This window comes from Kitasatospora sp. NBC_01250, from assembly GCF_036226465.1.
Lineage (GTDB): Bacteria > Actinomycetota > Actinomycetes > Streptomycetales > Streptomycetaceae > Kitasatospora.
Genome location: NZ_CP108476.1, coordinates 1143119 through 1199601, shown reverse-complemented (window position 1 = coordinate 1199601; position 56483 = coordinate 1143119). Strand labels below are relative to the sequence as shown.

Sequence of the window (56483 nt, the reverse complement as noted above, 5' to 3'; positions counted from 1 at the left end):
GAGTGGCGGGCGGACGAAGGCCGCGTCGAGCTGACCGGCGAGCAGCAGGGTGACGTTGTGGGCGGTCCAGCCGGTCTGCAGGCGCAGCTCGACCTCGGGGTGGCGCTCGCGGAAGGCGCTGACCAGCGCGTCGGCGGGGCCGCCGCGTGCGGAGCGGGTGTAGGCGAGGTTCAGGCGGCCGTGCCGACCGGCGACCGCGGCGGCGATCCGCTCCTCGGCCGCCGTGGCCCGCGCGAGGACCCCCCGCGCCTCCTGGGCCACCACCTCGCCGACCGCGGTGAGGGTGCAGCCCGTGCTGCCGCGCTCGATCAGCCGGGCCCCGAGCCGCCGCTCCAGCGCTTTGACCTGCTGGCTCAGCGCGGGCTGGGCGATGTGCAGCCGCCGCGCGGCGCGCGTGAAGTTCAACTCCTCGGCCAGTACCGTGAAGTAGCGCATCTGCCGGAGATCCATGCGGCCGATGATAAGCGCGGCTTATCGCCGGTGCCAGGGCTGGTCTTGGACGGGCGCCGCGCGCACCGGCCAGGCTGTCCTTCAACCGCAGGCGATCGGCGCGGCGGTGATCCGTGGACCGGAGCTGATACTTCGTCAGATCCGGCCGCACGAAAGGAAGAAGGGGCGAACATGCTGGACGTGGTAGTGGTCGGCGCCGGGGTGGTCGGGCTGACCAGCGCGCTGCGCCTGCAGCGGCAGGGGGCCCGGGTGCTGGTGGTCGCCGAGGCCTTGCCGCTGTCGACGACCTCCGCCGTGGCCGCGGCCGTCTGGTACCCGACCGGGATGACGGCCGGTGACCAGGTCGAGCGGTGGTCGGCGGAGGGCTACGCCGAGTTCGCCCGCCAGGCCGCGGAGGCCGTGCCGGGGGTGACGATGTGCCGCACCTGGATGCTCACCGAATCCTTCGCGCCGGATGAGCGCCCTGCACGGGAGAGCCCTGCACAGGAGGGCCCTGCGCCGGAAGGCGCCGGGCAGGACGCCGCCGCGCAGGGGAGCATCCCTTGGTGGGCGGCCCCCGTCCCCGACCTGCGCCCGCTGCCGTCGGCGGGCGCGGCCACGCCGGGCGAGCCGGCCCGGCACGGCTGGGAGTTCACCGCACCGTCCGTCGAGATGCCGCGCTATCTGGCCTGGCTGCTGGACCAGTTCCGCGAGGGCGGTGGCCGGGTGGTCCAGCAGCGGCTCGACTCCCTTGCCCAGCTGGCCGGTTGGGCGCCCGCCGTGGTCAACGCCAGCGGATTGGGCGCCCGTCTGCTCTGCTCCGACCAGGCGGTGTACCCGGTGCGCGGCCAGATCGTGCTGATCCGCAACCCGGGCCTGCGCACCTCGGTACGGATCGAGGGCAACCCGGCCGGCTACACCTACGTCCACCCGCGCAGCGCCGACGTGGTGCTGGGCGGCACCTTCGAGGAGGGCAACTGGGACACCGCCGTCGACCCGCGGACGGCGCAGTCCATCCTGCGCCGCTGCACCGCCGCCGTGCCCGAGCTGGCCGGGGCCGAGGTCACCGGTCACCTGGTCGGCCTGCGCCCGGCCCGCCGTGGCGGCGTGCGGCTGGGGGTGGACGAGCACACCCTGCCGGGCACCCGGCTGGTCCACAACTACGGCCACGGGGGCGCGGGCGTCACGCTCTCCTGGGGGTGCGCAGCCGCCACGGCGGCCCTGCTCTGAGCAGCGGCGCCCGACACCCGCCCTACCGCACCTGCCCTGCCGCGCCTGCCGACCGCGCCCGCCCCGACCGCGCCCGCCCCGACCGCGCCCGCCCCGACCGCACCGGCGCGTCCGTCCCCAGCAACTCCGTCCCCAGCAACTCCGCGCTGAGCCGCGCCGCGGGCAGCCGCGGGTTGAGGTAGACGTACTCGCTGCGCTGCTCCACCTCCGCGTTCAGCGAGCGCAGCGTGACCTGGGCGTCCGCCAGTTGCCCCGCGTGATGCTGGGCCTCGGCGAGCAGGCCCAGGTGCAGCGGGAGCCGCAGCAGTGTGCGGCTGGTGCGCAGCACGGCGAGGGCGGCCTGGATCCGGGCGACCCCGGCGCCGCCGTCGCCGCGGTGCGCGTCGGCCCAGCCCAGGCAGATCTCCAGCATCGCCTTCCAGTAGCGCAGGCCGGCCTCGGCCGCCACCTCCACGCCCAGCGTCCCGACCCGCTCGACCCGCTCGACGTCGCCCTCCAGCCCCGCGAGCACCGCGTCCACGTAGAGCGCGAAGGACCGGTCGGAGGGCCGGGCGTCGCGGCCGGCCAGCGCGATCAGCTCCTCGCGGCGCTCCATCGCGGCCCGCTGGTCGCCGAGCAGCCAGTGGGTGAAGGCGTCGTAGGACCGGCAGGAGACCCGGGGGTCGTGCTGGAAGGCCTTCGCCAGCGTGTTGCCCTGCCCGCTGCAGAAACGATCCGCCGCGCTGACGCCCCGTTCCAGCTCGGCCAGCGCCGCCGGCAGCTCGCCGCGCACGTGCAGCACGATGCCCTGGCCGTACGCGGCGCCGAGCACCGCCACCGGATCCGGATCGCTGCCGGACATCTCCCGCAGCCGGCCGGAGAACGCCAGCGACTCCTCGTACCGCCCGGTGACCAGGTGCGCGGCGCACAGCGCCCACAGTACCGGGGCGCGGTCGGGCGTGCCGGTGACGGCGTTGAGTTCGCGGCTGCGGTTGAAGGCCACCTCCGCCTCGGCGTCCCCGTAGCCGCGGATGAGGGCCAGCACCTGGCCCAGCTGGATCTGCAGCCGCTGGTCGAGCCCCGGGGTCGCGGGGTTGCCGGCCGGCAGCTCGCGCAGCAGGCACATCGCCCGGCGCAGCCAGGTCTCGGCCTGCTCGTAGGCGAGGCGCTGCTCGGCCTGCTCGGCGGCGCGCAGCAGCGAGGGCAGCGCCTCCTTGGCCGGCATCTCGCAGCCCGCCTCCCAGGCGTGGTGGGCGACCTGTTCGACGTCCTCGTCCGGCACGTACGAGCGGTCGAGCAGGGTGCGGGCCACCTGGGCGTGCAGCAGGGCGCGCTGCTCCTGGTCGAGCTCCTCGTAGAGCGTCTCCTGGACCAGGGCGTGGGTGAAGTGCAGCAGGTCGGGGTGGTGGGCGTCGGCGCGCAGCAGCTGGGCCAGCACCGCCGACTCGACGGCGGCCCGGGTGGACCGGTCCTCGCCGGTGATCTCGTTGAGCAGCCGCAGGTCGACCTCGGTGCCGAGCACGGCGCAGGTCCGCAGGGTGCGCAGCGCCTCGGCGGGCAGCGTGGCGAACCGCTGGCGCAGCACCTCGCGCACCCCCGAGGGGACCCGGGCGAGCAGCAGCCGGGCGGCGTGCGGGTCGTGCAGCCCGTTGGTGCCGCCCAGCAGCGAGAGCAGCTGGGCGACGAAGTAGGGGTTGCCCTTGCTGCGTTCGTGGAGCGCGCTGGTCACCGCGGCGCTGATGCCCGAGCCCGCCTTGCTCCGCACCAGCACCCCGACCTCCGCCTCGGAGAGGCCGCCGAGCCGCAGCGCCTCGGTGCGCGGGTCGCGCAGCACCTCGCCGAGCTTCTGGGACAGCACGGGGTTGGTGCCGATGTCGCTGTCCCGGGCGGTCATCACCAGGCCCAGCGGACGCCCGTGCTGGCGGGTGGTGAGCAGCCGCAGCAGGTCCAGCGAGGGCGCGTCGGCCCAGTGCAGGTCCTCCAGCAGGACCAGCAGCGGGCGCCGGTCGGCCAGGGCCAGCAGCACCTCGCACACCGCGTCGTAGGTGCGGAACCGCTCCTGGGCGCCGGCCTCCTCCGGTGTCTGCTGCTCGGCGGCGGGCAGCAGTTCGGGGATCAGCGGCGCGAGCGCGGTGCCGAAGCGGGCGGCGGCGGCCGTGAAGTCCTCGGGGCGGCGCGCGGAGAGCTGGCGCAGCACCTGGGCCCACGGCCAGTACGGCGGGACCCCCTGGCCCGCGAAGCAGCGGCCCCACATGACGTCCGGAGCGCGGTTCTTCAGCGGCGTGGCGAGCTCCAGCAGCAGCCGGGTCTTGCCGATCCCCGCCTCGCCGAGGACCGCCGCCGCCCGCCCGTCGCCGTCGACCGTGTCCGCCACCAGTGAGCGCAGCTCCAGCAGCTCGCCCTCCCGCCCGGCGAAGCCGCGGGTCTTGGGCGCCTCGGTGAAGGCGGGCGGCTCCGGGGCGCGTTCGTGGACGCAGGCCCGCTCGGCGTCGCCGGGCGGGCTGCCGCGGCCGTCCAGCTCCTGGCGCAGGATCGCGCCGTGCAGCTCCTGCAGTTCCTCGCTGACCGCGACGCCGAGCTCCTCCAGCAGGCTGGTCCGGGTGCGTTCGTAGACGAAGAGTGCATCGGCCTGCCGGCCGAGCCGGTAGAGCGCGGTCATCAGCTGCCCCACCAGCCGCTCGCGCAGCGGATACCGGCCCGCCTCGCGCTCCAGCTCCGCCACCACCGCCTCGGGCTGGCGCAGCATCAGGCAGGCGTCGGCCCGGGTCTCCACCGCGGTCAGCCGCACCTGCTCCAGCCGCGCGCCCTCGCCGGCCAGCGGCCCGTACTCGGTCAGATCGGCGTACGGCGCCCCGCGCCACAGCTCCAGCGCCTCGGTGAGCAGCGCGCGGGCGGCGGGGAACTCGTGCTCGCGCTGCAGCCGGCGGCCCCGGGCGACCAGGCTCTCGAAGCGGTAGGCGTCGACCTGCTCCTCGTCCAGGTCCAGCACGTAGCCCGAGGCGACGTGGCGCACCAGCGACTCGGCGGCGCCCGGCGCGGCCATCGGCGCCAGCGCGGTGCGCAGGTGGGAGACGTAGCTCTGCAACGAGGCCTTGGCCTGCCGGGGCGGGTGCTCGCCCCACAGTTCCTCGACCAACTGGCCGGTGGAGACGGTCCGGCCCAGCTGGATCAGCAGCAGACCGAGCAGTGCGCGCCGCCGTGGCGGGCCCAGCGGGAACTCGCGCTCGCCGAGCTGCGCCGTCATCGGTCCGAACACGCGCAAGCGAAGACCGCCGGACTCAGACATACGCCCCCTTGGATCGCCGCCCCGGGTCAGCGACGAGACGTGTCGTCACCACCTGCTTTGGATCATGGCACATGACCGAGGAGGATCCAACAGGCACGCAGCGTGGCCGCACTGCCGCAGCCCTGTCGCTCGTGACATTGCCGCTTGGAGGGCTGCTCCTTCGCTGCGGGCGGGTGCCACCTCGTTCCTCGGCGACCCCCACCCTTCGCTACGTCGCAGCCCTGTCGCTCGTGACATCGCCGCTTGGAGGGCTGCTCCTTCGCTGCGGGCGGGTGCCACCTCGTTCCTCGGCGACCCCCACCCTTCGCTACGTCGCAGCCCTGTCGCTCGTCAAACAAGTAACATGCCCGCCGGGGCCCGGTAAAGGGCGCCCGCCCCGGCCCTGGTGTCGACCCCGCCGTCAGCCCGCCGTCGGCGGAGCGTCCGTCAGCACGTCCGAGACCAGGTCCGCCCACCGCTCGCCGGCCAGCCAGGCGGCGCTGGCGTCGGCGTGCCCGCTGGGCTGCTCCACGGTGATCCGGCGCCACAGGTCGTCGATCCGCCGCCGGGCGGCGGCGCAGTAGAGCTCGGCCAGCTCCTGGGTGCTCTCGGGTCCCAGCCGACCGCACTGCGAGGTCCGGGCCAGCACCAGGGACATCAGCAGCAGCTCGCCCGCGACCTGGTTGAGCTGGATCAGCAGGTGCTCCTGCTCGAACAGCTCCTGCGGGTCCGGGTGGCGGCGCACCAGCGCCAGGCAGGTCCGGGCGAAGGCCTTCACCTGGTGGGCGGTGAACCGCAGGTGGCCGAGGTTGGGCTCGGTCAGGTCGGCGTCGTCCAGGCAGCTGACGTCGGCCGGCTCCGACTCGATCGCCCGCGCGTTCGCCGGCTCCGGGTAGTAGCAGCCGAGGACGCCCAGCCGCGCGGCCCGGTTGTCGAGCTGGAAGTCCACCCCGCAGGCGATCCGCAGGCCCCGTGCCTCCCGGAAGGCCCGCTCCACCGGCAGCGGCACGGCGCCGCGGCGGGCCTTGCTGTGCGCGGTCTCGTAGCCCTCGGCGCCCAGCAGCGACATGGTCCGGTCGACGATGCGCCAACAGGTCGCCGAGGCCAGGTTCTTGGCCGCGAGGTGCTCGTAGCGCAGGTTGGCCGTCCGCTTGTCGGCGGGGCCGTCCTCGCCCAGCAGGCACCACTGGGCCAGCGTCTCCAGCGCGAAGACCTCGCCGAGGGTGGCCGCGACCATGCGCTGGGTCTCCTCGAAGGAGCCGAGCGGACGGCCGTCCACCTGGCGCCTGCCCGTGAACTCCCGCGACCAGTGCAGGCAGAGCCGGCCGAGTGCCAGTGCCGGGGCCACGATGCTGTGCACCCGGCTGCGGACGACCAGGCGGTTCAACTCGGGGGTGGGGTCCTGGTCGTGCTCCTCCTCGGCCGCCATCAGCTCGGCCGGCACCCGCACGTTGCGCAGGGCCAGTTCCCTGGCCGGGTACCCCTTGAGGCCCATGAACTCGTGCTCCGCGGTCACCGTGAGGCCGGGGTCGGCGGTGTCCACGAAGAAGGTCCGGACCCGCTCGCCGCCCGCCTCGCGCACGGTCGCGGTCACGCCGACCAGGCCCGCGAGCGAGCCGTTGCCGGTGAAGACCTTCCCTCCGGTCAGCAGGTACGCGGCGCCGCCCTCGACGGGGGCGGCGGTGGTGCCGCACGGGCGGCCGTCGGCGCCCGTCGGCGCGGTGTCGGCGCTGCCGCACACGTCCCCGGCCCGGACCCGGGCTCCGAGTCCCTCGTGCAGCGGGCCCGGGGGCAGCGCGGCCAGGGGGGCGCCGGCGCCGACGGTGCTGTGCACCGCGAGCAGCCGCGCCACCGGCATCGACCAGCTCGCGGCCGCCTGGACGATCCGGAAGGCGTTCATGCCGGACAGGCCCAGGCCCCCGAGTTCCGGGGCGCTCTGCAGCCGGGTGTAGCCGCCGGCCGCCAGCGCCTCCAGCAGACCGGGCGGCAGCCGCCGCTCGGCATCCACCTCGCTGGGGTCCACCCGCTCGCGCAGCAGCGCCCCGAAGGCGGCCAGGACGCGGTCGCCGGCCTGCCGGTCGGCCTTGTCCTGCACCGGGAAGGGGTGGATGAGGTCCCAGCGGAACTCGCCGAGGTAGAGGCCCTCCAGGAAGCTGGGCACCCCCGGGACGTGCCAGGGGTTCTGCGGGTGCGGGCTGGTCGCCATGGTCTCCGTCCGGAGGTGCGGGGCCGTGCTGCGGCGGGGGAGCGGGCTGCTCGGGATCACCGCGGCGGCCGGCTCACGGCGGCCGGTGCGCCGTCGCCCCAGGAGGTGTCGGGCCGGGAGAGGTGCGGCCGGGAGGCGGCCGGCCGGGAGAGGTACGGCCGGGTGGTGTCCAGCAGGTCTGTCATGCTGCTTCTCGCCTTCGATGGGGCTGGGTGCGATCGCCCGGCCGGCCGTGGTGGGGCCGGTGGTGCCGGGCGCGACCGGGGCCAGGGGTGGCCTGGTCCGGTCCGGAGTCAGAGCGTCAGGCGGATCCCGTACCGGTCGAGCCAGGTGTTCAGCTGCAGCGCCATCTCGACGTCGGCCCGGTCCGGCCAGCCGCCGCGGTCGGTCAGCCGGGGGTCCTCGACGAAGGCCCGTGCGGCCTTCGTGTCGAGCAGCGCCGCGACCGGTGCGTGCGGGTCGGCGAGCACGCCCGCCAGCGCGTCGCGCAGGTGCGCGGTGTAGCCGTCGTCGTAGGTCGCGGGGAACGGTGCGCTGGACCGGGCCAGGATGGCGGGCGGCAGCAGCTCGCCGGCCACCGCGCGCAGCAGGCCCTTCTCCCGGCCGCCGTAGGTCTTCATCGCCCAGGGCGTGTTGTAGAGGTACTCCACCAGGCGGTGGTCGCAGAACGGGAACCGGATCTCCAGGCCGGCCGCGGTGCCCAGCCGCTCGGAGTGCAGCAGCAGCGGGTCCAGCCAGCGGGTCAGGTGCAGGTGGCCCAGCTCGCGCATCCGGCGTTCGAGCCCGGTGGACGCCGGCAGGTGCTCGACCTCGGCGATCGCGTCGTGGTACTGGTCGGCGCAGTAGGCGTCCAGGGCCAGCCAGTCGAGCAGCGCCGGGTCCAGCAGCCCGGCCCCGAGGCCGTGGGCCGCCCCGAACCGGCGCGCCCGGGTCAGCCAGGGGAACATCTCGGCCGCCAGCACCTCCCGGTCGCCGGCCCAGTCGAAGCCGCCGAACACCGGGTCGGCCCCCTCGCCCGACAGCGCCACCTTCACCTGCTCGCCCACCGAGCGGTAGAAGAGGTAGGGCGTGATGTTCTTGTCCCCGTACGGCGTGGGCAGGTCCTTGGCCGTCAGCACCGCGGTGCGCACCACCGGGTCGGCGAGCACCTCCGGGTCGAGCGGGGCTTCGAGGTGCGAGGCGCCCAGGTGGTGCACCACCTGGGCCACGTAGGGGCTGTCCGGCACGCTGTCCGCGTTCACGCCGATCCCCACGCTGAAGGTCCGCAGCGGTTCGCCGCCCGGTGTGCGGCCCGCAGCCAGCGCGGCCACCGCGCTGGAGTCCAGGCCGCCGGAGAGCAGGATCCCGGGCGCCGGCTCGCCGGCCATCGCCGAGGCGACCGCGCCGCCGAGCAGCCGGCGGACGGTCTCCAGCGTCTCGGGCAGGCTCTCGGTGTGCGGCTGCGGACGCAGTCGCCAGTACGCCTCGGTGTGGATCCCGCTCACGCCCACCTGGACCAGGTGTCCCGGCGGCACCTCGCGCAGGCCGCGGAAGACGCCGCGCCCGGGCACCTTGATCGCCGTCAGCACGGCGCGCAGCCCGTCGGCGTCCACCCGGGCCTCGGCCAGCGGATGCGCGAGGACCGCGCGGGCCTGTGAGCCGAACAGCACGCCGGCCTCCAGCGGGAGGTAGCTCAACGGCTTGACGCCCAGCCGGTCCCGGGCCAGCACCAGCCGGCTGACCCTTAGGTCCCAGATGGCGAAGGCGAACATGCCGTCCAGCCGCCGAACCCCCGCCGTCCCCCAGCGCAGGTAGGTGCGCAGCACCACCTCGGCCTCGCTGCCGAAACTGAAGCGCTCGCCGGAGTCGGTCAGCTGCCGGCGCAGTCTGGCGACGTTGGACACCGACCCGTCGTAGCTGATCACCGCCACCGGGCGGCCCTGCTCGGCCACCACCAGCGGCTTGCCGCCGTCGGTCTCGTGGACCGCGCCCGTGCCGCGCTGACCCAGCACCGCGCGCGGGCAGGCCCACATCCCCTCCCCGTGCGGGCCGCGCCCGGCCAGCGAGGCCGTCATGGCGAGGACGGCGTGCCGCTCGCGCGCCACGTCCCGCTCGAAGTCGATCCAGCCGGCGATTCCGGACACCTGGTTCCTCTCTCCTGTACGTGCTGGGTCCTTGGCGGACCGTCCATCGGCCTCCGGGCGGGCTTCGGCTACCGGGCGGGGGTGATGGTGTGGTGCAGGCGGCCGTCGATCAGGCCGAGCAGCGCCGCGGGGAAGTCGAGCAGGTACATGTGCCCACCGGGCAGGCAGGCGCACCGGAAGTCGGCCGAGGTGTGGTCGCGCCACTCCGTCAGGCGTTCGGTGCCGATCACCTGGTCGTGCGAACCGCGGATCGCCGTGATCGGGACGTCCAGTCTTCGCCGCGGCGCGGGGCGGTACCGCTCGTGCATCCCGATGTCGGCGCGCAGCACCGGCAGCAGCGCCTCGCGCAGGGCCGGGTTGTCGAAGGCCGGGCGGCGGTAGCCCTCGGCGTGCGCGACGAGATCCAGGAACTCGGCGTCCGGCAGGCCGGTGGCGACCGGCCCTGGCCGGCTCGCGGGGCCCGCCGAGCCGCTCACGAACAGGCCGCACGGCGTCGGCCCGCCCTCGGCGGCCAGCCGGCCCGCCACCTCGAACGCCAGCACCGCCCCGAGGGCGTGCCCGAACAGCGCCACGCCCCGGTGGGCCGCGGCCCGCTCGCGGATCCAGGGCAGCACGTCGGCCACCACGTCCGCCACCTGCTCGAACGGCGGTTCGCCCAATCGCTGCTCGCGGCCCGGCAGGGCGACCGGCGCGACCTCCAGCCCGGCCGGTGCCAGCGACCGCCAGGGCACGAAGAACGAGGGCCCCGCGCCGGCGTGCGGGAAGCACAGCAGCAGAGTGGAGGTCATCGCAGGGGCCCTTCCCGACGTGCAGGTGGTGTCGCGGAAGCGACCGTACGCGGACGGACTTGCGGAGGGCTTGCGGTACCGCTTGCGTTCCCCTTGCGGTCCACTGGCAGGCCGGTCGCCAGGGCCGGCCGCGCGGGCCGGCTGCCCGGGCCGGTCGCCGGTCGCACCGCCGCTCGGAGGCCCTGTCAGCGGGGCCGCCCGATCGCGTACAGTCCGTACCGTCGGCGTCGCCGACGGTACGTCAGATCCATCGTCCAGCGGTTGAACCAGGAGAAGGACCGTGGCCACCGAAGCGAGTCCGCTGCCCAGCAGCCCGACGGCCGGCGAGAGCTCCGGCAACGGTACCGGACCGGGCGGCGCCCGCCCGGTCCCCGAGCTGGACCCCGCACTGGTGAAGCGCTGGCAGGCGGAGGGCGGCGAGCTGGTCGAGCTGCTGGGGCTGGCCCGCGAGCGGCTCGGCGGGGTCGCGGCCGTGCGCCTGGGACCTCGGCCGACCGTGCTGATCACCGATCCGCAGGCGGTCCAGCACGTGCTCGCCCAGCACCCGGACCAGTACGTCAAGCGCTCGCACCGGGCCCGGCTGCTGGTGGGTGACGGCGTGCTGTCCGCCTCGGGCGATGCCTGGAAGCGGCAACGCCGCTTTCTGCAGGCCCAGTTCACCGGTACCGGAATGCGCCGCTACGAGCAGCGGATCGCCGCGGCGGTCGAGGCCTGCGCCGAGCGCTGGGCCGGGTACGCCCGCACCGGGGAGCGCTTCGACCTCGCCGCGGAGATGCGCCGCTTCGCGCTGGACAGCATCTGGCGCGCCCTGACCGGCCATCCCGTGGACGCCGCCACCGAGGCCGAACTGGCCTCCATCGACGACCTGGTGGGCGCCCTGCCGACGCTGCCCGCCGATGCGGTCGAGGTGCCGCCGGCGGTCGCCGCCGACCTGGCCAGGCTCGACACCGTCACCAGGCGCGCCATCGAGGCCGCCCGCGCGGGCGACGCCGGACCTGACGGCCCCGGGCTGCTGCACGACCTGCTGGCGGCCGCCGTCGAGCGCCCCGAGTACACCGACCGCCTGATCCGCGACGAGCTGGTCACCCTGCTGTTCGCCGGCCACGAGACCACGGCCACCACGCTGACCTGGCTCTACCTGCTGCTCGACCGCCACCCCGCCGCCCGCGAGCAGGCGTTGGCCGCCGGGCCCGAGGGCTCGGCCGAACGCCGGGAGGCCGTCCAGGCGTTGGTCCACGAGACGCTGCGGCTCTACCCCTCCGCGTGGATGCTGCCGCGCCACGCCACCGCGGACGACACGGTGGCCGGCCACACCGTCGCGGCCGGCACCGACGTGCTGGTCTGCCCGTGGCTCACCCACCGCGACCCCGAACTCTGGCCGGACCCCGAGCACTTCGACCCCAGCCGGTTCACCACCCCGGGTGCGCGCCCCACCGTCACCGGCGCCTACCTGCCGTTCGGCCTCGGCCCGCGCGCCTGCCTCGGCCTGCAGTTCGCGCTGCGCGAGACCACCGCCCTGCTCGAACGCCTGCTGCCCGCCCACACGGTGGCCTTCGACACCGTGCCCACCCGGGCCGCCTACGGCATCACGGTCCGCCCGGACGGCCCGACCACGGTCACTCTCGGGTAGGCCCTGTCCGGCAGGATCCGCCGGACAGGGCCCGGCAGCTGGATCCGCCCTCCCACGCCAACCCCAAGGAGGCCCTCGTGGTGCACGCCCAGTTCGACCCGACCGCCCGTCAGACGCTGGCCATCGCGGCCGTCGACGCCAAGACCCGCCGGGACCTCTCCTGGCAGCAGATCGCCGATGTGGCCGGCCTGTCGGTCGCCTTCGTGACCGCCGCCGTCCTCGGCCAGCACGCCCTGCCGGCGGACGCGGCCAAGGCCGTCGCCGGACTCCTCGGCCTGGACGAGGAGGCGGAGCGGCTGCTGCAGACCATTCCGACCCGCGGCTCGCTGGCCGGCGGGATCCCCACCGACCCGACCATCTACCGCTTCCACGAGATGATCGAGGTCTACGGCACCACCCTCAAGGCGCTGGTGCACGAGCAGTTCGGTGACGGCATCATCAGCGCGATCAACTTCAGGATCGACGTGCAGAAGGTCGCCGATCCCGAGGGCGGCGACCGCGCCGTCATCACGCTGGACGGCAAGTTCCTTCCCTACAAGCCTTTCTGACGTTTCAACAGTTAACGAACAGCGGGCCGCTCCGGTACTCCGGGGCGGCCCGCTCGCTGGGTAAACCTCGGATGCGAACGACCCCTGTGTTTGTCGTGTTCCGGCCATGTCGACTTGATGAGCTGGCATGCACTCGTCATCAGCCCCTATGGTTGGGACATTCCGCCGGCGGCGCAACTGTCGGCCCCCAGGCGGACGGGGTGATGACGGCACGTCAGCCTGCTGCGTCGCCAACGTCGGTTTCCTGTCGGCTCGCTGGCCGGCAAGCCCCCGTCGCACCGCCCGTTCGTTCCTGCACCGTCCCGCGGCAGGCCCCCACACGCCGCCGCGACCGGGTCCCCCACGAGAAGAAGGACACCACGCAGTGAAGAAGAACACCTACGCCCGCGCCGTCGCGGTGCTGGCGATAGCCGGTGCGTTCAGCACCGCGATGGTCTCGGCCGCCGATGCGACTCCGTCGGCCGCCGCGCGCCCGCACCACCACCACTTCGCGCTCGGCGCGCAGTTGGACCACCCCGTCCAGCCCCGCATGCACAGTGCGATCGCCCCGCACGCCACCAAGGACGTGCCGGCGAGCGTGGACCTGAGCAACTACCTTCCCCAGGTGGGCGACCAGGGCCAGGTCGGGTCCTGCGTGGCCTGGGCCATCGACTACTCCGCGATCGGCATCATGGAGGGCGAGCAGGGCATCGCGGGCGCCCCGCACGCGCCGATGTACACCTACGCGCAGATCGCCCAGGGCAACGACCAGGGCAGCTACGCCAGTCAGCACTTCGACATCCTGACCACGCAGGGCCTGGACACCAAGGCCGACTACTGGCAGGGCGACTTCGACTACACCACCCAGCCCGACGCCAACGAGACCGCGAACGCGGCCAACTGGAAGCTGTCCGGCTACACCGCGCTGGACACCGGCAGCGCGCTGGTCGACGAGGTGAAGAGCTCGCTGGCCCAGGGCGAGCCGGTGGTCTTCGCCTTCAACGTGTACCAGAGCCTGGAGGACATCGACGCCACCACCGCCGGGAACTACTCCTACTACCCGAGCGCGGACGAGCTGGCCGGACAGCCGCTGGGCGGCCACGAGGTGGCCATCGTCGGCTACAACGACCAGGGCGTGAAGATCGCCAACTCGTGGGGCAGCTCGTGGGGTGACAACGGCTACTTCACCGTGCCGTGGAACTTCGTCACCGACCAGATCCAGGAGGCCGACGCCGTCGGCCAGATCGTCGCCACCGGCCAGGGCGTGCACTGACCGAGCGGTCCCGGGCGGTACCGAGGCCGCCCGGGACCACTCCTGCTGCCCGCCGACGCCGCGCCCGCGCGTCAGGTCAGGGCGGCGTTGAGCACCAGCACCCCGGCGAACGAGGTCAGCGAGAGCAGCGTGTGGGACACCGTCCAGGTCCGCAGCGTGCCGCCGACCGAGAGCCCGAAGTACTCCTTGAACATCCAGAACGAGGCGTCGTTCACATGGCCGAGGAAGGCCGCCCCCGAGCCGAGCGCCAGCGCCAGCAGCGCCGCCTGGGTCGAGCCGAGGCCGTGCGCCATCGGGCCGATGATGCCGGCCGCCGCGACGGTGGCCACCGTGCCGGAGCCGGTCGCCGTGCGCATCAGCGCGGCCACCAGCCAGGCGAGCACCAGCAGCGGGATGTGCAGGTGTCCGGCGGCCCGGCCGATCGCGGCGTTGACGCCAGAGTCGGCCAGCGCCTGCGAGTAGCCGCCGCCCGCGCCGACGATCACCAGCACCCCGGCGATCGGCGGGAACGAGCGCGACAGCGAGGCCTGGACCTGCTCGCGCGAGGCGCCCACCGCGTAGCCGAAGGTGCCGAGCGCCACCAGGACCGCCACCAGCAGGGCGACCACCGGCGTGCCGAGGAACTCCAGCACCGTGTAGAGCGTGCCGTGGGCCCAGTGGAAGGTGTCGCAGCCCGCCTTGAGCATCATCAGCGCGATCGGCAGCAGCACGGTGGCGAGTGTCACCGAGAAGCGCGGCAGCCGGCGCGGCGCGGCACCCGCGGCACCCGCGGTGCCCTCGGCAGCGCCGTCGGCGTCGACCGCCGTGGTGGTGAAGGCGGCCAGTGCGGCGTCCGGGATCCGGGCCTCGACCCGCGGCCAGGCGTAGGCGGTGAAGAGCGGGCCCACCACGATCGCGCAGGGGATGGCCACGATCAGCCCGTACACCAGCGTCAGGCCCACCGAGGCGTGCACCGCGGTGATCGCCACCAGCACGCCGGGGTGCGGCGGCACCAGCGCGTGCACGGTGGCGAGCCCGGCCATCGCCGGGATGCCCACCCGCAGCACCGGGTAGTCCGCCCGCTTGGCGATCTGCAGCACCAGCGGCACCAGCAGCACGAAGCCGACCTCGAAGAACATCGACAGCCCGACCAGGCAGGCGACCAGGGTCACCGCCCACGGCAGGCCCCTGGGGCCGACGGCTCTGGTGAGCGTGCTCACAATCTGGTCGATGCCCCCGGAATCCGCCATCAGCCGGCCGAGCACCGCACCCAGAATGATCAGGATGCCGACTTTTCCGGTGATGTTCCCAAGGCCGGTGGTAAAGGAATCCGCGACCTTCTGGACCGCTTCTCCGGAGAGCAGGGAAACGGCGAAAGCGCCGACCATCAATGCCAGGAAGGCGTGCACCTTCAGCCAGCTGATCAGGACCACGACCAGCGCGATCGATATCCCGACCACGGCCAGCAGCCACGTGTCGTGGCCGGTCCACACCGTATTCGCGGCCTTGCCCGGAGCCGTGCTCGCGGCCTGCGCGAGCAGTGCGGACGATGATGCCAACGCTGCCATCATGCGTATTCCTCTTCCCTGTTCATTTACTGCTGCGGGGCACCGTATGTGGCCGTCGCCGCCCGCCGCCAGGGCCCCGGGGATTGCGTCGATTGCGGTCGCCGGAAATCTTTCCGCTCGTTCTGTGCGTTCTGTGCACGGCGGTACGCTGGCCGCATGTTCCGCCGTATGTTCGACCGCAGGCCCCGCCTCGCCACCCAGACCCTGCTCGCCCAGGTGACGGTGCTCTGCGTGGTGCTCGGCGGCGGGTTCGCGCTGACGGCGGAGCTGCTGCGCGACTCCGCCGAGCAGGACTACGAGCAGCGGGCGCTGGCGGTGGCCCGGTCCACCGCCGAGAACCCGGTGGTGGTGGACCGGATCGCGGCCGGCGACGATCCGCGCGGCGAGGTGCAGCAGGCGGCCGAGGCCGTCCTGCAGCGCACCGGCATGCTCTTCGTGGTGGTCACCGACAGCCGCGGCATCCGCTACTCGCACCCCGACCCGGCGCTGCTGGGCAAGGAGGTCAGCACCGCGCCGACCGCGCTGGACGGCCGCGAGTCGGTCGCCATCCAGCGCGGCACGCTCGGTGACTCGGCCCGGGCCAAGGTGCCGCTGCGCGCCGCGGACGGCCGGGTGATCGGGGAGGTCAGCACCGGAGTGCGGCTGAGCACCGCGCTCGGCGCCGCCGCGCCGCTGATCCGCGAGGAGGGTGCCTTCGCCGGTGGCGCGCTGCTGGTGGGCGCCGGGGCGGCGGCGCTGCTCACCCGGCGGCTGAAGCGGCAGACCCTCGGCCTCGAACCGGTCGACCTCGCCGATCTGCTGCGCGAGCAGCAGGCGGTGCTGCACGGGGTGGGGGACGGCGTGCTGGCGGTGGACCAGGACGGCCGGGTGACGGTCTGCAACGCGGAGGCGGCCCGGCTGCTCGGCCTGGACGCTCCGAGCTCCCCGGGCGCCACGGGTGCCCCGGGCATCCCGGGCATCCCGCCGCGCCCGGGGACGGCGATCGCCGAGGCCGGCCTGCCGCCCGCCCTGGCACGCATTTTGATGGAACGTCAGGAGCTGTGGCAGAGCGTGCTGGTGGTCGGCGAGCGGGTCCTGGTGGTGACCGCGCAGCCGGTGCGCCGCGGTGAGCGCAACCTCGGCCACGTGCTGACCCTGCGCGACCGCACCGAGCTGGACGAACTGGCCCGCGAACGCTCGACGCTGCGGGCGCTGTCGGACGCGCTGCGCGCCCAGGCCCATGAGTACACCAACAAGCTGCACACGCTGGCCGGCCTGCTGGACACCGGCGCCACCACCGAGGCCCGCTCGTACCTGCGCGAGCTGGCCGCCGCGCCGCTGGCCACCGAGGGCCGCGACGGCGCCCGGCTGGCCGACCCCTATCTGCGCGGACTGCTGGCCGCCAAGGCCGCGACCGCCTCCGAACACGGGGTGGCCCTGCGGCTGGACGAGGACTCCCACCTGCCGCGCCGGCTGACCGACCCGCTGGACGTGGTGAGTGTGGTCGGCAACCTGCTGGACAACGCGGTCAAGGCCGCCGAGACGGGTGAACGGCGGCCCGCCTGGGTGGAGTTGAGCGTCCTGGCGGAGGGCGGCACGCTGCACGTCGCGGTGCTGGACAGCGGCGACGGGGTGGCCGAGGCGGACGTCGAGCGGCTCTTCAGCAGCGGCTTCACCACCCGGTCCGCCGAGGAGCGCGACGGCCACGGCATCGGTCTGACGCTCGCTCGCCAGCTGGTCGTCAAGCACGGCGGCGAGCTGCGGCTGGAGCGCACCGGCGGGGCCGGGCACGGCGCGGTCTTCGTCGCCAGGATCCCCGGTGTCCTGGAGCGGCCCGGTGTCCTGGAGCGGCCCGGAACCCTGGAGCGGCCGGGATCCCTGGCGCACCCCGACGATCCGGAGCGGCCGGCCGGCCTTGCCGCGCAGGACGAACTGGTGGGAGGAGAACGGTGATCCGGGTTCTGGTGGTGGACGACGACTACCGCGTCGCCGAGCTGCACGCCCGCTACGTGGCCGCGGTGGACGGCTTCGAGGTGGTGGGCACGGCCCGCTCGGCGGCCGAGGCGGTGCGGCTGGACGCCGAACTGCGGCCCGACCTGGTGCTGCTCGACCAGTACCTGCCCGACCGGCTGGGCAGCGCGGTGCTGCCCGCGCTGACCGGCGATGTCCTGATGGTGACCGCCGCCGCGGACACCGCGCAGGTGCGTGCCGCCCTCGGCGGCGGCGCGGTGGGCTACCTGATCAAGCCCTTCGACGCCGCGGCGCTCACCGACAAGCTGGCCGGATACGCCCGGTTCCGCGCCCAGCTCGCCGCCGACCGCACACTGGACCAGGAGCAGGTGGACCGCGCCCTGCGGGCCCTGCACGGCACCGACCGCGGCGGTCGCCCCCGCCGCCCGCGCGCCACACCGACCGGCGAGCTGGTAGCCGAGGCCGTGCGCGCCGCCGCCGGCACCGTCACCGCCAGTGAGCTGGCCGTCCGGCTGGGCATCTCCCGCCCCACCGCCCAGCGCTACCTGGCCGACCTGGCCGCCGACGGCACCGTCCGGGTCGAGCTGCGCTACGGCGCCGCCGGCCGCCCCGAGCACCTGTACTCCTGGCACGGCCGGTAGAGCTCACCCCGTCCCGCGAAGCTGTCTGTACAACTCACCTCATATCCCGGCCATTTCGGCCAGAGCGCGTTGGCCCGCCGTTCTTCCCAGGGACAGCCTGGACCGTTACTCATGACCTGGCACGGACAACAGGCTCACGGTGATCGGGAAGGGTCAGTGACCATGGGACGACTGACGACAAGACGGATGTGGCGGGCGCTCTGCGGCGTGTTCGCCCTGCTGGGCGCGCTGCTCACGGTGACGGTGGCCGCGCCCGCGGGCGCGGCCACCGGCAGCGCGAACCTGATCGTGAACGGCGACGCCGAGGCCGGCTACTGCACCACCGACTGGACCGCGGCCACCACCATGCCCGGCTGGACGGTGCTCTCCGGCAGCCCGGACGTGATCTGCTACTCGGCCGGCAGCTTCGCCCACCCGAGCAGCCCGGCCCCCGGCACCGCCTTCTTCGCCCCCGGCAATCAGGGCGACGGCGCGATGGCGCAGACCGTCGACGTCTCCGGCGCCGCCGGCGCGATCGACGGCGGCTCGGTCGGCTACAACCTCTCGGGCTGGCTGGGTGGTTGGACCAGCTACGCGGGCTACGCCCAGGTCTCGCTGCAGTTCCAGAACGGCGCCGGCCAGCAGCTCGGCAGCACCGCCACCCTGCCCACCGTCTCCGCGGCCGACCGCGGCAACGCCACCTCGTTCCTGGCCCGCAGCAGCACCGGCACCGTCCCGGCCGGCACCCGCTCGATCCGGGTCGAGGTGCAGTTCCTGCAGAGCTCGGGGGAGTCCGGCTACCTGGACAACCTCTCGCTGACCCTGAACACCCCGGTCCCGGCCGCCACCCTGGCGCCGCCGGTCTCCAAGGTCCCCGGCTACGACCACGTCTTCACGGTCATGATGGAGAACACCGACTACGCCGAGGTGATGGGCGACCCGGCGGACACCCCGTTCATCCACAGCCTGATGGCCCAGGGCGCCTCGATGGCCGACTACCACGCCGTCTACCACCCCAGCGACGAGAACTACCTGGCCGTCGCGGGCGGCGACACCTACACCACCGGCGCCACCTACTACCCCAACATCAACGACCCGAAGAGCAACCTGGGTGACACCATCGAGGCCGCCGGCAAGACCTGGAAGGCCTACGAGCAGGGCATGGGTACCCCCTGCAACACCACCACCCAGTACGACGCGAAGTACGAGCCGGACGACGCACCGTTCTTCAACTACACCGACATCAGCGGCAACGCGAGCCGCTGCGCCGCCCACCTGGTCGACACCAGCCAGCTGACCACCGACCTGAAGAGCACGGCCACCACCCCGAACTTCTCCTGGCTCGCCGCCGACGACTACTACGACGGCGAGGCCTCCGGCAACGGCAACGCCACCAGCCTGCAGACCCAGGACGGCTGGCTGAAGCAGACGCTGACCCCGATCCTCTCCTCCCCGGCCTGGACCACGCAGAAGTCGCTGCTGATCCTGACCTGGGACGAGGACAGCAGCCAGCCCGACAACCAGGTGGCCGCGATCGTCGACGGCTCCCAGGGCACGGTGCCGGCCGGCACCACCAGCACCAGCCGCTACGACCACTACAGCACCGCCCGCACCATCGAGGCGGCGCTCGGCCTGCCCGGCATCACCGCCAACGACACCTACGCGACGCCGCTCAACGACGCCTTCGTCCCCGGCTCGGCCCCGGCGCCGACCAGCACCCTGAGCACCACCACCCCGAGCGTGGCCAACGGATCGAGCGTCACCTTCCAGTACGCGACGCCGTCGGGCACCACCAGCTCGACCAACTGGATCGGCATCTACCCGGTGGGCGTCACCCCGGGCCAGAAGTCCTCGCTGACCTGGCAGTACGCCCCGAACAGCAGCGGCAGCCTGACCTTCGCCACCAGCAGCCTGTCCGGCCCCGGCAGCTACGCCGTCTGGTACCTCTACAACAACGGGTACACGGCACTGGCCGGCCCGGTCACCCTGACCGTGACCTGAGCAGCGCGTTCCCCGCGAGCCGTCGGCCCGCCGTGCAGCACTGTTGCGCGGCAGGCCGACGGCCGTCACGATGATCTGCGCCGACCATCATCCGGGGGGACACATGAGGTTGCGACGGCCCGTGGGCCCGCTGGACAGGTACAACACGGCGGCGGCCGTGGCGGGCGTGCTGCTCCTGGACGCGGTGATGCTCGCCCTCTGCCTCCTGGCCGTCGCCGGGCGCGGCCTGTGCGGTGCCCTGGGCGGCACCGATTGCGAGAGCCACAGCCTGGTCCGGTTCACGCTCGCCGCCTGCGTCGCGGCCCTGCTCACCGCAGGCCTGTGCCTGTGGTACAGGCGGGATGCCACCGCGCTGTTCCAACTGCTGGTGGCCGCCCTGTTCGGGGCGTTCTGCCTCTCCGCGGCCCATGCCCCCAGCAACCCGCCGCCCGGCCGCCGCCCGGCCACGGCGGACCAGTGGCCCGGTCCGGCCTTCCCCGGCCTCACCATCGGCGCCCTCACGGGACCCCTCACCCAGCGCTGGGGCCTGACCTTCCGGACCAGCCGGGCCGGCATCGACGGCACCGGACTCTCTCTGCCCGGCACCCTCGACACCGCCACGGCCGAGCAGCCGGGCGGGTACGACCTGGGTGTCCAGGTGCGGGTCGATGCCGCGGGCGGCGTGCGCACCATCGAGTGCTACACCGACAACTCCGCTGCCCGGCCCGCCCAGGCGGCCGACAGCCTCGCCGACTGCTACGACCTCGTGCTGAACCACCGGGCCACCGCCACCGAGGAGACCTGGGTCCACCAGCACCTGGCGGGCGCCGGAGACGCGGCCGTCCGGCAGACCGGCCGCATCGGCCTGACCGATGACGCGGTCCACACGGCGATGACCGTCCAGGCCGGCCAGACCATCCTGACCCTCACCCGAACTGCCTCGTAAGGCCGGTGACGACCGCTCAGTCGAACCGGATGTGCCTCGCCCCGGTCCAGGCCCGGCGCAGGCGCCCGCGCAGTGCGCCATCGGTGTTCGGGGCGAGCCGCAGTCCGGCAGCGGCGGCGATGTGGTCGGCGACCTGCGGGACGGTGAGGCGATCGGTCCACAGGTGTTCGGCGAACTCCGCCTCGCGCAGGCGCTCCAGGCACACGTCGAGCTTCGACAGGGCGAAGCTCTCCCGGCGCAGCGGGGCGTCCTTCCCGGCGGCGATCCGCACGGCGTGCCCGAACCCGCGCTCACGCAGCCGCCGCAGCACCGTCTCGCGCTCGGCCAGCAACGCGAAGTGCCGGACCTCGTGGCCGCGCTCGCGCAGCCGGCCGACCGTCTCGCGGAAGTACACCGGCTCCACGACCGTCATCGGCGCGATCACCACACCGTCGTGCGCGGCCAGAGCACGGTCCAGCACCTCGTAGACACCCTGCCGCCACGCGGGGAGGTCCTGGAAGTCCCCGCGCAGCGCCGGGGGCGTCATCCGGTGCAGTCCGAACCCCACGTGCTCGGGGTCGCAGATGACGCTGCCGGCGAGGCGCCGCCGGATCTCGTGCGCGGTCTGCGTCTTGCCGCCACCGAAGGGGCCGTTGATCCACAGGAGCATGCCCAGACCCTACTGCGCTGCAGCGGCACCGGAGTCGGGTGCCAGCGCCTGCACCGACATCCCCGCCACTGTCGTCCTTCCCTCCGGCGCCGCACTGGCGGGCAATCCTCGCTGCCGTGCATCCCGCCGCTGCGCATCCTCACCCGGCCGTCACAGCGGCCGAGGAATCCGACGGTTCATGGGTCCATGTACATGGCAATTTCATCTGACCGACCTATCGGGCAGTCTACGCGCGTGGTGTCCTGGATGAGCCGTCGCCCGACCAGTGCCGACGGCTCTTCAACTCCCAGGGAGAACAGTGATGTTCCGCCGTTTCACCCGCCGTGCCGCACTGGCGGCCGCGGTCTGCGCCGCCTCCCTCGCCACCACGGTGCCGGCCCACGCGACCGGCGACTACTCGGCGTTCGCGTTCTCGCTCAGCAGCAGCGAGCCGACGATCTACAACTTCATCAACTCCGCCACCCGCACGCTCGACATGACCATGTACGAGCTCAGCGACAGCACGGCGGTCAACGACCTGATCCAGCGTGAGCAGGCCGGCGTCACGGTCCGGGTGATCCTCGACCGCACCAGAACGTCGGTCAACGACTCGGCCTACAACACGCTGAAGCAGGCCGGCGTCGGCGTGGTCTGGTCGTCCTCGCAGTTCGTCTACACCCACCAGAAGACCATCACGGTGGACGGCACCGAGTCGCTCGTCCTGAGCGGAAACCTGACCTCCAAGTACTACTCGACCAGCCGCGACTACGGCGTCTTCGACACCGACGCCAACGACGTCCAGGCCATCGAGCAGGTCTTCGACGCGGACTACGCCGGCACCAGCACCACGCCGAGCGACGGCGACAACCTGCTCTGGTCGCCCACCGACTCCCGGGACCGGCTGCTGTCCGTGATCAACGGCGCCACCACCACCCTGGACGTCGAGGAGGAGGAGTTCAGCGACAGCGCCGTGGTCGACGCGATCGCCGCCCGCGCGCAGGCCGGGGTGACGGTGCGTCTGGTGCTGGAGAGCCCGTCCTCGTACTCCTCCGAGATCTCCGAGATCGAGAACGCCGGCGGCACGGTGGTCGGCTACTCCTCCAGCACCGGCTTCTACGTGCACGCCAAGGCGATGGTCGCCGACTACGGCCTGAGCACCCAGACCGTCGAGGTCGGCTCGATGAACGACACCACCAACTCGCTCGACAACAACCGCGAGCTGGGCATCATCCTGACGGACAGCGGGGTGGCCTCGGTGGTCGAGAACGCCTTCGCGAGCGACTACGCCAACGGCACCCCGGCCTGATCCGGCGCCCGGCACCAGCCCTGACCGGGCCGTCGGGTGCTGCCGCCCGACGGCCCGGTCAGGGCTGCTCGGGCCGGTCGGCGGTGGGCACCTCCATGCCGACCTCGCGCTCGGGCGAGGGGAGGAACGGCGACACCAGCAGGCGGTAGAGCGCGGCCCCGATCAGGCCGCCCACCAGCGGACCGACGATCGGCACCCAGAAGTAGAGGTGCCCGTACTGGTCGCGCCAGGCGTGGTCGTAGCCCGTGAGGTAGCTGGCCAGCCGCGGCCCGAGGTCGCGGGCCGGGTTGATCGCGTACCCGGCGGCGGTGCCGAAGGACATGCCGATCGCCACGATCAGGAAGCCGATCACCACACCGCCGAGGTTCGCCTGCGGTGCGCTGTTGCGCAGGTCGGTCACCGCCATGATCACCAGCAGCAGGATCGCGGTGCCGATCACCTGGTCGCGCAGCGCGCCCCAGTCGCTGATCGGCAGCGATCCGTTGCCGGGCAGCGTGGAGAAGACGAACTGGCTCTTGAGCGTGTGGCCCGGGTCGAACTTGGCCAGCACCTCGGTGTAGTTCCACCGCACCAGCAGCGCGGCGACGAAGGCGCCGAGGAACTGTGCCACCACGTAGGGAATCACCTTGCGCCAGGGGAACTTGTTGAAGACGGCCATCGCGAGGGTGACCGCCGGATTGAGGTGCGCTCCGGAGAGCCGTCCGGCGATGTAGATGCCGAAGGTCACCCCGAAACCCCAGGCCCAGGCGATGCTGTCGTGGTCGCCCAGGCCTGCGGCCACCACCTGGGCGACCACCCCCAACCCGAACAGGAGCAGCACCATCGTGCCGGTGAACTCCGCCAGGAATTCGCCCGTCAGCGTGCGCGTGCTTGCGGAAAGTCGGTCCAGCACCTCGGACTCCTTCGGTTGGTGACGCCGGTCAGTGCAGCGGCACGATGTCGGGTGCGCCCAGCCGAGCCGCGTCCGCCGTGGCGTCGTCGGGCTGGTGCTGGGCCGCTCGCTCGGCCTCGACCCGCTTGGCGTAGTGCTCGATCTCGTTGCTCACCTGCTGCTCGTCCCAGCCGAGGTGGGCGGCCATCAGCGCCGCCGCAGCGGGAGCCGCGGCCACCCCGCGGTCCCAGGACTCGATGGAGGCACGGGTGCGCCGGGTCAGCACGTCGTCCAGGTGCCGGGCGCCCTCGTGGGTGACCCCGTAGACCACCTCGGCGAGCAGGTAGTCGTCGGCCCCGGGCAGCGGTTCGGCCAGCCGGGGATCGGTGCGGATCAGCTCCAGCAGCTCGCCGATCAGCGAGCCGTAGCGGTTGAGCAGGTGCTCGACCCGCGCCACGTGCAGGCCGGAGCCGTCCGCCAGCCGCTGGCGGCGGTTCCACAGCGCGTGGTAGCCCTCGGCGCCGACCAGCGGCACCTCCTCGGTCACCGAGGGCCCGGGCTGGGTGCCCTCCAGGGTGCGCACGGCCTCGTCCACCGCGTCCTTGGCCATCACCCGGTAGGTGGTGTACTTGCCGCCGGCGATCACCACCAGGCCCGGAACCGGGTGGCCGACCAGGTGCTCGCGGGAGAGCTTGCTGGTCTCCGCCGCGTCGCCGGACAGCAGCGGGCGCAGGCCCGCGTAGACGCCTTCGACGTCGTCGCGGGTGAGCGGGGTGGCCAGCACCCGGTTGCAGTGCTCCAACAGGTAGTCGATGTCCTTGGCGCTGACGGCCGGGTGGTTCTTGTCCAGGTCCCAGTCCGTGTCGGTGGTGCCGATCAGCCAGTGCCGGCCCCAGGGGATCACGAAGAGCACGCTGGTCTCGGTGCGCAGGATCAGCCCGGACTTGGAGTTCACCCGGTCCCGCGGCACCAGCAGGTGCACGCCCTTGGACGCGCGGACGTGGAACTGCCCGCGGGTGTCGGCCATCGCCTGGGTGTCGTCGGTCCACACGCCGGTCGCGTTGATCACCTGCTTGGCGTGCACCTCGAACTCGCGGCCGTTCTCCAGGTCGGTGATCCGCGCCCCGGTCACCCGCTCGCCCTGGCGCAGGAACCCGGTCACCTTGGTGCGGTTGGCGACGTGTGCGCCGTAGGCCGCGGCGGTGCGCACCACCATCATGGTGTGGCGGGCGTCGTCCACCTGCGCGTCGTAGTACTGCACCGCGCCGACCAGGCTGTCCGCCTTGAGCGCCGGAACCTCCTGCAGCGCGTGACGCCTGGTCAGGTGGCGGTGGTGCGGCAGGCCGCGGGAGTTGCCGGAAGTGATGCCCATCGTGTCGTACAGCAGCACTCCCGCGCCCACGTAAGGGCGTTCCCAGAAGCGGTGCTTGAGCGGATAGAGGAACTTCACCGGCCGCACCAGGTGCGGGGCGAGCTTCTGGATCAGCAGCCCGCGTTCCTTCAGCGCCTCCTGGACCAGCCGGAAGTCCAGCATCTCCAGATAGCGCAGACCGCCGTGGATCAGCTTGCTGGAGCGGCTGGAGGTGCCGGAGGCCCAGTCCCGGCTCTCCACCAGTCCGACGGACAGGCCGCGGGTCACGGCGTCCAGAGCGCAGCCGGCCCCCACCACACCGCCGCCGACGACCAGGATGTCCAGTTCACGGCCCGACCCGAGGGCCGTCAGGGCGTCTTCTCGGGTGCCGGGGGAGAGCGCGACTGGCTGCACGAGGGTGCTCCTCACCATCTGGGGGCGTCAAGTCACCTCCATTCGATGGGGGAGCACCACCGGCCGCATCCGCTGGCCACCGCGCACTACGCCGACCCAGCGACCCCGACCGGCGTGGTGGCTCGCGCCGCGCCGGTGGCGGGGCGCTGCGTCGCGGGCAGTGCGAGGGCGGTCGCCGCGGTGGCCATCAGGGCGGCGAGGGCCGGGTGCCAGGGGCGGTTCGCCGGGCCGGTGAGGACCAGGCGCCGGGCCAGCCGCGGCTCCAGCGGGACCAGCACGCAGCCGGGCGGCAGCATCGCGTGGGCCAGCGCGGGCATCACCGTGACGCCGATGCCCGCGTTCACCATGCCGATCAGGGTGCCCACGTCGCGGATCCGGTGGGCGGGGGCGAACCGGGCGCCGGCCCGCCGGTGGATCTCGCGGATCTGGCGTTCGCAGCCGCCCTCGGAGAGCAGGAAGGCGTCGTCCGCCAGGTCCCGGATGTCGACCACCGGCTGCTGGGCCAGCGGATGGTCGCGGCGCAGCAGCGCGTGCATGGAGTCCTGACCCAGTGGCAGGGCGCCGGCGGGCGCCGGCTCGGGGTCGATCAGCACGGCGGCGTCCGCGGTGCCGCTCGCCAGCCAGGCGTCCAGCTCGTCGTCCTCGCCCTCGAAGATGCGCACGGTGACCCGGGGGTGGGCGGCCCGCCAGGCGCCGAGCAGCTCGGGCAGCAGCCCCTGGCAGACGGTGGTCGGTGCGGCCAGCCGTACGGTGCCGACGGGTTCGCCCTGGTGGCGGGCGGCGATCGTGGCGATGGCCTCGGCGGCGGCGGTGGCCGCGCGCGCGTGCGGCAGCAACTGCTCGCCGAGCGGGGTGAGCCGCACCCGTGCGCCGCGGTGCAGCACGGGTGCGCCCACCGCGCGCTCCAGGGCCGCGACGGCGTGCGAGACGGCGGACTGGCTGATCCGCAACTCGTCCGCCGCGCTGCCGAACCCGCCGCTCTCCGCCACGGCGACCAGGGCTCGCAGCTGGGCCAGATTGACGCCGGTGGCCATGAGCAACTCTCATCTCGTCCGCACTTGTCCTTGTTGGACTCATGATTGCCCCACCCGGCACCGTGTGTCCATCAGCTCGTACGGGTTCTGGGAGAGGCGGGTGGCGTGGTGCGGCAGTGGTGGCCGGGTTTCGTGCTGCTGTCGGTGATCTGGGGCGCGAGCCTCGCACTGATCAAGGTGGCGGTGGACGCCGGGGTGCCGCCCCTGTGGGTGGCCCTGTGGCGGTGCGTGCTGGGGGCGGTCGCGCTCTGGACGATCCTGGCCGTGCGCCGCGAGCCGGTGCCGCGCGAGCCGCGGGTGTGGGCGCACTCGGCGGCGGTGGCGGTGCTGCTGAACGCGGTGCCGTTCGTCCTCTTCCCGCTCGGTGAGACCCGGATCAGCTCGGTGCTGGCCGGGCTGTGGAACGCCTGTACACCGCTGTTCACGCTGCTGTTCACCCTCGGCACCGGTGAGCGCCCCGGCCCGCGCCGGGCCGCCGGGCTCGGGCTCGGCTTCGCCGGCGTGCTGGTGGTGCTCGGTGTCTGGCGGGGCTTCGGGGCCGGTGAGCTGGCCGGCAGCCTGGCCTGCCTGGGGGCCGCGTGCTGCTACGGCGCCGGCTTCGCCTGCACCCGCCGCTTCCTCACTGGTCTGCCGTACGGTGCGACCAGCCTGGCGACCCTCCAGATCAGCTGCGCGGCGGTCGAGTTGGCCCTGGTGACGCCCGCGGCGGCCGGTGCCCCGCACTGGCCGGGGGCGGGTGCGGCGCTCTGCCTGCTGGTGCTCGGCGCCCTGGGCACGGGGGTCGCCTACATCCTCAACCTGACCCTGGTCCGCACGGCGGGCACCACGGTCGCGGCCACCGTCACCTACGTCATCCCGCTGTGGTCCACCGCGCTGGGCACCCTGCTGCTCGCCGAACCGGTGCACTGGAACACCGTCGTGGGCGGCCTGCTGGTGGTCGGCGCGGTCGCGCTCACCCGCGCCCCCGCCGCTTCCCGCCACCCGGACGGCGCCCGTCCCGTCGGCGCCGGCGTGGGCCGATCGAGCGAACTGGTGGCACCGCCCGGCGATTCGTGAGGCGCGGGGGCGGGAGGCATACGTACGGTGCTCCGGACGGTTCTTCATTTTAATGATGAACGTACTGACGATCCCCTGAAGGGGCGTCACCCGCCGACCGTGGCACACCGACCGGCCCCCCGGGGCCCCCGGATGCCCCGGCCGGTCCGACCATGAGGAAATCCCATGCGCCGCCCTCCCCGTCTGGCTTCGGCCCTCGCGCCGTTAGCACTGGCCGCCGGAATCGTGCTGGCCACCCCGTTATCCGGATCCGCCGCCACCCAGCCCGGGCCGGGGTTCCCGCCCCGCTACACCGCCCCCTACATCGAGACCTGGCGCCCCGGCAGTTCGCTGACCGAGGCTCAACAGGCCACCGGGCTGCAGTACTTCACCCTCGCCTTCGTGATCAGCGACGGCGGCTGCAACGGTGCCTTCGACGGCACCACGTCCGTGACCAACGAGGGCTGGCAGGCTGCCGTGAACCGGCTGCGCGCCGGTGGCGGCGACGTCATCACCTCCTTCGGCGGTGGTGCCGGCACCGAACTCGCCCGGGTCTGCGACTCGGTGGACAGCCTCAAGGCCGCCTACCGGCGGGTCATCGACGCGCTCAACCTGACCATGGTCGACTTCGACATCGAGGGCGCCGCGCTGAGCGACACCGCCTCGGTCGACCTCCGCAATCACGCCCTGGCCGACCTGCAGCGGGAGTACGCCGCTGTCGGCCGCACCCTGAGCGTGCACTACACGCTCCCGGTCAACCCGGACGGGCTGTCACCCGAGTCGGTGCGCCTGCTGCAGAACGCCAAGAAGCAGGGCGTGACCATCTCCGTGGTCAACATCATGACCATGGACTACGGCCCCGACCTGAACATGGGCCGGGTCGCCACCACCGCCGCCGACGGGCTCTACGAGCAGATGGTGAAGATCTGGCCGGAGAAGAGCTCGGCCGAACTGTGGGGGATGCAGGGCAACACCCCGATGATCGGCGTGAACGACGCCACCAACGAGGTCTTCTCCACCGAGGACGCCCGGGTCCTGGTGAACTACGCCAACGACAAGGGCATCCAGTTGCTCGCCTTCTGGTCGGTGGGCCGCGACCAGGCCTGCTCGACCGACGGCCTGCTCGCCACCACCTGCAGCGGCACCCCCCAGCAGCCGGCCGACTTCTCGCACCTGCTCACCCGGCCCAGGCCGCGGCCCGCCCCCGACTGGCGCCCGTCGCACTGCGCCGGCCTCGGCGTCGCGCAGGTCTCCTGCGGCGGCCCGCTCGGCCCGCCGGTCGGCCGCACCCCGGTCTCCTCGCCCGGGCAGGACGGGCGCGCCCTGTGGGGCGGTCAGTGCCAGAGCGGCTGGAACCGGAGCGTCTGGTCGCGTCCGATGGTCTGGTGCCGGGGCCCGGTCGGGCACTGAGCGTTCCCGGGTCAGCTGTCCGGGTCAAGGGGGAGCTCGGATCGGCAGGGATCCGGGAAAGGGCCGTCCGTCCAGGCGTCGTCGAGCCCCCGGACGGCCTGTGGCAGGGGGATTCGCATCGCTGGAGGTCAGAGCGACATGAATATTGATCAGATCATCACACCTCGCCGTCTGGTGCTCACCTTCGGCTGCGCGACGCTGCTGTGCGCGTGCGGCCGGGCCGGCGTCAGGGCGTCCCGGGCGCCCGCCCCCCTCGCCTCGGCGACCGGCGACGCCTCGGACGATCCGTCCGGCTCCGCCGAGCCGAGCGAGGCGAGCCCGAGCGCGGCGGCCACGAGTGCGAGCCCCGCGCCCGCTCCCACGCCGAGCGCGGCCGGCACCGTGCCGCCCGCCGACCCGGCCGGCGCTGCCGGGGAGGCGGACACCATGGTGCACGCCGGCCCGAAGACGGTGGCCCTGACCTTCGACGACGGGCCCAACCCGATCGACACACCACGGGTCCTGGAGATCCTGCACAAGTACGGGGTCACCGCGACGTTCTTCATGATCGGCATGAACGTCCGCAGGTACCCCGACACCGTGCGCGACGTGGTGGCCGCGGGCCACCGGATCGGCAACCACAGTTGGTCCCACCCCGACCTCGGCACGCTGTCCAAGGCCGGGGTCCGCCGGGAACTGCAGCGCACCAGCGACATCATCGCGGACACCTGCGGCGAGCGGCCCGTGCTGTTCCGTGCGCCCGGCGGGCACTTCACCCGCAACTCCTACGCGGTCTGCGCCGAGATGGGGCTGCGCTCGGTCTGCTGGGACGTGGACCCCGAGGACTGGTCGAACCCCGGGGCCGGCACCATCGTCCAGCGCGTGCTCACCGACATCAGGACCGGATCCATCGTGCTCAACCACGACGGCGCCCTCACCGACGGGCTGATCACCGCCCCCGGCAGCGACGGCGACCGCTCCCAGACCGTCGACGCGCTCCGCGTCTACCTGCCCCAACTCGTCGAGGCCGGCTACCGGTTCACCCTGCCGGACGGTGCCTGACGGGTGCTGCCCCGAGGGCGGCGCCGGTCAGGGGATCAGGACGATCTTGCCCCGGGTGTGTCCCTCCTCCAACTGCGTGTACGCGGCCCGGACCTCCGCCAGCGGGAACTCCGCGGCGATGGGCACCTCCAGCGCGCCGTCCGCGACCAGCGCCGCCAGCTCGCCGACGACCTCGGCGCTGCTGGCCTGCGCGTTGCCCTCGGCCTTCACCCCGTACTCCGCGGCGGCGGCGAAGTCGATGATGGTGTCGATCCGGTCCACCGCCACGCCCAGCTCGACGGCGAGCTTCACATAACCGTCGCCGTGGGTGTCGATGAACGCGTCGATCCGGCCCGCCGCCTCGCGCAGCCGCTGCGCCAGGCCCTCGCCGTAGGCGACCGGCTTGACGCCGTGGGCGGCCAGCCAGTCGTGGTTGGCCGGCCCGGCGATCCCGATCACCTCGGCCCCGGCGTGCTTGGCCAGTTGGACGACCAGCGACCCCACGCCGCCCGCCGCCCCCGACACCGCGACGGTGTCGCCGGGCCGCAGGGAGACCGAGCGCACGGCGGCGTAGGCCGTCGTCCCGGCGACGAACAGCGAACCGGCCACCTGCCACGGCACGTTGGCCGGCTTGGGCGTCAACTCCCGGACGTCGGTGACCACGTACTCGGCCTGACTGGCCCGCAGATCGGTGAACCCGGCGACCTCGTCGCCGACGCCGAACGCCGTCACCCCGGGGCCGAGCTTCTCCACCGTCCCCGCCAGGTCGCTGCCCTGGCCCGACGGGAACGTGGCGGGCCAGCGTTCGTGCAGGCTGCCGGTGCGGATCCTGGCCTCACCGGGGTTGATGCCTGCCGCCCTGACCCTGACCAGCACCTGCCCCTCGGCCGGCTCGGGCAGCGGCACCTCCACCACCTGCAGCACCTCGATGCCGCCGTACTCGTTGAACTGCACTGCCTTCGGCATGCTCAGCTCCTCGTCGTCGCGGCCCCGATCCCGGGGCCCGTCCTGCCGCAACACCTCGCTGCAACAGCGGCCGGGCCCCGGCTATGCCCCGACTTCCCGGGCCGGATGCGCTAGGCGCGGCTGCGGGTGAGGCGTTCGGTGACCAGCAGGCTCAGGCGGCGGGGAAAGAGCCCCACGGTGGCGGCGGTGACCATGTTGGGCAGACCGCTGACCACACTGCCGGGGCCGGTGCGCCGGTCCAGGGCGCGCATCGCCCGCGCCACCACGGCCGCCGCCGTCTGCTGGCGGCCGACCCGGGCCGATTCGCCCGCGACGTCGAAGAATTCGGTCTCGGTGGCGCCCGGCGACAGGGCCAGGACGCGGACGCCGGTGTGCCGGGTCTCGGCCCACAGCGCTTCGGTGAAGTTGAGGACGAAGGCCTTGGTGGCCGCGTAGACCGCCATGTGCGGGACGGGCTGGTAGGCCGCCGCGCTCGCCACGTTGACGATGGCGCCGTGGCCGCGCTCGACCATGTCCGGCAGGTAGCCGCGGGTCAGGTCGGTCAGCGCGGTGATGTTGAGCTGGATCTGGCCGGTCAGCCGCTCCGGCTCGGTGTCGACGACGTCGCCGTGCGAGCCGAAGCCGGCGTTGTTGACCAGCACGTCGACGGTAAGGCCCAGCCGCCGGGTCTCGGCGACCAGGGCCGCGCCGGCGCCCGGCAGGCCGAGGTCGGCGACCAGGACGCGGGCGTCGTTGCCGTGCCGGGCGCGCAGGGTGTCGGCCAGCGCGGTGAGGCGCTCCTCGCGACGGGCCACCAGGATCAGGTGGGCACCGCGGGCGGCGAACGCGTCGGCGAACGCGGCGCCGATGCCCGAACTGGCGCCGGTTATCAGGACGGTGCGGCCGATGAGGTCCATGGGGTCGTTGCCTTCCGGAAAGAGGGGGTCGGGCGGGGGTGCCCGGGGGTCACGGGCGCTGCGGCGACCTGTCCAGGCCTGCGACGAGCAGGCTCACGCCCTGGCGCAGGCGGCGCAGCGGGATCTCGGGATCGGCCGAGCTGACTTCGAGGCCGTGGGCCAGCGCGAGCAGCAGCTCGGCGAACTCCCCGGCATCGGTGTCCGGGAGCTCGGCGCCGATGGTGGCGGTCAGCTCGGCGTGCAGCGCGGCGTGGAAGTCGCCGAGCAGCTCGGCGGTCAAGGTGGCACTCTCGCCCAGCAGTTCCTCGGCGTGCGGGCTCTCCCGCCACACCCGCAGGACCAGCTCGATCTTGTGGCTCAGCGCCGCGACGAGCCGCTCCGCGGGCGGCCCGGGCGTCGCCAGGGCGACCCGGATCTGCTCCAGGGTCTCCCGCAGCATCCGCTCGGCCAGCCGACGGAAGGCGTCCTCCTTGTTGCGGACGTACTGGTAGACGGCCGGTCGGGACATCCCCGCCCGCTTGGCGATGTCGTCCATCGTCGTGCGGCGCACTCCGTGGATCCGGAAGGAGTCGTAGGCCGCGTCGAGGATCGCCTCGACCTTCTCGTCGTCGAACATACTGACAATCTTTGCATAGATTGTCAGAATGTTCGGCAGGTCGGCCCGGTCATCCGGCTCTGAGAACTCTCTTAGACCGTCCCAGCAGGCTGCTGGGCATGAGGACAGAGCACGAGGACCGACCCCTGTCGGTGGTGATCGGAGCCGGTGGCACCGGTGGGCACATCTATCCGGGCCTGGCCCTGGCCGAGGCGCTGCGGCGGGCCGATCCGAGAGCGGTGATCTCGTTCGTGGGCACCGAGCGCGGGCTGGAGACCCGGCTGATCCCGGAGGCCGGCTACCGGTTGCACACGGTGGACATGATCCCGTTCGACGCGTCGCTCGGTCTGCGCCGCTACCTGCTGCCCGCCGCGCTGCTGAGTTCGGGGCGGCAGTGCCGGGAGATCCTGCGCGCACAGGGTGCGCAGGTGGCGGTCGGGATGGGCGGCTACCCGAGTGCGCCGGTGATCGTGGGGGCCCGGCTCGCCGGGCTTCCCAGCGTGATCCACGAGTCGAACGCGGTGCCCGGGCGGGCGAACCGCTTCGCGGCCCGGCTCACCCCGCACATCGCCCTCGCCTTCGACCGCACCCGCGCGCACCTGCCGGCCGGCGTGCGGGCCGAGACGGTCGGCATGCCGCTGGTGGGCGCGGTGGCCGGGCTCGACCGGGGCGCGCTGCGGGCCCAGGCCCGGCAGTGGTTCGGGGTGCCCGAGGGTGTGCGGCTGGTGGTCTTCAACGGCGGCAGCCTGGGGGCCGCCCGCCTGACCGAGGCCGCCGTCGAACTGGCCGCCCGCTGGCGCCACCGCAGCGACCTGCGCCTGCTGATCAAGACCGGCCCGGCCGCACTCGACGAGGTCCGCACCCGACTGGCCGACAACCCGATGGCCGTCGCCGTGCCCTACCTGGACCGGATGGACCTCGCCTACGCCGCCGCCGACCTGATGATCTGCCGCGCCGGCTCCGCCACCGTCGCCGAACTCGCAAGCGTGGGCCTGCCCGCCGTCCTGGTGCCCTACCCCCACGCACCCCACGACCACCAGACACACAACGCCCGCGTCCTCTCCGACGCCGGCGCCGGCCTCCTCCTCCCCGACCACGCCTGCACCGGCGACGCACTCGCCACCCTCATCGAACCACTGCTCGCCGACCCCACCCGCCTGCTCACCATGAGCCGCGCCGCCGACCCCGGCACCCACGCCCAGGCAGCCGACCTGCTCGCCGCCAAGGTCCTGCGCACCATCGGCCGAACCGCCCCCAGCCACCAACCGACCAACGACGCACGGAGTTTCGCATGAACGACCGCATGAACGACCGCATGATCGCGCACGACTGGAGCGGGCGCACGGTGCTCGTCACCGGTGCCGAGGGCTTCATCGGCAGCACCCTGGTCGACCTGCTGGTCGAGCGCGGTGCCCGGGTGCGGGCGCTGGTGCACTACAAGCCGTACGCCGAGCGCGGCTACCTGGCGCGCTACCTGGCCGACCCCGACAGCCCGGTGGAGATGTTCGCCGGTGACGTCCGCGACTCGGGGCGGGTGCTGGACGCGGTGGACGGCTGTGACACCGTCTTCCACCTGGCCGCGCTCATCGGCATCCCCTACAGCTACCAGGCGCCCGAGGCGTATGTGCAGACCAATGTGGTCGGCACCCAGAACATCGCCGCCGCCTGCCTGCGCCACGGTGCCCGCCTGGTCCACACCTCCACCAGCGAGGTCTACGGCAGCGCGATCACCGTGCCGATCAGCGAGCAGCATCCGCTGCAGCCGCAGTCGCCCTACTCGGCCTCGAAGATCGGCGCGGACATGGCGGCGCTCTCCTACTGGCACGCCTTCGAGCTGCCGGTCTCGGTGGTCCGGCCCTTCAACACCTACGGCCCGCGCCAGTCCGCCCGCGCGGTCATCCCCACCGTGCTGGCCCAACTCCACTCCGGCGCCCGCGAGGTGCGGCTCGGCTCGCTCACCCCCACCCGGGACTTCACCTTCGCCACCGACACCGCCGAGGGCTTCCTCGCCGTCGCCCGCGCCGACCGCACCCTCGGCGAGGTCGTCAACCTCGGCACCGGCAGCGAGGTCTCCATCGGCGACCTCGCCAAGGCACTGATCGCCGCCTCCGGACGCGAGGCCGAGATCGTGGTCGACCCCAGCCGCCTGCGCCCGGGCGGCAGCGAGGTCGAACGCCTGCTCTCCGACAACACCAAGGCCCGCCGCCTGGCCGGCTGGCAGCCCCGGGTCGACCTGGCCGAGGGGCTGCAGCGGACCTCGGACTGGGTCGCCGAGCACCTGCACCTGCTCGCCCCCGGCCGCTACCAGGTCTGAGCCGACGGGCTCGAACCCGCCGGCTCAGACCTGCTGCCTCGGACCAGTTGCCTCAGAGGACCAGGTTCAGCGTCCAGTTCGACGCACCGTTCACATCCAGCTCACGCATGCCGATATTGATCGACGGGTCGGCGGCGGTGTCCGGGCACCAGTCGAATTCCGAATAGGGCACGTTCTCGGGGTACGGCCCGGACCATTGGGTGTTGTCCACGGCGAAGGCATACCAGTACCAATACCGGTTGAGCGCGGCGAGATCCCCGCCGTAGGCGACCGCGGACCCGCCCGGCTGGATGACCCACCAGCCGGTCCGGTGCCAGGGGGTCGGCTGACAGCTCGCGTCGTAGCGCTCGATCATGACATTGATGGTCTGGGAGTAGCCGTTCTGGAAACGCAGCATGCGGCCCGCCCCTCAGCGCCCGGACTGGGTCGGCTGCCGCCGGAAGGCGGGGCCGGTGCTCGTCTGTGCCGCCGTCGTCGGCTCCACGACCACGGAGATCGCGCCCGCGTGCTCCAGCCGGACGGCTCCCTGGGTGGAGCTGGCCAGCTCGGGGGAGATGCCCGCCGTCTGCCCGGCCGCAGTGGTCAGCTGCCCTGGATCGACGCTCGAGGTGGGATCGACGGGGAGGTTTTCCGGAGAATCATTGGCCATCAGGCAGAGCTCCTTCCACACCGGTCGGCTGCCGCGCACCGAGTGCGGTCGGCCTGGTTCGAGAATAGGAGTGGAGGGAGTGCGCTGGCCAGAGTTCGTGGGCGATGATTAAAGGTCATCCATTGTGATAATCAATTGAATTACGGTCGCTGTTTCGCCGGCCATCGCACAGCACGGTGCCGCATCCGACCGGGACTGCCCCGGGTCCGATGCGGCACCGTGCTGTGCCCGCGTCCGGTGTCAGGACGCGTCGGTGGCGTTCACCTTGATCACCGCGAAGGTGGCGCCCTGCGGATCCTGCACGATGGCCATCCGGCCCGCCATCATGTCGAACGGCGGCTTGAGGACGTTGCCGCCGGCCCGGATCAGCGCGTCGACCGTGCTGTCGGTGTCGTCGACGGCGAAGTACGTCAGCCAGTGCGAGGGGGTGCCCGGCGGCAGGCCCTCGATGTTCGCGAGCCCCTGCAGGCCGCCGACCGGACGTCCCCCCACGGAGAGGGAGAAGTAGCCCTCCGCGCCCTCCATCGGGCTGACGCTGATGCCCAGGGCCTTGTCGTAGAAGGCCGCGGTGGTCTTCGGGTCGGTGGTGTTCAGCTCGTTCCAGATGATCGCGCCGGGCTCGTTGACCACGCCGGCGCCGCTGAACTCCCGCGCCTCCCAGATGCCGAAGACGGCGCCGGCCGGGTCGCCGACGACCGCCATCCGGCCGATCGTCATCACATCCATGACCGGCATCATCACCTGGCCGCCGTTGGCCGCGACCGCGCTCTGGGTGGCCTCCGCGTCGGCGGTGGCGAGGTAGGTGGTCCACACGGTCGGCGGCATCGGGTCGGGCGTGCTGCCGTCCGGGTTCCGCGCGGCCATGATGCCGGCGACCGCCTTGCCGTTCAGCGTGCAGACCGCGTACCCGCCGGTCTCGGGCGGGCCGACCTCGCCCTGCCAGCCGAAGAGGTCGCGGTAGAAGTCGAGGGCGGCCTGCTGGTCGGGGGTCATGAGGTCGACCCAGCAGGGGGTGCCGGGTGCGTACGGGCCGGTGACTTCGGGCATGACGGGGCCTCCAGGGTGAGGGTGGGCTTCTCCCCTCCGCCACCTTTGCCCCGCGCCGCCCGGCCCGCCATTTCTGGAGGCCGTACGTGTGCCCGGCTCAGCCCGGCACGGCGCGCTGGTAGCGGAGCAGGACGACCCCGTTGCCGAAGGTCCTGGTGCCGGTCAGCCGGAGATCGAGCTCGGTGTCGAAGCCGGAGAAGAGCCGCTTGCCCGCGCCGATGAGCACCGGGTGGACCAGGAGGTGGTAGCCGTCGATCAGGTCGTGCCGCAGGAACGCCGCGGCCAGGTCGGCGCCGCCGAGCGCCAGATCGCCGCCCGGTTCGGCCTTGAGGGCGCGGATCCGCTCGGGGTCGACCTCCCGGACGATGGTGGTGTGCCAGTCGGCCCGTTCCATCGTCCGGGAGAACACGATCTTCGGCATCTCCCGCCAGATGCCGGCGAACTCGACCATCGCCGGAGTGGCGACCGGGTCGGCGTCGGCGGTCGGCCAGTAGCCGGCCATCAGCTCGTAGGTGACCCGTCCACTGACGAAGGCGCCCATGCCCCGGAGCTCTTCGTTCATGTGGTTGTGCACTTCCTCGCTGACCTTGTGCCAGCCGATCTGCCGCTCCGGTCCCTCGATGAAGCCGTCGAGGGAGACGGACATGAACAGGATGATCTTTCGCATCGCGGTCCTCGCCGGGGCTTGTCAGGCTCGGGGCTCGTCGAGCTCGGGGCTTGTCGGGGGAGCGGGGCTGCCGTCGACCAGACTGGCACGGGCGGGTCCCCCGTCCCGGTGAGGGCGCGCCGGGCGTCAGTTGCGGATGAGCAGCACGATGCCGCTGACCGCCAGCCCCAGCAGCACGCCGCCCGCGCCGTAGGCCAGGCGGTGGGCGCGCAGCACCGGGACGAAGCGGTCGAGCGCGTAGCGGCCGGGACCGGTCAGCGCGATGCCCGCTGCGGCGGCGGTCAGCAGGAGCTCGTACTCCACGCCCTGCGGGGCGAAGAAGCCGCCGCCCCACTTGACCGCGAGGGCGTTGAGCATGGTGCCGACCAGGGCGGCGCCCGCCAACGGGGTCAGCAGGCCGACGGCCAGGCCCAGGCCGCCCAGGGTCTCGCTCAGCCCGGCCACGGCGGCCATCGCCTTGCCGGCGGGGTAGCCGCTCATGGTGAAGAACTTCCCGGTGCCGGTGAGGCCGCCGCCGCCGAACCAGCCGAACAGCTTCTGCGAGCCGTGGGCGGCCATGGTCAGTCCGAGCGCTATCCGGAGCAGCAGCAGGCCGGCGTCGTAGGCGTGAGCGGTTGCTGCGTGTCCGGTGGCGGCGTCGGGGTTCGCGCGGGCGGTGGCCGTGGTGGCGGGGGACGTCATGGAGCAGGTCCTCTCGGCAAGGTCATGGAAGGGTGGTTCAAATTCGAACGATGACCGAATCGTACCCCATGATTCGAATTTGAACTACCGCTCCGTGTCCGGTCCGCTGCGCTCCGCAGGCCTGACAGGGCATCAGAAAGGGCCGGGCCCCGAAGCGCTCGCTCGCGCTCCGGGGCCCGGCCCTTGCGAAGGCCGAGGGCTGCCCTCCGGTCCCGTCGGGGACTTGGTGAGGCGTCAGAGTGCCAGGAAGGCCGAGAGGTCGCGCTCGATGGCGGCCCTCGGCTTGGCGCCGACGATGGTCTTGACCACCTCGCCGCCCTGGAAGACGCTCATGGTCGGGATCGACATGATGCCGTACTTGGCGGCGGTGACCGGGTTCTGGTCGATGTTGAGCTTCACGATCTCGATCTTGTCGCCGTGCTCGGCCGCGATCGCCTCCAGCGAGGGGGCGATCTGCCGGCACGGGCCGCACCACTCGGCCCAGAAGTCGACCAGGACCGGCTTGTCGCTGGCCAGGACGTCCTGGTCGAAGGATGTGTCGGTCACGCTCTTCAGCGCCATGGCGGGCTGCCTTTCGATACGTCGGCGGCGTGGGCACAGCGCCGGGACGAGCGCGAAGTGCGGGACACCGCAACAGGGGTGTGCGGGTCCATCCTCCCCAATCCACCGCCGGGACCGACAGAGGCCGGCACCATGCCATCGCGTGTCGGACGCCCCGGGCGTCGCCGGGGCCGGTCTACCAGCTGCCGTGCGGCGGTTCCCAGACCGAGCAGTCGTGGGCGAACAGCACCCGCTCCGGGGCGAAGTCGGCGAGCCGGTCCAGCCAGGCGCGGTAGTCGGGCAGCGGCTCCGCCACGGCGTCGAGCCGGGCCCGGCGGGCCAGCTCGTCCGAGGCGAACTGCGAGGCGAAGTCGTACGCCTGGCCCGCCAGCACCACCGAGCCCTCGCCCTGCCGGACCACCAGGCTCTGGTGCCCCTCGGTGTGTCCGGGCGTCGGGACGACCCGCACCCCGGGCCAGATCTCGGCCTCGCCGGTGAGCTCCTCGTACCGGGCGCCGGGAAAGTCCACCAGTGCGTCGATGGTGTAGTCGCCGCGGCGGGCCGTGGCCAGCTCCACCTGCTGGACCAGGACCGGCTTGCCGCGCAGCAGCGGGTTGCCGCCGCAGTGGTCGAAGTGCAGATGGCAGTTGACCACGAGGTCGATGTCCTCGACGGTGGCCCCCACCGCGGCCAGCGCCGCCGGCAGCGCCCGCCGCCGGGGCCGGTAGTACGCCTCGGTCTCCGGATCGCCACCGCCGATCCCGGTGTCGAACAGGATCAGCCCCCGCTCGTGCCGCAGCAGATGGCCCAGCACCGGTTCGACCCGCGGCTGCGGCCCGCCGGCCTCCGCCGCAGGCCGGACGAAGTAGCCGAGGTCGAGCCGGTGCACCGTGGTGTTCGTCGCCATCCGCCCATGCTGCCAGTCCCGGCCGGCTGCGCCCGTGGTGGGGGCGGGTGCGGGGTGTGCGGAGTGGTCGAAAGATCCGCTAGTATCTACATCAACACCGAGCGCGGGTGGCGGAATAGGCAGACGCGCTGGATTCAGGTTCCAGTGCCCGCAAGGGCGTGGGGGTTCAACTCCCCCCTCGCGCACCAGGGTCAACCGACCCGATGGGGCCGGTCAAACCGACAGTATGTCGGTTTGACCGGCCCCATCGCTTTGCAGAACGTGCTTCGGCCCCCTGCGGCTTCGCCGGGGGCCGGATCTGTTCGCGCCAGGCGGCGAAAGGCGTTGCCGGGCTCGGCGATGACGGCTCCCGTGCGATGCGACCCCGAGTCCCAGGCCGAGAGCCGCGCTCAGGCCGACAGGTCCGCCGACCGTCCGCGCCGGATCAGGTCAGATGGTCCAGCTGACGGGGTAGGTGACGATCGGACTGACCGTCACGCCGACCGTCTCCATCTCCCCGCGCGCGACGAGGACCATCTCCCGGAGGTGATTCAGCTGCGCCGAATGCTCCTCGGAGTCCCAGACACTGACCTGCAGCATCGAGCCGTCCGGCGAGACGCCCGCGGAGAAGCGGATGAGCCCGGGCAACTGCTCGACGGCCGGGGCCAGGTACTCCGTCTGCTTCGTCGACAGGGCGTCGACCTCGGCGAAACGGCTCGGGTCGAACGTGGCGCGCGAGGCGCGGACGACTGCGCCCGCGGGCAGCGACTCGATCATGGCAATCCTCCGGGTGGATGACGTGTCGATCGGCGGCACTGCTTTCAACGGCCTGACGCGGCCCTAGCGACCGTGGTGGAGGAACGCCTCGACGGCGGGGACGAAGGCGGCCGTGTCCTGGAAGAGGAAGGCGTGGCCCGCGTCCGGGTAGAGGAGCAACTCGGCGTCGCGCAGGCCGTCGTGCAGCAGGTGGCTGTTGGCGGTGGGGTCGAGGGCGTCCAGGGTGCCGTCGGCGACCAGGGTGGGCACGTGGATCCGGTGCAGGTCGCGGCCTGCCCGGTCCTGGCCGGCCATCCACTGGGCGATGGCCGTGTCCTGGGCGGCCCTGGTGGGGGCGGAGACCGCGTAGCGGTTGGGGTACTGCAGGAGGCCGGCGCCGTAGGCCCGGGCCGCGGCGAGCTGGTCCGGCGGGAAGAGCACCGAGAGCACCACGGCCGGGTCGGGGCTGTCCGCCGCGGCCGCGGCTGCCGGGGGGATGGGCAGCGAGGCCCCGGTGCCGGCCTGGGTGGCGGCCAGCACGAGCCGGCCAACCTGGGCGGGGTGGCGCACGGCGAGCGCTTGGGCGATCATGCCGCCCATCGACCAGCCGAGCACCGTCGGGCGGTGCAGCCGGAGGGTGCTGATCAGGGCGCCGGTCTGGTCGGCCATCGCCGAGATGCTGGTCGGCGGGGAGACCGGGGCGGTGGCGCCGACCCCCGCGTTGTCGAAGACGACGACCCGGTGGTGGGCGGCCAGTGCGTCCACGAAGGCGGGCGACCAGGTGTCCATGGTCGCGTTGTGGCCGGCGACCAGCAGGATCGGGCTGCCGGTGCCGACCTCGCGGTAGCCGACGTCCCCGGCCGCGGTGTGGGCGATCCGGGTCGGTGCGGTCAGGATGCCGCCGGCGGGCAGCGTCACCGCGCCGCGGTCGGCTGCCGAGGCGGGCGCGAAACCGGCCACGGACACCGTCGCCGCCAGCGCGACGGCCGCGCCCAGCGCGACCCGCGAGACCCGGCCCGGTCGGTTGCGCCGCGCTCGTACCTCGTTTGGCATGTCGTTCTCCCCCGAACTGACGAAGCGTCACAGCTGGAGGGCCGCAGCCACACTGGCACGCGCTGTGGCCCGGTGAACGGCAGTCACCCTAGCAGCGGGTCCCGGGTGGCAGGGCGGTGGTCCGCGGGGCGGAAATCCGGTGGAGCCCGACCGGCCGGGGCACCTATGGTGACCAGGTCGTATGCGCCGAGGGGGCGCCGAAGACTCGAAATGTGAGAGCAGGGAACCAGTGGAGCACAGCGGGTGGGCCGACCAGCGATTCGCCGCGGTCGCGGACGTCTTCGCCGAGAACTTCGCCGAGTTCGGTGAACTCGGCGCAGCCGTCACGGTGTTCGTGGGCGGCCGCAAGGTGGTGGAGCTGTGGGGCGGTGTCGCGGACCAGCGCAGCGGCCGGGCCTGGGAGCAGGACACCGTGGTCCCGGTCTTCTCCTGCGCCAAGGGCGTCGTCAGCCTCTGCGCCCACCTGCTCGCGCAGGACGGGCAGTTGGACCTGGATGCCCCGATCGCCCGCTACTGGCCGGAGTTCGCGCGGCACGGCAAGGAGGCGATCACCGCGCGGATGGTGCTCGGCCACCGGGCCGGCCTGCCGGTCCTGGACCAGAAGCTGAGCTTCGAGGAGGTCGTCCGCTGGACGCCGGTGGTCCGTGCGATCGAGGAGCAGCAGCCGCTCTGGGAGCCCGGTACGGCCTACGAGTACCACGGGCACGTCTTCGGCTTCCTGCTCGGCGAGGTGATCCGCCGGATCACCGGGCTCACCCCGGGCGCGTGGTTCCGCAAGGCCGTCGCCGACGATCTGGGCCTGCGCACCTGGATTGGCCTGCCGCAGGAGGAACTCGCGCGGCTGGCCCGCCTGGTGGAGGCCGAAGGGCGCCCGGCGATGCCGGACCCCGAGTCGCTGATCATGCGGATGGTGACGATGAACGGCGCGCTCGCCGTGCCCGGCCTCGAGGAGCCGCATGGCTTCAACGACCCGGCGCTGCTGCGCGCCGAGTTCCCGGGTGCCGGCGCGGTCTCCTCGGCGAGCGGCCTGGCCGGGCTGTACGCCGCGGCGGCCACCGGGATCGACGGCTCGGCGCGGCTGCTCAGCGAGCAGACCGTCACGGAGGCGGTGCGGGAGCTGTCGGCGGGGGCCTCCTGGTCAGGCTTCCCGGACGTCGGCGTCCGCTGGGGCTCGGGCTTCCTGCTCGACGGCCCGCGGTTCCGTCCGATGCTCGGTGCGCGCAGCTTCGGCAACGACGGCATGGGCGGCCAGTTCGCCTTCGGGGACGACGAGTTCGGGGTGGGCTTCGGCTACGTCGCCAACCGGATGATCGGCCACGGCGATGCGCGCGCCAACCGCCTGGTCACCGCGGTCCGGGAGTGCCTGGGCGCCTGATCGGCCCGGCCTGCCCGGTACGTGCGCGGGTGGGACGGAACCGGGGCGGGGATCGCCCACACGATCCCCGCCCCGGCGGCACACCTCGAGCCGGCACTACATGTGCACGGCCTTCGGCGCGTTCGGGTCCTGCTGGGTACGGCCGCGGCGGTAGAGCAGCGCGGTGAGCACCAGGCCGGCGGCGAAGAAGCCGGCCGACCACCAGTAGGCGGTGGCGTAGCTGTGCAGCGCGGCCTGGGCCGCGTTGGCCGGGGAGGGCTGCTTGCCGGCCAGGTAGTTGGTGGCGGCGCTGGCGGCCAGCGTGTTGAGCAGAGCGGTGCCGATCGAACCGCCGATCTGCTGCATGGTGTTGACGGCGGCAGAGGCGACCCCGGCGTCCTCGGCGGAGATCCGGTCGGTGGCCAGGCTCATCGCCGGCGGCATCACCAGGCCCAGGCCGAAGCCGGCGACCAGCAGCGGCGGCAGGATGTGCGCGGGGTAGCTGCTGCCCAGGCCCAGTCCGGTCAGCCAGGCCATGCCGGCGGCGGCCATGCCCATGCCGAGCGGCACGACGGGCTTGGGGCCCAGGCGCGGGATCAGCAGGCTGGTGGACAGCTGTGCGCTGACCATCAGCGCGCCGATCATCGGCAGGAAGGCGAGGCCGGTGCTGACGGGGGAGTAGTGCAGGCTGGCCTGCAGGTAGTAGGTCAGGAAGAGGAAGACGCCGAACATGCCCGCGCCGGAGATCGCCACGGCGAGGAACGAGGCGCCGCGGTTGCGGTCGAGCAGCACGCGCAGCGGCAGCAGCGGGTGCGCGGCGCGGGTCTGCCACCAGGTGAAGACGGCCAGCAGCAGGCCGCCGGCGAGCAGGAAGCCCCAGGTCTGCGGCGAGGACCAGTGGTGGCTCTCGGCGTTGGAGAAGCCGTAGACCAGCGCGAACAGGCCGCCCGAGACCAGCAGGGTGCCGGGCAGGTCGAGCTTGGGGCGGTGCGCGGGGGCGCCGCGGCGCAGCAGGATCAGGCCGCCGGCGAAGGCGATGGCGGCGAAGACCAGGTTGACGTAGAGCGTCCAGCGCCAGCTCAGGTGCTCGGTGAGCAGGCCGCCCAGCAGCAGGCCGAGCCCGCCGCCTGCGCCGGCGATCGCGCCGTACACGCCGAAGGCCTTGGCCCGCTCCTTGGCGTCGGTGAAGGTGGTGTTGAGCAGCGAGAGCGCGGCGGGTGCCAGCAGTGCGCCGAACAGACCCTGCAGGGCGCGCCCGGTGACCAGCACCTCGAAGTTGCCGGCGGCTCCGGCCAGCGCGGAGGAGGCGGCGAACCCGGCCACGCCGATCAGGAAGACGATCTTGCGACCGAAGAGGTCGGCCAGTCGGCCGCCGAGCAGCAGCAGGCTGCCGAAGGCGAGCGAGTAGGCGGTGACGATCCACTGCCGGTTGGCGTCGCTGAAGCCGAGGTCGTGCTGGGCCGAGGGCAGGGCGATGTTCACGATGGTCGCGTCGAGCACGACCATCAGCTGGGCGAGGCCGATCACGGCCAGGATCCACCAACGCCTGGGCGCGGGCGCCTGGGTGGCGGGCGTGAGGTCGACGGGTGCGCCGACGGTGGTCCGGGACATGGCGAAGCAGCTCCAGGAAAGACGGAGGTGTGGGACGGAGGTGTGCGCGGGCTGAACATGACGGTGTGTCAGAAAGGGCTGGCGCGACGCTGCGTCAGCTGTGCCGGAGGGCCGGCAGGATGACGGAGTCGATGTAGCGGATCATGAACTCGGCATCCACGAAACGGTCTTCGACGATCTTGCGGGCGGGCAGGATGCCGACCAGCATGTGCATCAGGAACTCGCGCGCCGACGCGTCGGGCCGGATCTCGCCGCGCCGCTCGGCGCGGTCCAGGACGGCCGCGAGTGAGGCCCGCTCGGGTTCGATGATGTGCTCGCGCAGCGCCTCGCCGAGTTCGGGGTTGCGCAGGATGGCGTGGCTGACGGCGGCGAGCAGCTCGGTGTCGGGCGCGCTCTCCTCGGTGCGGCGGGCCAGCTCGTGCAGGTCGCCGCGCAGGCTGCCGGCGTCGATGTCGTTGGTGTTGCCGGGCTTGTGGTGCCGCAGGGCCGCCGCGACCAACTGCGGCTTGCCGTTCCACTGGCGGTAGAGGGTGGCCTTGCTGCTGCGGGTCCGGGCGGCCACGGCGTCCATCGTCATGGCCTCGTAGCCGGACTCCTTGACCAGCTCCAGCACGGCGGTGAACAGCTCGCCCGCACGCTCGGGGGTCAGTCTGCTCCGGCGGCCGGATGACGACGGGGCTGCGGTGTCCATGGCGCCGGACCTCTCGTGGAACGAAACGGTTTCGTACACCTGACGGTACTCCGGGCCTTATCGAAACGCAAACGTTTCGCTAAACGGTGGGACGGGTTCCGCCACCCGGGGCGCTGCGAACCTCCCGGCCACCGGCGCACGTTTCCGCCTACAGGGCCCGCCTCGGTGCGGCGCCGACGGGGGACCGGCCTGGCCGGCCGCCGGGTCGGTGCCGCCGGGGCGGGGTCGAACGCCGTCGGTCAGGGCCGGCCGCGCTCGACGGACCGAACCCTCCGGCCCGAGCAGAGTGGAGTACTGCCTTGAACCTGCCCGACACCCTCGCCGGCCGGCTGCGGCTGCTGGCCTTCCAGCCCGATTCGGGACGGCCCGCCGGCTATCTCGACCTGGACTTCGCCCTGCACGCGGCGGCGCTGACCGATCTGCTGCTGCGGGGCCTGCTGGTGGACCGGATCGGCCTGGCTGAGCGGCGCGGCGCGGTGTCCGCCCGGCTCGCCCCGGAGCTGCAGGGCATCCTGTGCGGGAGCGCGCTGGCGCAGCGGCAGTCCGCCCGGTGGGACGTCCTGATCGAGCGCCCCGCGGGCACCACGGCGATCGGCCGGGCGATCGACGAGCGGCTGCGGGAGGGCGGCTTCGTGCGGTTCGCCGAGGACCGCGGCGCGGGTCGCTTCCCCGCGCTGCGGCCGTTCCTGTGCGACGAGGCGGCGCGGGAGCAGCTGGCCGGCGCGGTCGAGGCGGCGCTCGCCGGGCCGATCGACGACGTCCAGCCGTGGCAGGCCGCCCTGGTGGTGCTGGCCGCGGAGTGCGGGATCCGCACCGCGCTGAGCTGCGCGCGGCGCCGGGCCGAGCGGGCCCGGCTGACCGAGCTGCGGGCGCTGGTCCCCAGTCCGGTCCTGCTCGCGCTGCGCCGCGTGGTGCGGGAGCGCAGAAAGCGCGACTGAGCCGCTGCCACGCGCCCTCGGCCTGCCGCCCGCGCGCCGTCGCACTCGCTCGGCGCGCGACGGGGTGGTGTGGAGCCGCCGACCGGCTCGGCGGGAGTGTCACTCCACGTGATCGCCCGTCACGCACGCTAGAACCGTGGCATGCCCAAACGACCGGCCGCCGCCCCGCGGCTCACCGCGCCCCAGCCGACCACCCGCCGCTCCGCGCCGCCCGGCCCCGCGCGCCGCCTGCGCTGGCCGGCGCTGCTGGTCGCCGTGGCGACCGCCGGCGGGGCCGGGCTGGCAGGCCCCGCGCGGGCGGCGGGCGATGCGGGCGACCCGGCCGCGCCGGGCGGGCTGGCCCGGCAGTTCGCCGCCGCGGCCACGGAGTTCGGGGTGCCGCAGAGCGTGCTGCTGGCGCTGGCGTACCAGGAGAGCCGCTGGGAGTCGCACCGGGGACAGCCGAGCACCACGGGCAACTACGGCGTCTTCGGTCTGACCGACGTCGACGTCGCTGCCGAGAACGCCGCGCGGGCGACCGGCAACGCGGCGGCCGGCACCGCGCCGGTCGGAGCGGTGCTGGGCGACACGGCGCGGGGGCAGAGCGGGCGCGGCGAGGACCGGCCCGGCGGGGACCGGCCCGGCCATCCGCAGGCGCGGCCCGCCGCCCCCGCCCGGCCCCCGGTCACCGACTCCCCGGCGCTGCACACGCTGGACGCCGCCGCGGCACTGATCCACCGCCCGGCAGCGCAACTGCGCGCCGACACCGCGCAGAACATCCGCGGTGGCGCGGCCCTGCTGGCGCGCTACCAGCAGGCGGGCGGCGGCAGCACCCACAGCACGGACCCGGGCCGGTGGTACGGCGCGGTGGCCCGCTACGGCGAGGGCGGCCTGACGGGCCAGGACGCCACGGCGGGCCGGGTCTTCGCCGACCGGGTCTTCGCGACCGTGCGCGCCGGGGCCGCCCGGACCACCTCCGAGGGGCAGCGCATCACCCTGCCCGCGCGCCCGGACCTTGCGGTCGACCGCCCGTCGGCCGCCACCCCGCGGGACGCGGCCGAGCAGGTCGAGTGCCCGAGCGACCTCGGCTGCGACTACACCCCGGCCGCGTACGCGCTGACCGACCCCAAGGACCCCACCTCGTACGGGAACTACAACCCGGCCAACCGGCCCGCCGACGGTCAGGCGATCCGCTACATCGTCATCCACGACACCGAGAGCGACTACGCCGGGGCGATCGCGTCCTTCCAGAACCCGAACGAGCAGGCCACCGCGCACTACCTGGTGCGCTCCTCGGACGGCCACGTCACGCAGCTGGTGCACACCAAGGACATCGCCTGGCACGCGGGCAACAAGACCATCAACATGCACAGTGTCGGGATCGAGCACGAGGGCTTCGCACTGCCGGACGACCGGCCCACCTGGTACTCCGAGCAGCTCTACCAGTCCTCCGCGAAGCTGGTGCGCTACCTCGCCGCCCGGTTCGGCGTCCCGCTCGACCGCGAGCACATCATCGGGCATGACGACGTGCCCGGCCCCACGCAGGCCGACATCGCCGGCATGCACTGGGATCCGGGCACCTTCTGGGACTGGGCGCACTACCTCGAACTGCTGGGCGCGCCGATCCCGCCCGGCACCGACGCCCCGCCGCAGCCCGGTGACACGGTCACCATCGCCCCGGCCTTCGACAGCACCAACGAGCCGCCGGTCTCGGGCGTCGCGGCCCGGCCGGAGAACTTCGTCTACCTGCGCACCGGGCCGAGCACCGACTCGCCGCTGATCAACAACGGCGGGACCAGGGCCGACGACTGGAGCGACAAGGCGGTGACCGGCGCGACCTACGCGGTCGCCGACGAGCAGGGGGACTGGACGTCGATCTGGTACGACGGGCAGAAGTGCTGGTTCGCCAACCCGGGCGGGCACGCCGCTCGGACCAACCGGCGTGCGGCGCCCAAGCTTTCGCCCTACGCGTCGGTCTTCGACGAGTTGGCCGACTGGGCCGCACTGGTCGGGCCGGCCACGCCGGCCGATGCGACCGACTCCGACGAGGCGTCCGCCGGGCCGGTGCTGCTGACGCCGCGCTCGGGACTCGCCTCGATCCCGGTCTACGGCCGCGCCTACCCGGAGGCCGCCGCCTACGCGCCCTACCCGGCCATCAAGGCACCCGCGGTGGTGCCGGTCAGCGCGACCATCGCAGCGGGGCAGGAGTACCTGGCGGCCGAGAGCACGCCGCAACCGGGGCAGTACTTCTACGACGAGAACATCAACGGCGACGCCCCCAATGACCGCACGCTGGTGGTCGGCAAGGACACCTACTACCCGATCCGTTTCAACCACCGGCTGGCGTTCCTGAACTCCGCCGACGTGCGGGTCGTCCGTTAGCGGTGTCGAGTGCACCAAGTCCTTGCAGGGGAGCGCCTGTTGTCCCGTCGTGTCCGTATCGAGGCGCTGTCCGCGCTGCTCGTGCTGAGTGCCGCCCTGCTGTCGGCCGCACCGGCGCGGGCCGTCGGCGACGAGACGGAAGGCGCCCGCGCGGCCTTCCCCGCCCACTTCACCGCGCCCTACGTGGGCCTGTGGGATCCGCCCGACAGCCTCGCGGCGGCCGGAGCGGCAGCCGGTCTGCGGTACTTCACCCTCGGGTTCGTGATCGGGGACGGCGGCTGCCATGTCGTCTACGACGGCATGTCCGCCGGGGCGCTGCCGGACTGGCTAGCGGCGGTGTCACGGCTGCGGGCCGCGGGCGGCGACGTGATCGTCTCGTTCGGCGGCGGCGGACGTGAACTCGCCCCCGACTGCGCGACGGTGGACGCGTTGAAGGCCGCCTACCGGAGCGTGGTGGACACCTTTGCGCTGACCCGGATCGACTTCGACGTCGAGGGCGACACGCTGGACGACCGGCAGGCCAACGACCGTCGCAACGAAGCCCTCGCCGAGCTCCGGCAGGAGTACGCCGCCGCCGGGCACGACCTCGCCGTGCAGTACACGCTGCCGGTCAACCCCTGGGGCCTGTCGCCCGATGCGCTGGACCTGCTGCGCAGCGCCCAGGCGCACCACCTCGACGTGGACGTGGTCAACATCATGACGATGAACTACGGGGACGAGCTCGACATGGGCGCCGCCGCGACCGCCGCGGCGGCCGGTCTGCACAGCCAACTCGCCCAGATCTGGCCGGAGAAGAGCGCCGACCGGCTCTGGGCGATGGAGGGCAACACCCCGATGATCGGGCTCAACGGCGGCGGCAAGGAGGTCTTCTCCACCGGCGACGCCGGCCGGTTGGCAGCGTTCGCCGCGGAGCAGGGGATCCGGCTGCTCTCCTTCTGGTCGCTCGGCCGGGACAAGGCGTGCGCGGTGGAGGGCACCCGGTCCGAGACGTGCAGCGGGACTGCGCAGAGTCCATATGCGTTCTCGCGCATCCTGGGATCTGCGAACGGATGACAGTTTCTGAAATCTGTCAGCTGTCAGTCGGCGTCTGTCGGGTGTCGGCTGGCAGCCGTTAGCCGTTAGCCGGCCGGCGGCGGTCAGTGCTCAGCGGTCACCCGTCGTCCGTCAACTGCAACCCGTCACCTGTCGCCGTGGGTCGCGTGCCAGCCGTGCTCCAGCAGCTCGAAGGCGCACTCGATGCCGGCCCGGCGCCCGTCCGGGCCGTCGGCGAGGTTCCTGCTCTGCAGGGCGAAGCGGGCCAGGGCGGCGCTGGGCAGGTCGTCCTCGGGGGCGCCGACCGCCTCGGCGATCGCGTGGGCCAGGGCCTGCTCGTGGCGCAGCCACATCCGGCGGCTGTACTCGTCCAGCGCAGGGGTGCTGCGCACCAGCTGCAGGAAGGCGGCCTGGGCGGGATCCGCCTCGCTGGGGCCCTCGTGCTCCAGTAGTCGGTCGCGGAGGGCGGCCGGGATCGACTGGCCGGGGGCCCGGTCGCGGACGGCCGCGACCAGCGCGTCCTCGATCTCGGAGTCCTGGTCGAAGACCAGCGCCTCCTTGCCGGGGAAGTGCGCGAAGAGGGTGGTGGTGGAGACGTCGGCGGCGTCCGCGATCTCCCGCACGCTTACCTGGTCGTAGCCGCGTTCGAGGAAGAGTCGCAGGGCCGCGTCGGCCAGCGCCTGGCGGGTGGCGGCCTTCTTGCGCTCCCGGCGGCCCAGGGTGCCCGTGGTCGTGTCGGTCATGGTGTCACTCTACCCCCTTTGGTTGCCTGGTTTAGAAAGTTGACTCGTTGCACTTTCCGAATCGGTGTGGTCTTCTGAGGGGGTCGGCGCGGCGGCACCAGAGCCAGCAGTCGACCTCCTCTGCCGCTGCCGGGCCGGCGTGTGCCCCCGGCTGCCTTCGAACACCCTTGTGAGAGGCGTGATCAGCCATGCCCGTTTCCCCCTCGACACCCTCAACGCCCTCGGCACGCTCGACCCCCGTGGCCGCCCCCTCGGCCGTGGCAGCCGAATCGGCTGTCGGCCCCAGGCGCATCCGGCTCACCATGCTCGGCATCATGCTGGCCATGCTGCTGGCGATGCTCGACAACGCCATCGTGGGCACCGCGATGCCGACGATCGTCGGCGACCTGGGCGGACTCGCGCACATCTCCTGGGTGGTGACCGCCTATGCGCTGGCCACAGCCGTCTCCACGCCGGTCTGGGGCAAGTTCGGCGACCTCTTCGGCCGCAAGCGGGTCTTCCTCAGCGCCATCGTGGTCTTCCTGCTCGGCTCGGTGCTGGCCGGCGCCGCCACCTCGATGACCGCGCTGATCAGCTTCCGGGCCGTGCAGGGCTTGGGTGCCGGCGGTATCGGCGCGACGGCGTTCGCGCTGGTCGGCGCGCTGGTGCCGCCGCGCGAGAGGGGCCGCTACCAGGGGATGACTGCCTCCGTGATGGCGATCGGTACCGTCGGCGGGCCGCTGCTCGGCGGCTTCGTCACCGGTCATCTGGGGTGGCGCTGGGCCTTCTACCTCAACCTTCCGCTCGGCCTGCTCGCCCTCGTCTGGTGCGCGGTGCTGCTGAGGCTGCCCGCCGGACGCGCCAAGGCACGGATCGACTGGCCCGGCATCGTCCTGCTGACCGCCACCATCGGCTCGATCGTGCTGGCCGCGAGCTGGGCCGGTACCACCTACGCCTGGGGTTCCTGGCAGATCCTGTCGCTCGGTGCCGTGGGCGTGCTGGGCTTGGTGCTCTTCGTCGGCCGACAGCGGCGGGCGGCCGAGCCGGTGCTGCCGCTGCGGATCTTCGCGGACCGCAACGTCAGGCTGGTCTGCGTGATGGTCTTCGCGGCCGGCGCGGTGATGTTCGGCGCCACGCTCTACCTGCCGTTGTTCCAGCAGAGCGTGCAGGGGGCCTCGGCCACCAACTCGGGCCTGCTGCTGTTGCCGATGATGGTTCCGATCGCGCTGGTCTCCAATGTCGCCGGCAAGGTGATGTCCCGCACCGGCCGGTACCGGATCTTCCCCATCCTCGGTGCGGGCTTCCTGGCCCTGAGCACCGCGCTGCTCGCCACCATGGGCACCGCCACCCCGCGCGCTGTCACCGGCCTCTACCTGGCGCTGGCCGGCATCGGTCTCGGCTTCCTGATGCAGATGACCACGACCATCGCGCAGAACAGCGTCGAGCCGCGTGACCTGGGCGTGGTCTCGGCGGCCACCCAGCTCTTCCGCACCGTCGGCGGCTCGCTCGGCGTGGCGCTCTTCGGTGCGCTGTTCACCCACGCCACCGCCGGGGTCACCGGCGCCGCCGAAGGCGCGGCGGGTGCGAACCCCGGCAGCGGCACTCTGGCCCAGCTGCCGGCCGCCGCCAGGGCCGCCTACCTGCACGCGGTCGCCACCGGCACCCAGCGGGTCTTCATGCTCGCCGCCGCGTTCTGCGCCGTCGCCCTGGTGGCCGCGCTGCTGGTCAAGGAAGTCCCGCTGCGCGGCAAGCCGGCCGGGCCGGCCGCCGCGGGGCCCGAACCCGTTGCGCTGAAGGCTCGTTGACGCTGCGGCACGCCGGAGCCCCGGAGCGGTTGCCGCCCCGGGGGTCCAGTCGGCCGAGCACCGACCGAGCACCGACCGATCAGCCGCAGATCGGTCGGTGATCAGCCGCCGCTCTGCCGCTGGGACTCTCCCGCTGGGACTCGGCCGCAGCCACCGCTGCGGCCACGGCAGCCCGTGCGGCGGCTCGCGCGGCCAGGGTGGTCAGTGCCGTTCTGGTGGCCAGCGGGGTCATGGCTAAGAGCTGTGACGTTTCGTCAGGCCGGACCGGCTGCTGCGGAAGGTGGGGCGGAAGCCAGCTGGACACGCAACTCGCGCCAGCCGGCACCTGGTTGATGAGGATTCTGGTCACGGGGGGCAAGTGAATCGGGAACGGGCGAGGCCCGCACGCTGGATCAACCGGTCCCACTCGTTCGTGTCAGCCGTTCACTCGTGATGGTGACCGAACCGGCCCAACGCTGGGCCGGACGGGTGAGCAGCACGACTGCCGCCCCACTCACCCGACTTATGCCACACGGGTCACTCCTCGCCGAGGACGCCGCGCCGCGCCGACTCCAGGAACCGTGCGACCAGCGGGCTCTGCTCCCCGGCGCGCCAGGCCATCGCCACCGTGGTGCGCTCGCCGCTCGGGTCGATCCGGCGGTAGGCGACCCCCTTGAGGCGGATCCGGCGGATGCTCGCGGGGGCGAGCGAGACCCCGAGCCCCGCGCCGACCAGTGCGCTGACCGTCTGCCACTCCACTGCCTGCTGGCCGAGCCGGGGCTCGAACCCGCTCGCGCGGCACAGGCGCAGGATCCGGTCGTGCACCGTGGGTCCGGCCTCGCGCGGCAGCAGCACGAACGGCTCGTCCGCCAGCGCCGCCACGGGCACGACGCGGCGGGCCGTCAGCCGATGGGTCGCCGGCAGCACGGCGACGAACTCCTCGCTCAGCAGCGTCTCGCTGGCCAGCCACGGCTCCCGCGGTGGCTCGCGCAGCAGGCCGACGTCGAGCAACTGCTCGCGCAGGGCCGTGACCTGGGGAGCGGTGGTCATCTCGCGGATCTCCAGGTCCACGCCCGGGTACCGGTCCCGATGGGTGCGCAGCAGACCGGGCAGGAGCGTCAGCGCGAGCGAGGCGGAGAAGCCGATCCGCAGCCGGCCCTGCTCGCCGTCACCGGTGCGGCGGGCCGCCGCCAGCCCGGTGGCCAGTTCGTCGAGCGCGCGCCGGGCGGCCGGCAGCAGCTCGTGTCCCGAGGGGGTGAGGGCGATCCGGCCGGGCCCGCGGGTGAACAGCGGGTGCCCGACCTTGGCCTCCAGCCGGCGGATCTGCTGGCTCAGCGGTGGCTGTGCGATGCCCAGCCGCTCCGCCGTGCGCCCGAAGTGGAGTTCCTCGGCGAGCAGCACGAAGGCGTGCACCTGCGGGAGGGCCAGTTCGGGGCGATGGTCGGTGCCGTGGTCGGCGGAGTCTTCCATACCTCTGGAGATATCACACGATGCATCGCGCGCTATTGGACATATCACCGCCGCTTGCCTAGCTTTCGCGGCATGACGGAACGACGAGCGATTCTCAGCGGCTCCACCTTCGAGGAACAGATCGGCTACGCCCGGGCGGTGGTCGACGGCGACTGGGTGCACGTGTCGGGCACCACGGGATTCGACTACGCGGCGATGACCATCTCCGAGGACGTGGTGGAACAGGCGGAGCAGTGCCTGCGCAACATCGGGCAGGCGCTGGCGGAGGCGGACTGCTCGTTCGCCGACGTGGTGCGGGTCCGGTACCTGCTGCCCCGGCGCGAGGACTTCGAGCCGTGCTGGCCCGCCCTGCGCCGCTGCTTCGGCGAGGTCCGGCCGGCCGCGACCATGATGGTCTGCGGCCTGGCCGATCCCCGGATGAAGATCGAGATCGAGGTCTACGCCCGCCGGGCGGAGTTGTCGAACTCGAACCAGGACCACTGCTCGGCCGCCCGGTAGCCGAGGGCCCGGTTGACCGCGAGCATGTGGTGGTTGTCGGAGTTGTTGAAGGTCTGCACCGCCCTGGCGGCGGGGAACTCGTCCAGCATCCAGAGCGTCTGCGCGGCCTTGAGCCGCAGGCCGAGGCCCAGCCCGCGGTGGTCGCGGGGCACGCCGGTGTCCCAGATGTCGAGGCTCTCGGGACCGTCCGGGGGGCTGATGAACATGGTGAAGCCGCCGATCTCGCCGCTCGGCGCGACGGCGGCCAGCACCTTGCGCCGCACGCCGGACCGGATGCTGATCTCCTCACGGCCGCGCAGTCGCGCGCGGTCGTTCAGCGCGTGCTCGTAGACCATGTCGCCCTGCGGTGCGTCGGACATGGTGTCCATCGCGGTGCAGAACGCGTCGAGCAGCTCCTCGGGGCAGCGGTCGGTCCACCGCACCAGCTGGTAGCGGGAGTTCTTCGGTGTGGCGCGGGCGGTCAGCTCGAACGCGGCGCGGTCGACGGCGCGCAGGTCCAGCACCGACCGGGTCACCGTCTCCACCAGCCGCCCGCCGCGGGCGGTGAGCAGCGTGTCGACGGGCACGGTGGCGGCGGCGTTGGTGACCACCCGCGGGCGCCCGAGTTCGGTGCTCAGCTGCAGCACCCGTTCGAAGAGCGCGGAGCCGACGCCGCGGCGCCGCGCGTGCGGGGCGACCCACACACAGGTGCTGAGCAGCTCCGGGTTGGTGTCGGTGTCCCACTCCGTGATGGACAGGCCGTCGGCGACGGTCGCCTCGGGGGAGTCGAAGGCGGCGAAGACGGTGCTCCGCCCCGCCCAGTCGGGCAGGCACCACAGCTGCAACAGGCTCGCCGGAAGCGCCGGGAAGTCGCCCAGCTGCTCACCGAGGACGGCGCGGGCGGCGGGCAGGATCGCGGCCAGGTCAGCGGGCCGCCGGGCTGGATCGATCTCGCGAATCTGCATGACCCAACACCCTGCACCCGGCGGCGGCGCCGCGCCACTGGATTTCGTGGTACGACGCCACCGCCGATGCGCTGGCGCACCGTCAGGGTGCGCCGGACGGCACGGCTGTGACGGGCGGAACGGCCGTGACGAGCGGATCGGCGGCTTCGGGCCGGCTCGGGGCGGCGATCGCCTGGCCGGGCGGGCGGCGACCGCCGTGGGCGGGCAGGCGATCGGCCGGTGGGCGTCAGGTGGTCAGCAGCACCCCGGCGTACGCGATGAGTGCGATGAGCAGCCAGGAAGCCCCCGCCACCAGCACCGCCCGCCGTCCGGTGCGCAGCAGGCCGCGGATGTTCACCGTGCTGCCGAGTGCGAAGAGTGCGGCGGCCATCAGGAGTTCGTCGACCTGCTCGGTGGTGTTGACGACCGGGAGCGGCACTGCGCCCGTGGTGCGCAGCAGCACGAAGGCGAGGAAGCCCACGATGAACAGCGGCACCAGCGGTGGCCGCTTGGCCTTCGTGCCCGCCGTCTGCGCCATCTGCGCTGTCTGCGCCGAAGCGGCCGAAGCGGGGGAGGCGGCCCGGGCGCGGCGGCGGGCGATCGCGACGCCGGTCACGATCGGGGCGAGCAGGGCCACCCGCATGAGTTTGACCACCACGGCCTGCGCCAGCGCGGTCGGCCCGGCGGTCTGGGCGACGGCCACCACCTGGCCCACGTCGTGGACGCTGGCGCCGGTCCAGCGGCCGAACTGGAGGTCGCTCAGGCCCAGCGGGTGGTGCAGCAGCGGGAGCAGCGCGATGGCGAGCGAGCCGCAGAGCGTGACCATGGCGACCGCCGTGACCACGTCCTCCTCCTCGCTGTCGGTGACCCCGTTCATCGCCGCGACGGCGGAGGCGCCGCAGATCGAGAACCCGGTGGCGATCAGCAGCGGCTGGTCGCCCGGCAGGCCCAGGCGCCGGCCGAGCCACTGGGTGCCGAAGAAGGTGGCCGCCACCACGACCACCACCACGGCCAGCGTCTGCCAGCCCAGGGCGAGGACGTCGCCGAGGGCGAGCTTGAGGCCCAGCAGTGCGATGGCGACCCGCATCAGCCGCTTGCCCGCGAAGGTCAACCCGGGGCGGGTGCGGGGCGGCAGCATGCGCAGGTTGCCGGCCAGCACGCCCAGCGCGACCGCCGCGGTGAGCGAGGACATCGCCGGCAGCGCCAGGTTCACCGCCCAGGCCACCGTGACCGCGACCGCCACCGCGCCCAGCCCGGGGCCGGTCGTGCGGACCCACCGGGCCGCCGCCGCGGCCTGCCCGGGGGCGGCGGCCGATCCGCGTGCGGCGGCCGGGGCCGGGGCAGGGCGCTCGGCGGCGGGTGGGCGCGCGGGGCTGATCGGGCGGCTGTCGGGCCGCGACGGTGGCGGGAGGATCGTCATACCGTCACCCTGCTGCGGGCCGCGCACCGCCGGTAGCAGGCAGTTTCTTCCCATGCCATAGGGTTTTCCTATGGCAGCTTCCCCCATCGACCCCGCGCATCCCCCCGGCGCAAGTGCCGCCGAGCCGTCCACCTCGGCCCGGCGGCCGTTCGACCTCCACTCCCTCGAACTGCTGGTGGCGGTCGCGGAGAGTGGGAGCATCGGCCAGGCGGCGGCGAAGCTGTCGATCAGCCAGCCCACCGCCAGCTCGCGGATGACCACCCTGGAGCGCCGCCTGGGTCTGCAGCTGCTGGAGCGCTCGACCGCTGGCTCCCGGCTCACCCCCGCCGGACTGGTGGTCACCGACTGGGCCCGCGGTGTGCTGAGCCAGGCCCAGGCACTGACCGAGGGCCTGGCGGCGCTTCGCGCGCAGCAGCAGGGCAACCTCCGGGTGGCCGCCAGCCTCACCCTGGCGGAGTACCTGCTGCCCGGCTGGCTGGTCACCCTGCGCCAGCTGCACCCCGCCACCCACGTGGGCCTGCGGGTGACCAACAGCCACCAGGTGATCGAGGCGCTGCGGCGCTCCGAGGCCGACCTCGGCTTCACCGAGGGTCCCTTCGTCCCCCGGGACTTCCGGTCCGCGCTGGTGGGTCGCGACCGCCTGGTCGTCGTCGTCGCCCCCGGTCACCCGTGGGCCCGCCGGAGCGAGCCGCTGACCGGCGCCGAGCTCGCGGAGACGCCGCTGCTGCTGCGCGAGACCGGTTCCGGCACTCGCGAGACCCTGGAGCGGGCGTTGCGTCCCTGGGACGGTCCGTCCGTCCCGCTGCTCGAACTCGGCTCCACCGCGCCGCTGCGCAGCGCCGCCGCCCAGGGGGCGGCGCCGGCCGTCCTGTCCGAGCTCGCGGTGGCCGAGGACCTCGCGGCGGGACGGCTGGTGGAGATCGCCGTCGCCGAGGACCTGCCGCTCGCCCGGAGCCTGCGGGCGATCTGGGCCAGCGGCAGCGAGTTGCCGCAGGCCGCGCTGCACCTGCTGGAGGTGGCCCGGCGCTCGACGCCCGCCGCGTGACCGGTGGGCGACCGGTGCGGTG

The 56483-nt window shown here is 73.1% G+C and carries 50 protein-coding genes and 1 tRNA gene (1 of these 51 cut by a window edge); 22 read left to right on the top strand and 29 right to left on the bottom strand.

All coding sequences use genetic code 11. The features are described 5' to 3' along the window. Positions 1-450, bottom strand: partial view of a LysR family transcriptional regulator gene (locus OG500_RS05345; protein WP_329577133.1) — the 5' portion only. Its footprint begins 429 nt before the window's first position; the window shows 450 of its 879 coding nt (coding positions 1-450); its start codon is at positions 448-450; its stop codon lies off the left edge, out of view. Positions 451-621: 171 nt separating this feature from the next. Between OG500_RS05345 and OG500_RS05340 the strand changes: the two genes are divergently transcribed. Further along, positions 622-1659 carry an FAD-dependent oxidoreductase gene (locus tag OG500_RS05340; protein ID WP_329577130.1) on the top strand — a complete coding sequence of 346 codons (1038 nt, stop codon included), beginning with the start codon at positions 622-624 and terminating at the stop codon, positions 1657-1659. Positions 1660-1681: 22 nt separating this feature from the next. On the opposite strand, the gene OG500_RS05335 is transcribed toward OG500_RS05340, so the two are convergent. The 5 genes from OG500_RS05335 to OG500_RS05315 form a co-directional block, all read right to left on the bottom strand. Beyond that, the gene (locus OG500_RS05335; RefSeq protein ID WP_329577128.1) at positions 1682-4882 is read right to left on the bottom strand and encodes a BTAD domain-containing putative transcriptional regulator; all 3201 of its coding nucleotides are present in this window, start codon (positions 4880-4882) and stop codon (positions 1682-1684) included. A gap of 442 nt (positions 4883-5324) precedes the next feature. Beyond that, the gene (locus OG500_RS05330; protein WP_329577125.1) at positions 5325-7109 is read right to left on the bottom strand and encodes an acyl-CoA dehydrogenase family protein; all 1785 of its coding nucleotides are present in this window, start codon (positions 7107-7109) and stop codon (positions 5325-5327) included. A 56-nt stretch (positions 7110-7165) separates the two neighbouring features. Further along, the gene (locus tag OG500_RS05325) at positions 7166-7294 is read right to left on the bottom strand and encodes a hypothetical protein (protein ID WP_329577122.1); all 129 of its coding nucleotides are present in this window, start codon (positions 7292-7294) and stop codon (positions 7166-7168) included. 108 nt (positions 7295-7402) lie between these two features. Beyond that, a complete protein-coding gene (gene asnB / locus OG500_RS05320) occupies positions 7403-9232 on the bottom strand; it encodes an asparagine synthase (glutamine-hydrolyzing) (RefSeq protein WP_329577119.1) in 1830 nt (609 codons plus the stop codon). Between the two features lie 68 nt (positions 9233-9300). Next, positions 9301-10020: a thioesterase II family protein gene (locus OG500_RS05315; protein WP_327065193.1), complete on the bottom strand. Its 720-nt coding sequence runs from the start codon at positions 10018-10020 to the stop codon at positions 9301-9303. 376 nt (positions 10021-10396) lie between these two features. On the opposite strand from OG500_RS05315, the gene OG500_RS05310 reads away from it, so the two are divergent. From OG500_RS05310 to OG500_RS05300, 3 genes are all read left to right on the top strand, one after another. Continuing rightward, positions 10397-11650: a cytochrome P450 gene (locus OG500_RS05310; RefSeq protein ID WP_442907122.1), complete on the top strand. Its 1254-nt coding sequence runs from the start codon at positions 10397-10399 to the stop codon at positions 11648-11650. 77 nt (positions 11651-11727) lie between these two features. Beyond that, positions 11728-12198: a cyanase gene (gene cynS, locus OG500_RS05305; protein WP_327065192.1), complete on the top strand. Its 471-nt coding sequence runs from the start codon at positions 11728-11730 to the stop codon at positions 12196-12198. 364 nt (positions 12199-12562) lie between these two features. Beyond that, positions 12563-13450, top strand: coding sequence for a C1 family peptidase (locus OG500_RS05300; protein ID WP_329577110.1), 888 nt, complete (start codon positions 12563-12565; stop codon positions 13448-13450). A 71-nt stretch (positions 13451-13521) separates the two neighbouring features. Here OG500_RS05300 and OG500_RS05295 read toward each other — a convergent pair whose 3' ends face one another. Beyond that, positions 13522-15000, bottom strand: coding sequence for a GntT/GntP/DsdX family permease (locus OG500_RS05295; protein ID WP_329577107.1), 1479 nt, complete (start codon positions 14998-15000; stop codon positions 13522-13524). A 153-nt stretch (positions 15001-15153) separates the two neighbouring features. Here OG500_RS05295 and OG500_RS05290 point away from each other — a divergent pair, with 153 nt between their 5' ends. From OG500_RS05290 to OG500_RS05275, 4 genes are all read left to right on the top strand, one after another. Beyond that, complete coding sequence (locus OG500_RS05290) at positions 15154-16929, top strand: sensor histidine kinase (RefSeq protein WP_329577104.1); 1776 nt, start codon at positions 15154-15156, stop codon at positions 16927-16929. Beyond that, complete coding sequence (locus OG500_RS05285; protein WP_327065188.1) at positions 16926-17588, top strand: response regulator; 663 nt, start codon at positions 16926-16928, stop codon at positions 17586-17588. Before OG500_RS05290 ends, OG500_RS05285 begins: the two co-directional genes overlap by 4 nt. 162 nt (positions 17589-17750) lie before the next feature. Beyond that, the gene (locus OG500_RS05280) at positions 17751-19568 is read left to right on the top strand and encodes an alkaline phosphatase family protein (protein ID WP_329577101.1); all 1818 of its coding nucleotides are present in this window, start codon (positions 17751-17753) and stop codon (positions 19566-19568) included. Positions 19569-19689: 121 nt separating this feature from the next. Then, a complete protein-coding gene (locus OG500_RS05275; protein ID WP_329577098.1) occupies positions 19690-20493 on the top strand; it encodes a hypothetical protein in 804 nt (267 codons plus the stop codon). Between the two features lie 16 nt (positions 20494-20509). On the opposite strand, the gene OG500_RS05270 is transcribed toward OG500_RS05275, so the two are convergent. Next, positions 20510-21142, bottom strand: coding sequence for an AAA family ATPase (locus OG500_RS05270; RefSeq protein WP_327065185.1), 633 nt, complete (start codon positions 21140-21142; stop codon positions 20510-20512). A 301-nt stretch (positions 21143-21443) separates the two neighbouring features. Between OG500_RS05270 and OG500_RS05265 the strand changes: the two genes are divergently transcribed. Next, positions 21444-22427 (top strand): phospholipase D-like domain-containing protein, encoded by a 984-nt coding sequence (locus tag OG500_RS05265; RefSeq protein WP_327065184.1) that lies wholly within the window; start codon positions 21444-21446, stop codon positions 22425-22427. A gap of 58 nt (positions 22428-22485) precedes the next feature. On the opposite strand, the gene OG500_RS05260 is transcribed toward OG500_RS05265, so the two are convergent. From OG500_RS05260 to OG500_RS05250, 3 genes are all read right to left on the bottom strand, one after another. After that, entirely contained in the window at positions 22486-23319 is an 834-nt protein-coding gene (locus OG500_RS05260) for an MIP/aquaporin family protein (protein WP_327065183.1), read from the bottom strand. 28 nt (positions 23320-23347) lie between these two features. Further along, positions 23348-25081, bottom strand: coding sequence for a glycerol-3-phosphate dehydrogenase/oxidase (locus OG500_RS05255; RefSeq protein WP_327065182.1), 1734 nt, complete (start codon positions 25079-25081; stop codon positions 23348-23350). A gap of 68 nt (positions 25082-25149) precedes the next feature. Then, positions 25150-26097, bottom strand: a complete 948-nt coding sequence (locus tag OG500_RS05250) for a LysR family transcriptional regulator (protein WP_329577091.1) — start codon at positions 26095-26097, stop codon at positions 25150-25152. Positions 26098-26202: 105 nt separating this feature from the next. Between OG500_RS05250 and OG500_RS05245 the strand changes: the two genes are divergently transcribed. From OG500_RS05245 to OG500_RS05235, 3 genes are all read left to right on the top strand, one after another. Then, the gene (locus OG500_RS05245; protein WP_329577089.1) at positions 26203-27153 is read left to right on the top strand and encodes a DMT family transporter; all 951 of its coding nucleotides are present in this window, start codon (positions 26203-26205) and stop codon (positions 27151-27153) included. Positions 27154-27318: 165 nt separating this feature from the next. Further along, positions 27319-28542: a chitinase gene (locus OG500_RS05240; RefSeq protein ID WP_327065179.1), complete on the top strand. Its 1224-nt coding sequence runs from the start codon at positions 27319-27321 to the stop codon at positions 28540-28542. A gap of 138 nt (positions 28543-28680) precedes the next feature. After that, entirely contained in the window at positions 28681-29583 is a 903-nt protein-coding gene (locus tag OG500_RS05235) for a polysaccharide deacetylase family protein (protein WP_329577086.1), read from the top strand. A gap of 27 nt (positions 29584-29610) precedes the next feature. Here OG500_RS05235 and OG500_RS05230 read toward each other — a convergent pair whose 3' ends face one another. From OG500_RS05230 to OG500_RS05220, 3 genes are all read right to left on the bottom strand, one after another. Beyond that, positions 29611-30528 (bottom strand): NADP-dependent oxidoreductase, encoded by a 918-nt coding sequence (locus OG500_RS05230; RefSeq protein ID WP_329577083.1) that lies wholly within the window; start codon positions 30526-30528, stop codon positions 29611-29613. A gap of 110 nt (positions 30529-30638) precedes the next feature. Then, positions 30639-31424 carry an SDR family NAD(P)-dependent oxidoreductase gene (locus OG500_RS05225; RefSeq protein WP_327065176.1) on the bottom strand — a complete coding sequence of 262 codons (786 nt, stop codon included), beginning with the start codon at positions 31422-31424 and terminating at the stop codon, positions 30639-30641. Positions 31425-31473: 49 nt separating this feature from the next. After that, a complete protein-coding gene (locus OG500_RS05220) occupies positions 31474-32040 on the bottom strand; it encodes a TetR/AcrR family transcriptional regulator (RefSeq protein ID WP_329577079.1) in 567 nt (188 codons plus the stop codon). A gap of 98 nt (positions 32041-32138) precedes the next feature. Between OG500_RS05220 and OG500_RS05215 the strand changes: the two genes are divergently transcribed. Beyond that, complete coding sequence (locus OG500_RS05215; protein ID WP_329577076.1) at positions 32139-33314, top strand: UDP-N-acetylglucosamine--N-acetylmuramyl-(pentapeptide) pyrophosphoryl-undecaprenol N-acetylglucosamine transferase; 1176 nt, start codon at positions 32139-32141, stop codon at positions 33312-33314. Beyond that, a complete protein-coding gene (locus OG500_RS05210) occupies positions 33311-34333 on the top strand; it encodes an SDR family NAD(P)-dependent oxidoreductase (RefSeq protein WP_329577073.1) in 1023 nt (340 codons plus the stop codon). The genes OG500_RS05215 and OG500_RS05210 overlap by 4 nt, the downstream gene beginning before the upstream one ends. A gap of 52 nt (positions 34334-34385) precedes the next feature. On the opposite strand, the gene OG500_RS05205 is transcribed toward OG500_RS05210, so the two are convergent. The 7 genes from OG500_RS05205 to OG500_RS05175 form a co-directional block, all read right to left on the bottom strand. After that, positions 34386-34730 carry a DUF1036 domain-containing protein gene (locus tag OG500_RS05205; protein WP_327065172.1) on the bottom strand — a complete coding sequence of 115 codons (345 nt, stop codon included), beginning with the start codon at positions 34728-34730 and terminating at the stop codon, positions 34386-34388. 12 nt (positions 34731-34742) lie between these two features. Then, the gene (locus OG500_RS05200; RefSeq protein ID WP_327065171.1) at positions 34743-34982 is read right to left on the bottom strand and encodes a hypothetical protein; all 240 of its coding nucleotides are present in this window, start codon (positions 34980-34982) and stop codon (positions 34743-34745) included. A 240-nt stretch (positions 34983-35222) separates the two neighbouring features. After that, the gene (locus OG500_RS05195; RefSeq protein ID WP_327065170.1) at positions 35223-36029 is read right to left on the bottom strand and encodes a VOC family protein; all 807 of its coding nucleotides are present in this window, start codon (positions 36027-36029) and stop codon (positions 35223-35225) included. Positions 36030-36126: 97 nt separating this feature from the next. Beyond that, on the bottom strand, positions 36127-36696 hold the full coding sequence (locus OG500_RS05190) for a dihydrofolate reductase family protein (protein ID WP_329577069.1): 570 nt from the start codon (positions 36694-36696) through the stop codon (positions 36127-36129). A gap of 126 nt (positions 36697-36822) precedes the next feature. Further along, the gene (locus OG500_RS05185) at positions 36823-37377 is read right to left on the bottom strand and encodes a DoxX family protein (protein WP_327065167.1); all 555 of its coding nucleotides are present in this window, start codon (positions 37375-37377) and stop codon (positions 36823-36825) included. 234 nt (positions 37378-37611) lie between these two features. Then, positions 37612-37938, bottom strand: coding sequence for a thioredoxin (trxA, locus tag OG500_RS05180; protein WP_327065166.1), 327 nt, complete (start codon positions 37936-37938; stop codon positions 37612-37614). Between the two features lie 175 nt (positions 37939-38113). Further along, positions 38114-38824, bottom strand: coding sequence for an N-acyl homoserine lactonase family protein (locus OG500_RS05175; protein ID WP_327065165.1), 711 nt, complete (start codon positions 38822-38824; stop codon positions 38114-38116). 101 nt (positions 38825-38925) lie between these two features. Here OG500_RS05175 and OG500_RS05170 point away from each other — a divergent pair. Next, positions 38926-39012, top strand: a tRNA-Leu gene (locus tag OG500_RS05170). 241 nt (positions 39013-39253) lie between these two features. On the opposite strand, the gene OG500_RS05165 is transcribed toward OG500_RS05170, so the two are convergent. Further along, positions 39254-39580 carry a hypothetical protein gene (locus OG500_RS05165; protein WP_327065164.1) on the bottom strand — a complete coding sequence of 109 codons (327 nt, stop codon included), beginning with the start codon at positions 39578-39580 and terminating at the stop codon, positions 39254-39256. Between the two features lie 63 nt (positions 39581-39643). After that, complete coding sequence (locus OG500_RS05160) at positions 39644-40612, bottom strand: alpha/beta fold hydrolase (RefSeq protein ID WP_329577064.1); 969 nt, start codon at positions 40610-40612, stop codon at positions 39644-39646. Between the two features lie 229 nt (positions 40613-40841). On the opposite strand from OG500_RS05160, the gene OG500_RS05155 reads away from it, so the two are divergent. After that, entirely contained in the window at positions 40842-41987 is a 1146-nt protein-coding gene (locus tag OG500_RS05155) for a serine hydrolase domain-containing protein (RefSeq protein ID WP_327065162.1), read from the top strand. Between the two features lie 96 nt (positions 41988-42083). Here the strand turns inward: OG500_RS05155 and OG500_RS05150 are convergent, their stop codons facing one another. Both OG500_RS05150 and OG500_RS05145 read right to left on the bottom strand, forming a co-directional pair. Next, a complete protein-coding gene (locus OG500_RS05150; protein WP_327065161.1) occupies positions 42084-43577 on the bottom strand; it encodes a DHA2 family efflux MFS transporter permease subunit in 1494 nt (497 codons plus the stop codon). A 94-nt stretch (positions 43578-43671) separates the two neighbouring features. Beyond that, positions 43672-44268 (bottom strand): TetR/AcrR family transcriptional regulator, encoded by a 597-nt coding sequence (locus OG500_RS05145; protein WP_329577061.1) that lies wholly within the window; start codon positions 44266-44268, stop codon positions 43672-43674. A 299-nt stretch (positions 44269-44567) separates the two neighbouring features. Here OG500_RS05145 and OG500_RS05140 point away from each other — a divergent pair, with 299 nt between their 5' ends. From OG500_RS05140 to OG500_RS05130, 3 genes are all read left to right on the top strand, one after another. After that, the gene (locus OG500_RS05140) at positions 44568-45206 is read left to right on the top strand and encodes a GPP34 family phosphoprotein (protein ID WP_327065159.1); all 639 of its coding nucleotides are present in this window, start codon (positions 44568-44570) and stop codon (positions 45204-45206) included. A 141-nt stretch (positions 45207-45347) separates the two neighbouring features. Beyond that, on the top strand, positions 45348-47567 hold the full coding sequence (locus OG500_RS05135) for an N-acetylmuramoyl-L-alanine amidase (protein WP_329577058.1): 2220 nt from the start codon (positions 45348-45350) through the stop codon (positions 47565-47567). Between the two features lie 39 nt (positions 47568-47606). Next, positions 47607-48620 carry a chitinase gene (locus OG500_RS05130; protein ID WP_327065157.1) on the top strand — a complete coding sequence of 338 codons (1014 nt, stop codon included), beginning with the start codon at positions 47607-47609 and terminating at the stop codon, positions 48618-48620. Positions 48621-48745: 125 nt separating this feature from the next. Here OG500_RS05130 and OG500_RS05125 read toward each other — a convergent pair whose 3' ends face one another. Continuing rightward, the gene (locus tag OG500_RS05125) at positions 48746-49342 is read right to left on the bottom strand and encodes a TetR/AcrR family transcriptional regulator (protein WP_327065156.1); all 597 of its coding nucleotides are present in this window, start codon (positions 49340-49342) and stop codon (positions 48746-48748) included. Positions 49343-49530: 188 nt separating this feature from the next. Here OG500_RS05125 and OG500_RS05120 point away from each other — a divergent pair, with 188 nt between their 5' ends. Next, entirely contained in the window at positions 49531-51126 is a 1596-nt protein-coding gene (locus tag OG500_RS05120; protein ID WP_442906998.1) for an MDR family MFS transporter, read from the top strand. Positions 51127-51642: 516 nt separating this feature from the next. Here the strand turns inward: OG500_RS05120 and OG500_RS05115 are convergent. Beyond that, on the bottom strand, positions 51643-52575 hold the full coding sequence (locus OG500_RS05115; protein ID WP_329577051.1) for a LysR family transcriptional regulator: 933 nt from the start codon (positions 52573-52575) through the stop codon (positions 51643-51645). A gap of 72 nt (positions 52576-52647) precedes the next feature. Here OG500_RS05115 and OG500_RS05110 point away from each other — a divergent pair, with 72 nt between their 5' ends. Continuing rightward, complete coding sequence (locus OG500_RS05110) at positions 52648-53073, top strand: RidA family protein (protein WP_327065154.1); 426 nt, start codon at positions 52648-52650, stop codon at positions 53071-53073. Here OG500_RS05110 and OG500_RS05105 read toward each other — a convergent pair. Both OG500_RS05105 and OG500_RS05100 read right to left on the bottom strand, forming a co-directional pair. Beyond that, positions 53013-54017, bottom strand: a complete 1005-nt coding sequence (locus OG500_RS05105) for a GNAT family N-acetyltransferase (RefSeq protein WP_329577047.1) — start codon at positions 54015-54017, stop codon at positions 53013-53015. The two genes, OG500_RS05110 and OG500_RS05105, sit on opposite strands and share 61 nt — an antisense overlap. A gap of 226 nt (positions 54018-54243) precedes the next feature. Further along, positions 54244-55416 carry a YeiH family protein gene (locus OG500_RS05100; protein ID WP_329577045.1) on the bottom strand — a complete coding sequence of 391 codons (1173 nt, stop codon included), beginning with the start codon at positions 55414-55416 and terminating at the stop codon, positions 54244-54246. 70 nt (positions 55417-55486) lie between these two features. On the opposite strand from OG500_RS05100, the gene OG500_RS05095 reads away from it, so the two are divergent. Then, positions 55487-56461 carry a LysR substrate-binding domain-containing protein gene (locus tag OG500_RS05095; RefSeq protein ID WP_327065152.1) on the top strand — a complete coding sequence of 325 codons (975 nt, stop codon included), beginning with the start codon at positions 55487-55489 and terminating at the stop codon, positions 56459-56461. The last annotated feature ends 22 nt before the right edge of the window (positions 56462-56483 follow it).

Bases quoted from the DNA above. Each gene is read 5' to 3' on its own strand.
- OG500_RS05340 (WP_329577130.1), top strand. From the start codon at position 622: ATGCTGGACGTGGTAGTGGTCGGCGCCGGGGTGGTCGGGCTGACCAGC.
- OG500_RS05335 (WP_329577128.1), bottom strand. From the start codon at position 4,882: ATGACGGCGCAGCTCGGCGAGCGCGAGTTCCCGCTGGGCCCGCCACGG.
- OG500_RS05330 (WP_329577125.1), bottom strand. From the start codon at position 7,109: ATGGCGACCAGCCCGCACCCGCAGAACCCCTGGCACGTCCCGGGGGTG.
- OG500_RS05325 (WP_329577122.1), bottom strand. From the start codon at position 7,294: ATGACAGACCTGCTGGACACCACCCGGCCGTACCTCTCCCGGCCGGCC.
- OG500_RS05315 (WP_327065193.1), bottom strand. From the start codon at position 10,020: ATGACCTCCACTCTGCTGCTGTGCTTCCCGCACGCCGGCGCGGGGCCC.
- OG500_RS05295 (WP_329577107.1), bottom strand. From the start codon at position 15,000: ATGATGGCAGCGTTGGCATCATCGTCCGCACTGCTCGCGCAGGCCGCG.
- OG500_RS05290 (WP_329577104.1), top strand. From the start codon at position 15,154: ATGTTCCGCCGTATGTTCGACCGCAGGCCCCGCCTCGCCACCCAGACC.
- OG500_RS05280 (WP_329577101.1), top strand. From the start codon at position 17,751: ATGGGACGACTGACGACAAGACGGATGTGGCGGGCGCTCTGCGGCGTG.
- OG500_RS05270 (WP_327065185.1), bottom strand. From the start codon at position 21,142: ATGCTCCTGTGGATCAACGGCCCCTTCGGTGGCGGCAAGACGCAGACC.
- OG500_RS05265 (WP_327065184.1), top strand. From the start codon at position 21,444: ATGTTCCGCCGTTTCACCCGCCGTGCCGCACTGGCGGCCGCGGTCTGC.
- OG500_RS05255 (WP_327065182.1), bottom strand. From the start codon at position 25,081: ATGGTGAGGAGCACCCTCGTGCAGCCAGTCGCGCTCTCCCCCGGCACC.
- OG500_RS05250 (WP_329577091.1), bottom strand. From the start codon at position 26,097: ATGGCCACCGGCGTCAATCTGGCCCAGCTGCGAGCCCTGGTCGCCGTG.
- OG500_RS05240 (WP_327065179.1), top strand. From the start codon at position 27,319: ATGCGCCGCCCTCCCCGTCTGGCTTCGGCCCTCGCGCCGTTAGCACTG.
- OG500_RS05235 (WP_329577086.1), top strand. From the start codon at position 28,681: ATGAATATTGATCAGATCATCACACCTCGCCGTCTGGTGCTCACCTTC.
- OG500_RS05230 (WP_329577083.1), bottom strand. From the start codon at position 30,528: ATGCCGAAGGCAGTGCAGTTCAACGAGTACGGCGGCATCGAGGTGCTG.
- OG500_RS05225 (WP_327065176.1), bottom strand. From the start codon at position 31,424: ATGGACCTCATCGGCCGCACCGTCCTGATAACCGGCGCCAGTTCGGGC.
- OG500_RS05220 (WP_329577079.1), bottom strand. From the start codon at position 32,040: ATGTTCGACGACGAGAAGGTCGAGGCGATCCTCGACGCGGCCTACGAC.
- OG500_RS05215 (WP_329577076.1), top strand. From the start codon at position 32,139: ATGAGGACAGAGCACGAGGACCGACCCCTGTCGGTGGTGATCGGAGCC.
- OG500_RS05210 (WP_329577073.1), top strand. From the start codon at position 33,311: ATGAACGACCGCATGAACGACCGCATGATCGCGCACGACTGGAGCGGG.
- OG500_RS05205 (WP_327065172.1), bottom strand. From the start codon at position 34,730: ATGCTGCGTTTCCAGAACGGCTACTCCCAGACCATCAATGTCATGATC.
- OG500_RS05200 (WP_327065171.1), bottom strand. From the start codon at position 34,982: ATGGCCAATGATTCTCCGGAAAACCTCCCCGTCGATCCCACCTCGAGC.
- OG500_RS05195 (WP_327065170.1), bottom strand. From the start codon at position 36,029: ATGCCCGAAGTCACCGGCCCGTACGCACCCGGCACCCCCTGCTGGGTC.
- OG500_RS05190 (WP_329577069.1), bottom strand. From the start codon at position 36,696: ATGCGAAAGATCATCCTGTTCATGTCCGTCTCCCTCGACGGCTTCATC.
- OG500_RS05185 (WP_327065167.1), bottom strand. From the start codon at position 37,377: ATGACGTCCCCCGCCACCACGGCCACCGCCCGCGCGAACCCCGACGCC.
- trxA (WP_327065166.1), bottom strand. From the start codon at position 37,938: ATGGCGCTGAAGAGCGTGACCGACACATCCTTCGACCAGGACGTCCTG.
- OG500_RS05175 (WP_327065165.1), bottom strand. From the start codon at position 38,824: ATGGCGACGAACACCACGGTGCACCGGCTCGACCTCGGCTACTTCGTC.
- OG500_RS05165 (WP_327065164.1), bottom strand. From the start codon at position 39,580: ATGATCGAGTCGCTGCCCGCGGGCGCAGTCGTCCGCGCCTCGCGCGCC.
- OG500_RS05160 (WP_329577064.1), bottom strand. From the start codon at position 40,612: ATGCCAAACGAGGTACGAGCGCGGCGCAACCGACCGGGCCGGGTCTCG.
- OG500_RS05150 (WP_327065161.1), bottom strand. From the start codon at position 43,577: ATGTCCCGGACCACCGTCGGCGCACCCGTCGACCTCACGCCCGCCACC.
- OG500_RS05145 (WP_329577061.1), bottom strand. From the start codon at position 44,268: ATGGACACCGCAGCCCCGTCGTCATCCGGCCGCCGGAGCAGACTGACC.
- OG500_RS05135 (WP_329577058.1), top strand. From the start codon at position 45,348: ATGCCCAAACGACCGGCCGCCGCCCCGCGGCTCACCGCGCCCCAGCCG.
- OG500_RS05125 (WP_327065156.1), bottom strand. From the start codon at position 49,342: ATGACCGACACGACCACGGGCACCCTGGGCCGCCGGGAGCGCAAGAAG.
- OG500_RS05120 (WP_442906998.1), top strand. From the start codon at position 49,531: ATGCCCGTTTCCCCCTCGACACCCTCAACGCCCTCGGCACGCTCGACC.
- OG500_RS05115 (WP_329577051.1), bottom strand. From the start codon at position 52,575: ATGGAAGACTCCGCCGACCACGGCACCGACCATCGCCCCGAACTGGCC.
- OG500_RS05110 (WP_327065154.1), top strand. From the start codon at position 52,648: ATGACGGAACGACGAGCGATTCTCAGCGGCTCCACCTTCGAGGAACAG.
- OG500_RS05105 (WP_329577047.1), bottom strand. From the start codon at position 54,017: ATGCAGATTCGCGAGATCGATCCAGCCCGGCGGCCCGCTGACCTGGCC.
- OG500_RS05100 (WP_329577045.1), bottom strand. From the start codon at position 55,416: ATGACGATCCTCCCGCCACCGTCGCGGCCCGACAGCCGCCCGATCAGC.
- OG500_RS05095 (WP_327065152.1), top strand. From the start codon at position 55,487: ATGGCAGCTTCCCCCATCGACCCCGCGCATCCCCCCGGCGCAAGTGCC.